The organism is Streptomyces sp. NPDC059256 (assembly GCF_042753785.1).
In the GTDB taxonomy this organism is placed as follows: Bacteria; Actinomycetota; Actinomycetes; order Streptomycetales; family Streptomycetaceae; genus Streptomyces.
In genome coordinates this window covers 231,022-277,157 of the sequence record NZ_JBHYZO010000001.1, presented here as the reverse complement: position 1 = coordinate 277,157, position 46,136 = coordinate 231,022, and the positions used below count along the sequence as shown (strand labels likewise).

40 protein-coding genes, 1 pseudogene and 1 riboswitch are annotated in these 46,136 nt (G+C 69.2%); of the genes and pseudogenes, 29 read left to right on the top strand and 12 right to left on the bottom strand.

The window, feature by feature from the left end; translation table 11 throughout:
* Positions 1-279: pseudogene (locus tag ACFXJL_RS01195) on the top strand (hypothetical protein); the annotation flags it as partial.
* Between the two features lie 139 nt (positions 280-418).
* Here the strand turns inward: ACFXJL_RS01195 and ACFXJL_RS01190 are convergent.
* The 5 genes from ACFXJL_RS01190 to gcvT all read right to left on the bottom strand — a co-directional run bounded on the left by ACFXJL_RS01190 (position 419) and on the right by gcvT (position 5,422).
* Complete coding sequence (locus ACFXJL_RS01190) at positions 419-586, bottom strand: hypothetical protein (RefSeq protein WP_384688228.1); 168 nt, start codon at positions 584-586, stop codon at positions 419-421.
* Positions 587-968: 382 nt separating this feature from the next.
* Positions 969-2,336: an L-serine ammonia-lyase gene (locus tag ACFXJL_RS01185; protein WP_358880477.1), complete on the bottom strand. Its 1,368-nt coding sequence runs from the start codon at positions 2,334-2,336 to the stop codon at positions 969-971.
* Between the two features lie 131 nt (positions 2,337-2,467).
* Positions 2,468-3,724 (bottom strand): serine hydroxymethyltransferase, encoded by a 1,257-nt coding sequence (gene glyA / locus ACFXJL_RS01180; RefSeq protein WP_358880476.1) that lies wholly within the window; start codon positions 3,722-3,724, stop codon positions 2,468-2,470.
* A gap of 74 nt (positions 3,725-3,798) precedes the next feature.
* Complete coding sequence (gcvH, locus tag ACFXJL_RS01175; protein ID WP_358880475.1) at positions 3,799-4,176, bottom strand: glycine cleavage system protein GcvH; 378 nt, start codon at positions 4,174-4,176, stop codon at positions 3,799-3,801.
* Positions 4,177-4,297: 121 nt separating this feature from the next.
* Positions 4,298-5,422, bottom strand: coding sequence for a glycine cleavage system aminomethyltransferase GcvT (gcvT, locus tag ACFXJL_RS01170; protein ID WP_358880474.1), 1,125 nt, complete (start codon positions 5,420-5,422; stop codon positions 4,298-4,300).
* 147 nt (positions 5,423-5,569) lie between these two features.
* Positions 5,570-5,665, bottom strand: a riboswitch (glycine riboswitch).
* Positions 5,666-5,887: 222 nt separating this feature from the next.
* On the opposite strand from gcvT, the gene ACFXJL_RS01165 reads away from it, so the two are divergent.
* The 11 genes from ACFXJL_RS01165 (at position 5,888) to ACFXJL_RS01115 (ending at position 19,075) form a co-directional block, all read left to right on the top strand.
* The gene (locus tag ACFXJL_RS01165; RefSeq protein WP_384688223.1) at positions 5,888-6,586 is read left to right on the top strand and encodes an AAA family ATPase; all 699 of its coding nucleotides are present in this window, start codon (positions 5,888-5,890) and stop codon (positions 6,584-6,586) included.
* 341 nt (positions 6,587-6,927) lie between these two features.
* On the top strand, positions 6,928-7,707 hold the full coding sequence (locus ACFXJL_RS01160; RefSeq protein ID WP_358880472.1) for an enhanced serine sensitivity protein SseB: 780 nt from the start codon (positions 6,928-6,930) through the stop codon (positions 7,705-7,707).
* 116 nt (positions 7,708-7,823) lie between these two features.
* Positions 7,824-8,609, top strand: coding sequence for an enhanced serine sensitivity protein SseB C-terminal domain-containing protein (locus tag ACFXJL_RS01155; protein ID WP_384688220.1), 786 nt, complete (start codon positions 7,824-7,826; stop codon positions 8,607-8,609).
* 797 nt (positions 8,610-9,406) lie between these two features.
* Positions 9,407-10,408 (top strand): ABC transporter permease, encoded by a 1,002-nt coding sequence (locus ACFXJL_RS01150; protein WP_384637988.1) that lies wholly within the window; start codon positions 9,407-9,409, stop codon positions 10,406-10,408.
* A gap of 214 nt (positions 10,409-10,622) precedes the next feature.
* Complete coding sequence (locus tag ACFXJL_RS01145) at positions 10,623-12,398, top strand: ABC transporter substrate-binding protein (protein ID WP_358880469.1); 1,776 nt, start codon at positions 10,623-10,625, stop codon at positions 12,396-12,398.
* 259 nt (positions 12,399-12,657) lie between these two features.
* Entirely contained in the window at positions 12,658-13,656 is a 999-nt protein-coding gene (locus ACFXJL_RS01140) for an ABC transporter permease (protein ID WP_329023550.1), read from the top strand.
* On the top strand, positions 13,653-14,768 hold the full coding sequence (locus ACFXJL_RS01135; protein ID WP_329023553.1) for an ABC transporter ATP-binding protein: 1,116 nt from the start codon (positions 13,653-13,655) through the stop codon (positions 14,766-14,768). The genes ACFXJL_RS01140 and ACFXJL_RS01135 overlap by 4 nt, the downstream gene beginning before the upstream one ends.
* Positions 14,765-15,976, top strand: coding sequence for an ABC transporter ATP-binding protein (locus ACFXJL_RS01130; RefSeq protein WP_384688216.1), 1,212 nt, complete (start codon positions 14,765-14,767; stop codon positions 15,974-15,976). The genes ACFXJL_RS01135 and ACFXJL_RS01130 overlap by 4 nt, the downstream gene beginning before the upstream one ends.
* Before the next feature lie 17 nt (positions 15,977-15,993).
* Positions 15,994-16,653: a trimeric intracellular cation channel family protein gene (locus ACFXJL_RS01125; protein ID WP_329023556.1), complete on the top strand. Its 660-nt coding sequence runs from the start codon at positions 15,994-15,996 to the stop codon at positions 16,651-16,653.
* 108 nt (positions 16,654-16,761) lie between these two features.
* On the top strand, positions 16,762-17,607 hold the full coding sequence (locus ACFXJL_RS01120) for a thioesterase family protein (RefSeq protein WP_384688212.1): 846 nt from the start codon (positions 16,762-16,764) through the stop codon (positions 17,605-17,607).
* 304 nt (positions 17,608-17,911) lie between these two features.
* Positions 17,912-19,075 (top strand): cysteine desulfurase family protein, encoded by a 1,164-nt coding sequence (locus tag ACFXJL_RS01115; RefSeq protein WP_358880466.1) that lies wholly within the window; start codon positions 17,912-17,914, stop codon positions 19,073-19,075.
* 48 nt (positions 19,076-19,123) lie between these two features.
* Here the strand turns inward: ACFXJL_RS01115 and ACFXJL_RS01110 are convergent, their stop codons facing one another.
* The gene (locus ACFXJL_RS01110; RefSeq protein ID WP_384688209.1) at positions 19,124-19,819 is read right to left on the bottom strand and encodes an N-acetylmuramoyl-L-alanine amidase; all 696 of its coding nucleotides are present in this window, start codon (positions 19,817-19,819) and stop codon (positions 19,124-19,126) included.
* A gap of 60 nt (positions 19,820-19,879) precedes the next feature.
* Between ACFXJL_RS01110 and mnmA the strand changes: the two genes are divergently transcribed.
* The gene (gene mnmA / locus ACFXJL_RS01105; protein WP_384688206.1) at positions 19,880-21,004 is read left to right on the top strand and encodes a tRNA 2-thiouridine(34) synthase MnmA; all 1,125 of its coding nucleotides are present in this window, start codon (positions 19,880-19,882) and stop codon (positions 21,002-21,004) included.
* 77 nt (positions 21,005-21,081) lie between these two features.
* On the opposite strand, the gene ACFXJL_RS01100 is transcribed toward mnmA, so the two are convergent.
* A complete protein-coding gene (locus tag ACFXJL_RS01100; RefSeq protein ID WP_384688203.1) occupies positions 21,082-21,879 on the bottom strand; it encodes an alpha/beta fold hydrolase in 798 nt (265 codons plus the stop codon).
* Between the two features lie 153 nt (positions 21,880-22,032).
* Between ACFXJL_RS01100 and ACFXJL_RS01095 the strand changes: the two genes are divergently transcribed.
* The 10 genes from ACFXJL_RS01095 (at position 22,033) to ACFXJL_RS01050 (ending at position 33,674) form a co-directional block, all read left to right on the top strand.
* Positions 22,033-22,572, top strand: coding sequence for a TIGR00730 family Rossman fold protein (locus tag ACFXJL_RS01095; RefSeq protein ID WP_384688200.1), 540 nt, complete (start codon positions 22,033-22,035; stop codon positions 22,570-22,572).
* A gap of 28 nt (positions 22,573-22,600) precedes the next feature.
* On the top strand, positions 22,601-23,290 hold the full coding sequence (locus ACFXJL_RS01090) for an SDR family oxidoreductase (protein WP_358880462.1): 690 nt from the start codon (positions 22,601-22,603) through the stop codon (positions 23,288-23,290).
* A 39-nt stretch (positions 23,291-23,329) separates the two neighbouring features.
* Complete coding sequence (locus tag ACFXJL_RS01085) at positions 23,330-24,403, top strand: methionine synthase (RefSeq protein ID WP_384688197.1); 1,074 nt, start codon at positions 23,330-23,332, stop codon at positions 24,401-24,403.
* A gap of 23 nt (positions 24,404-24,426) precedes the next feature.
* On the top strand, positions 24,427-26,640 hold the full coding sequence (gene ligA, locus ACFXJL_RS01080) for an NAD-dependent DNA ligase LigA (protein ID WP_384688194.1): 2,214 nt from the start codon (positions 24,427-24,429) through the stop codon (positions 26,638-26,640).
* A gap of 316 nt (positions 26,641-26,956) precedes the next feature.
* Entirely contained in the window at positions 26,957-29,149 is a 2,193-nt protein-coding gene (locus tag ACFXJL_RS01075) for a bifunctional diguanylate cyclase/phosphodiesterase (RefSeq protein ID WP_358880459.1), read from the top strand.
* A 355-nt stretch (positions 29,150-29,504) separates the two neighbouring features.
* The gene (gatC, locus tag ACFXJL_RS01070) at positions 29,505-29,801 is read left to right on the top strand and encodes an Asp-tRNA(Asn)/Glu-tRNA(Gln) amidotransferase subunit GatC (protein WP_250918118.1); all 297 of its coding nucleotides are present in this window, start codon (positions 29,505-29,507) and stop codon (positions 29,799-29,801) included.
* Between the two features lie 5 nt (positions 29,802-29,806).
* A complete protein-coding gene (gatA, locus tag ACFXJL_RS01065; RefSeq protein ID WP_384688190.1) occupies positions 29,807-31,300 on the top strand; it encodes an Asp-tRNA(Asn)/Glu-tRNA(Gln) amidotransferase subunit GatA in 1,494 nt (497 codons plus the stop codon).
* Entirely contained in the window at positions 31,297-31,536 is a 240-nt protein-coding gene (locus tag ACFXJL_RS01060; protein ID WP_329023573.1) for a hypothetical protein, read from the top strand. The genes gatA and ACFXJL_RS01060 overlap by 4 nt, the downstream gene beginning before the upstream one ends.
* A 16-nt stretch (positions 31,537-31,552) precedes the next feature.
* A complete protein-coding gene (gene gatB, locus ACFXJL_RS01055) occupies positions 31,553-33,064 on the top strand; it encodes an Asp-tRNA(Asn)/Glu-tRNA(Gln) amidotransferase subunit GatB (protein ID WP_384638020.1) in 1,512 nt (503 codons plus the stop codon).
* Between the two features lie 358 nt (positions 33,065-33,422).
* On the top strand, positions 33,423-33,674 hold the full coding sequence (locus tag ACFXJL_RS01050; protein ID WP_384638024.1) for a chaplin: 252 nt from the start codon (positions 33,423-33,425) through the stop codon (positions 33,672-33,674).
* Positions 33,675-33,805: 131 nt separating this feature from the next.
* Here ACFXJL_RS01050 and ACFXJL_RS01045 read toward each other — a convergent pair whose 3' ends face one another.
* Positions 33,806-34,198 carry a RidA family protein gene (locus ACFXJL_RS01045; RefSeq protein ID WP_384638027.1) on the bottom strand — a complete coding sequence of 131 codons (393 nt, stop codon included), beginning with the start codon at positions 34,196-34,198 and terminating at the stop codon, positions 33,806-33,808.
* A gap of 223 nt (positions 34,199-34,421) precedes the next feature.
* On the bottom strand, positions 34,422-35,321 hold the full coding sequence (locus tag ACFXJL_RS01040; RefSeq protein WP_358880454.1) for a hypothetical protein: 900 nt from the start codon (positions 35,319-35,321) through the stop codon (positions 34,422-34,424).
* Positions 35,322-35,618: 297 nt separating this feature from the next.
* Here ACFXJL_RS01040 and ACFXJL_RS01035 point away from each other — a divergent pair, with 297 nt between their 5' ends.
* From ACFXJL_RS01035 to ACFXJL_RS01010, 6 genes are all read left to right on the top strand, one after another.
* Complete coding sequence (locus ACFXJL_RS01035; protein WP_384688184.1) at positions 35,619-37,847, top strand: MMPL family transporter; 2,229 nt, start codon at positions 35,619-35,621, stop codon at positions 37,845-37,847.
* Between the two features lie 47 nt (positions 37,848-37,894).
* A complete protein-coding gene (locus ACFXJL_RS01030) occupies positions 37,895-38,479 on the top strand; it encodes a GNAT family N-acetyltransferase (protein WP_384688181.1) in 585 nt (194 codons plus the stop codon).
* Positions 38,480-38,558: 79 nt separating this feature from the next.
* Positions 38,559-39,203: a hypothetical protein gene (locus ACFXJL_RS01025; protein WP_358880451.1), complete on the top strand. Its 645-nt coding sequence runs from the start codon at positions 38,559-38,561 to the stop codon at positions 39,201-39,203.
* A 64-nt stretch (positions 39,204-39,267) separates the two neighbouring features.
* A complete protein-coding gene (locus ACFXJL_RS01020; RefSeq protein ID WP_384688178.1) occupies positions 39,268-40,077 on the top strand; it encodes a GNAT family N-acetyltransferase in 810 nt (269 codons plus the stop codon).
* A gap of 127 nt (positions 40,078-40,204) precedes the next feature.
* Entirely contained in the window at positions 40,205-40,375 is a 171-nt protein-coding gene (locus tag ACFXJL_RS01015; RefSeq protein ID WP_384688175.1) for a hypothetical protein, read from the top strand.
* A 30-nt stretch (positions 40,376-40,405) separates the two neighbouring features.
* The gene (locus ACFXJL_RS01010) at positions 40,406-43,534 is read left to right on the top strand and encodes an AAA family ATPase (protein WP_384688172.1); all 3,129 of its coding nucleotides are present in this window, start codon (positions 40,406-40,408) and stop codon (positions 43,532-43,534) included.
* Between the two features lie 267 nt (positions 43,535-43,801).
* Here ACFXJL_RS01010 and ACFXJL_RS01005 read toward each other — a convergent pair whose 3' ends face one another.
* The 3 genes from ACFXJL_RS01005 to ACFXJL_RS00995 all read right to left on the bottom strand — a co-directional run.
* Positions 43,802-44,131: a DUF6191 domain-containing protein gene (locus tag ACFXJL_RS01005; protein WP_358880448.1), complete on the bottom strand. Its 330-nt coding sequence runs from the start codon at positions 44,129-44,131 to the stop codon at positions 43,802-43,804.
* Positions 44,132-44,145: 14 nt separating this feature from the next.
* Entirely contained in the window at positions 44,146-45,321 is a 1,176-nt protein-coding gene (locus tag ACFXJL_RS01000) for a PQQ-dependent sugar dehydrogenase (protein WP_384688168.1), read from the bottom strand.
* A gap of 212 nt (positions 45,322-45,533) precedes the next feature.
* On the bottom strand, positions 45,534-46,136 hold a 603-nt coding region (locus ACFXJL_RS00995; protein ID WP_384688165.1), incomplete at its 5' end, for an aldo/keto reductase.

Below are 46,136 nucleotides of genomic sequence, written 5' to 3'. Positions count from 1 at the left end.
GCGACGGGTTGGTCGTTGGTGGATCCGATTCCGGTGGGGTTGGCTGATGCGGCCACGACGACGGCGGGTTGCGCGATCATCGGTACGACGTTGACGTGTACGGGCGGACAGCTCGCCGATGGTGCCGACTTCGACATCGTCCTCACCGGCAGGGCGGCCGGGAACGCGACGACCACCATCGCCCACACGGCAACGGTCGACGGCGACGATGTGGACCCCCACCCGGAGAACGACGAGGACTCGACCACGACGACGGTGGTTCGAAGCGGGCCCAGTTGACCTTGGAGTCGCACGCTCCGACCAGCGTGACGGAGCTGGTGACCAGGCGGATTTCCTCGGCCGCAGCTAGCCCGGTGACTTCAAGGGGAACGTCGTACGAGTTCGGCCGACCCCTCGCAGTCCGGGACGAGCGTCCCGCTCATGCCATGCCCGCCGAGCCGTCCGCATCCCCGCGGAGGATCGCCCGCTTGGACTCGACCGCCGCCAGGTCCACCGGGCCGTGTTCGGCTTCGGCGTCCTCGATGAGTTCGCGCAGCAGGTCCCGCTCAAGCTGACGCTGGATGAGAGCTTCGACGTAGGCGGACATGCCTCGCCTGCCGGTACGTGCCTTGAGGGCGGCGATCGTGCCTTCGTGGAGGGAGACGGAGACCGGACGGGGCCTTCGCCGGGCGCGGAGGGGGTAACCATGAATCTACTTTTACAAAACTCTTGTTACTTCGTGGCGATCGTCGTCCGTCCCCGGCGCAGATATCGCCTGCAGAACTGTTCGAACGATGCCAGAGGGAGGGGCTGACGTCGGTCAGATGCGATGAATCCCAGGTCAGAAGCCGATCCGCGAAGATTTCCCAGGGGCATTTCAGGGACTCTCACGTCTGCCCCGGTGCCGATCCAGGGACTTTCTGCCATGCAAACAGGGAAGACCCCGACAGCGCCGAAAGATATAAAAGCACTGGTCAGCGCCTATGCCGTCAGCACTCGATGATGTTCACCGCGAGCCCGCCCCGCGCCGTCTCCTTGTACTTCACCGACATGTCCGCGCCCGTCTCCTTCATGGTCTTGATGACCTTGTCCAGGGAGACCTTGTGGCTGCCGTCACCGCGCATCGCCATCCGGGCCGCCGTGACCGCCTTCACCGCGGCCATGCCGTTCCGTTCGATGCAGGGGATCTGCACCAGACCGCCGACCGGGTCGCAGGTCAGGCCGAGGTTGTGCTCCATGCCGATCTCCGCCGCGTTCTCCACCTGCTCCGGGGTGCCGCCCAGCACTTCCGCCAGGGCTCCCGCCGCCATGGAGCACGCCGAGCCGACCTCGCCCTGGCAGCCGACCTCGGCGCCGGAGATGGAGGCGTTCTCCTTGAACAGCATGCCGATCGCGCCGGCCGAGAGCATAAAGCGGACCACGCCCTCTTCGTCCGCGCCGGGGACGAAGTTCATGTAGTAGTGCAGCACAGCGGGGATGATGCCCGCCGCGCCGTTCGTGGGGGCGGTGACCACTCGGCCGCCTGCGGCGTTCTCCTCGTTCACGGCCATCGCGTAGAGGGTGATCCACTCCATCGCCCGGGCGAGCGGCTCGCCCTCGGCCCGCAGCTGCCGGGCCGAGTTCGCCGCGCGACGGCGGACGCGCAGTCCACCGGGCAGGATGCCTTCGCGGGACATGCCACGGGAGACGCACGCCTGCATGACGCGCCAGATCTCCAGCAGTCCTTCGCGGATCTCCTCCTCGGTGCGCCACGCCTTCTCGTTCTCCAGCATCAGCGCGGAGATGGAGAGGCCCGTCTCCTGGGTGAGCCGCAGCAACTCGTCGCCGGTACGGAAGGGGTACTTCAGTACGGTGTCGTCGAGGACGATCCGGTCTTCGCCCACGGCGTCCTCGTCGACGACGAATCCGCCGCCGACCGAGTAGTACGTCTTCTCCAGTACGGTCGCGCCCTCGGCGTCGTACGCGAAGACCGTCATTCCGTTCGCGTGGTACGGCAGGGTCTTGCGCCGGTGGAGTATCAGGTCGCGGTCGAAGTCGAAGGGGATCTCGTGGGTGCCGAGGAGGTCGAGCCGGCCGGCGGCCTTGATCTTCTCCACCTGTTCGTCGGCGTTCTCCACGTCGACCGTGCGCGGTGAGCTGCCGGTCAGTCCGAGGAGTACGGCCTTGGGGGTGCCGTGGCCGTGTCCGGTTGCTCCCAGCGAGCCGTAGAGCTCGGCGCGCACGGCCGTCGTCCGGTCGAGGAGTCCTTCGTTCTTCAGTCGCCTCGCGAACATGCGGGCCGCGCGCATCGGGCCGACCGTATGGGAGCTGGAGGGGCCGATGCCGATCGAGAACAGGTCGAAGACCGAGATGGCCACGTTGGACTCCTAGTGCGACTGGTAGACGCCGTTGTCTGCCGGGGTGGTGCAGATCACGCGGTGGAACGGATGGGGGCACCGCGCTCACCGTCCAGTGTGCGTGGTGCCCCCGGAACTCCGGGCAGGGCTGTTTACAGCCCGGGGTACAGCGGGTGCTTCGCGGCGAGCTCGGACACCCGGGCCCGCAGGGACTCGGTGTCGTAGGTCGGCTTGAGCGCGGCGGCGATGATGTCCGCCACCTCGCGGAAGTCGTCCGTCTGGAAGCCGCGGGTGGCCAGCGCCGGGGTGCCGATCCGCAGACCCGAGGTCACCATCGGCGGCCGGGGGTCGTTCGGGATGGCGTTGCGGTTGACCGTGATCCCGACCTCGTGGAGGCGGTCCTCGGCCTGCTGGCCGTCCAGCTCGGAGTTGCGCAGGTCGACCAGGACCAGATGGACGTCGGTGCCGCCGGACAGCACGGAGACACCGTGCTCGGTGACGTCGTCCTGGACCAGCCGCTCGGCGAGGATGCGGGCACCGTCCAGGGTGCGCTGCTGACGCTCCTTGAACTCCTCGGAGGCCGCCACCTTGAACGAGACCGCCTTGGCGGCGATCACGTGCTCCAGCGGGCCGCCCTGCTGACCGGGGAAGACCGCGGAGTTGATCTTCTTGGCCAGGTCGGCGGTGGAGAGGATCACACCACCGCGGGGACCGCCGAGGGTCTTGTGCGTGGTGGTGGTCACGACATGGGCGTGCGGCACCGGGTTCGGGTGCAGACCGGCCGCGACCAGACCGGCGAAGTGCGCCATGTCGACCATCAGATACGCCCCGACCTCGTCCGCGATGCGGCGGAAGGCGGCGAAGTCCAGCTGGCGCGGGTACGCGGACCAGCCGGCGACGATCAGCTTCGGCTGGGACTCCTTGGCGAGCTTCTCGACCTCGGCCATGTCGACCCGGCCGGTGGCGTCCACGTGGTACGCGACCACGTTGTAGAGCTTGCCGGAGAAGTTGATCTTCATTCCGTGGGTCAGGTGCCCGCCGTGGGCGAGGTTCAGACCCATGATGGTGTCGCCGGGCTTGAGCAGCGCGAACATCGCCGCCGCATTCGCCTGGGCGCCCGAGTGGGGCTGCACATTGGCGTGCTCGGCGCCGAAGAGCTCCTTGATGCGGTCGATCGCGATCTGCTCGACGACGTCGACGTGCTCACAGCCGCCGTAGTAACGGCGACCGGGGTAGCCCTCGGCGTACTTGTTGGTGAGGACCGAGCCCTGGGCCTCCATCACCGCGACCGGAGCGAAGTTCTCCGAGGCGATCATTTCCAGGGTCGACTGCTGGCGGTGGAGCTCGGCGTCGACGGCTGCGGCGACGTCCGGGTCCAGCTCGTGGAGAGGGGTGTTGAGAAGCGACATCTCGAAGTCCCTGTCGGGGTCGTGGTCGGTGACTTGCGCGAGCCGGCCGACCGCTCGGGTCGGCCGGAGCCCCATCAGCTGCTGGAGAAGGCGGCGTACTCGTCGGCCGAGAGCAGTTCGTCCTGCTCCCCGCTGACGCGCACCTTGAAGAGCCAGCCGCCCTCGAAGGGGGCGGTGTTCACCAGCGAAGGATCGTCCACGACGTTCTGGTTGATCTCCGTGACCTCACCCGTGACCGGGGAGTACAGATCGCTGACCGACTTGGTCGACTCCAGTTCGCCGCAGGTCTCGCCGGCGGTGACCGTGGAGCCCACCTCCGGGAGCTGGGCGAAGACGACGTCGCCGAGCGCATTGGCCGCGAACTCGGTGATGCCGATCGTCGACACGCCGTCCTCGGCGGCCGACAGCCACTCGTGTTCCTTGCTGTAGCGCAGCTGCTGGGGGTTGCTCATGACGAGGATTCTCCTGTACGCGGAACGTGCTGGTGAACGGATGGCCACCTGCCGAGACGGCGGCGGACGTGCCGGGTGCCGAGTGGCTCCCGGGGGGTGTTGTCGACGCTACTTCCGTCGCTCACTTCTGGCGCTTGTAGAAGGGCAGCGCGACGACCTCGTACGGCTCGTGCGTACCGCGGATGTCGACGCCCACGCCCTTGGTGCCGGCAGCGGCATGGGCCGCGTCGACGTACGCCATGGCGATGGGCTTGCCCAGGGTGGGGGAGGGGGCTCCGGAGGTCACCTCGCCGATCACGTGGCCGTCCGCGACCACGGGCATGCCGGCGCGCGGGACCCGGCGGCCCTCGGCGATCAGACCGACGAGCTTGCGCGGCGGGGCGCTCTCGGCGCGTTCGGCGGCTGCGGCCAGGGCCTCACGGCCGATGAAGCGCCCCTCGTTGGAGGTCTTCTCGAACTTCACCACCCGACCGAGACCGGCGTCGAAGGGGGTGAGCGCATCCGTCAGCTCATGCCCGTACAGCGGCATCCCCGCCTCCAGGCGCAGGGTGTCGCGGCAGGAGAGTCCGCACGGCACCAGGCCCGCGGCTTCCCCGGCCTCGGTCAGCGCCCGCCACAGGTCCTCGGCGTGCTCGGGCGCCACGAACAGCTCGAAACCGTCCTCGCCCGTGTAGCCGGTGCGTGCGATCAGGGCGGGATGTCCGGCGACCGTACCGGGCAGGCCCGCGTAGTACTTCAGACCGTCGAGGTCGGCGTCCGTGACCGACTTCAGGATGCCCGCGGACTCAGGTCCTTGGATGGCGAGCAGCGCGTACGCGTCCCGGTCGTCCCGTACGGAAGCGTCGAAGCCGGCGGCCCGCTCGGTGATCGCGTCCAGGACGACCTGGGCGTTCCCGGCGTTGGCGACCACCAGGTACTCGGTCTCCCCGAGCCGGTAGACGATCAGGTCGTCCAGGATGCCGCCGTCCTCGCGGCAGATCATGGTGTAGCGGGCGCGGCCGACGGCGACCGAGCCGATGTTCCCCACCAGCGCGTGGTCGAGCAGATCGGCGGCCCCGGGGCCCGTGATCGTGATCTCGCCCATGTGCGAGAGGTCGAAGAGACCGGCGCGGGTGCGGACGGCGTTGTGCTCGTCCCGCTCGCTCGCGTACCGCAGGGGCATGTCCCAGCCCGCGAAGTCGGTCATGGTCGCGCCCAGCGAACGATGCAGTGCATCGAGGGCGGTACGACGGGGGGTATTGCTCATGGACGGGGCTCCCAGGGCATGGCCGATGAGGACGGTCCTCCCCATCTGTCATCGGAACCTGAGAGGTTCGTCACGACCACGCACTCAGGTGGTCATGACTTGCACCTTGGGTGGAGCCGCCGGAGCGGCCCGCTTTTCAGATCTGCCTCATCACACGCGGTACGGGGCCTGAGAGATTCAAGGGAGGAACTTGCTCCTTCGGCGCCCGGCACATGGTGCCCGGGACTCTCCCGCGTGGATTCGAACGGCCGGTATGGAGTTGGCGGGCACATCATTACACGCATCTCGGCCCGGTGGGGGGCGGGGAGCTCGTGGATCTTCCGTGGTCGAGGCGCCTTCTTCGGCCATCGTCCGATCCCCGACCGTGTCTTGGGGCGCGGCTCAGCGGCAAATAACTTGCCTCCCATTACCATTTCTTTACGCTTCATGGGCAAGTGTGTGGTGACTGACATGGGGGAGGGTGTAATGACGTTGCAGCACTCCAGTGCCTACGCCACTACGGCGGGGGTGCCCGTCCGACCACAGGTGCCCCCTCGACCACAGGCGTCCGCCCGACCACGCCTGGGGGCGACCGCGCCGGTGCTGCGAGATCTGCGGGACCGCGCCGGGCGCAGTCCCCGTAGCCTGCTTTTCGCCGCGGGGGACGTGGTCGTCGTCTCCGGACTTCCCGGCAGCGGAAAGTCGACCCTGATCCGTCGGGCGGCCAGCGGCAGCCGCATCGATTCGCAGGACGCCCGGGACCGTTGGGCGCTGCGGATGCCGCGCTTCCTGCCCTACGCGGTCTACCGCCCCTTCGTCCGCTACTCGCACTACGCGGGGCTCAGGCGCGCCCTGCGCTCGGGGGAGAGCGTGGTGGTGCACGACTGCGGTACACAGGCGTGGGTGCGGCGCTGGTTGGCCAGGGAGGCGCGCCGGCGCGGCAGCAACCTCCATCTGGTCCTGCTCGACGTGCCCCCGCAGGTGGCCCGGCAGGGGCAGATGGAGCGTGGCCGGGGAGTCTCCGGCTATGCGTTCGCCCGGCATCGGCGCGCCACCTCCCGGTTGATCGCCGACGCCGAGTCCGGGAAGCTCCCGAGCGGTTGCACCTCGGCGGTCCTGCTCGACCGTTCGGCGGCTGCGGGCCTGGCCAGCGTGCGGTTCACCGCGACGGAGGCGGCCGGCTAGGCGGTGTCTCCCCCGCGGCATGCACGTCTCCCGCGTCACCTGCGTCACTCACGTTCCCGGGGGCGTCGAGCGCGGCTGCGGGGCGACCGCGTTCGGTGGCCAGGGCCAGGCGGCTGTGGCGTCGTTCGGTCGCCAGGTCCAGGCGGCTGTGGCGTCGTTCCGTGGACCACGGCTGGGACCGGGCGCGTTCGACCCCAGCGCCGGAGCCGGTGTGAGACCGGTCGCCTTCCTCGCTTCCTGTCCGGCTTCTTCCCTGACGGGGACAGCGCACCGCCCGCTCGGCATTAGGGTCTGAGGGCAAGCCGTGGGATGACCGGCCGAGCCGGGGAGAGAGCCGCCAGATGAGCATTCCAGAGCACGTACACCCGCACTCCTACGCCAGCGGCTGGCCGGCGAACGAGTTGGAAGAGGCACTCGCCGCCTCCCTGGACACCCCCGGCGCGGGCGCCAGGCTGGTCGAGGTGCTCGGCCGTAGTTCCCTGTGGGTCCCCCTTCCGAACGGCGGCTCACCGGACAGCCGCGACCTCGACCTCCCCACGATGGAGTTGGACGGCGCAGCGTTCGTGCCCGTCTTCAGCTCCGAGGAGCAGTTCCTCAACTGCGTCGGCAGCCATATGTCCTTCACCGTCGCCCCCGCCCGGGACTTCGCCCGCGGGCTCGCCCCCCAGCTGGGCATCGCCGTCAACCCCGGGGGCACGGTGGGCGCGCCCTTCCCGCCGCCCGCCGTCGCCGAACTCTGCCGCACCGGCCGAACTCACCTCGACGGGCCGGCCGCGGGCGGCCGGGTGCGACTGTTCGAACCGGACTGGCAGGAGGATCCGGTCGACTTCCTGGCCGCGGCAGCCGCCGAGTTCCAAGCGCTGGGCGACGTCCTCTCCGCACGACGGGCGCTCGCCTCCGTCGAGGGCGACCCGCCCTCGCTGTTCATCGGTGTCCAACTCGCGGTCCCGGGAGTGCTCGAAGCCACCGACAGCGCCCCGCTGGACGCGCTGGGTCGGGCGCTGGGCCGGGTCCAGGTCGGCTGGCCGGTCAACCTCGTACTCCTGGACGCGACGCAGGACCCCGTCGTCGACTGGATGCTGACCAAGGTGCGTCCGTTCTACCGACGGGACGACTACTAGCCGCCGCGGTCAAGTCAGTGTCGGCGGGGCAGATTAAGCTGGACGTCTGGCCCCGCCTCCCGCCGATGCGGAGGCCGTGCCGGATCGTCAGTCGAAGATGAGGGGCGGGGACCAGGGTGAGCGCGTCAGGCACCGCGGCGGCCGGACACGTCGAGCACATGCTGCGCCAGGTGATCCCCGGACGCTTCGATGCGTATGAGGGACTGCTGAAGGCACTGGCCGACCCCGGACAGGGGCGGGTCTGGATGTTGCTCTGGCAGGGCACCCCCGGCTCCCACGACGCGCAGTACGGCTCCATGGAGATCGACGGCGTCGGCTACGCCCCCTGCGTCACCTCGGCCCAGGAACTGGCCGCCTCCGGATGGAACCGCTCCCACGAGGTCGTCGGCGGGATCGACATCGCCCGCGCCCTCTACCCGGGGCGCGCGGGAATCTGGCTCAACCCCCATGCCCCCGGCGGGGGCGTCGGCATCCCCTGGCCGGACCTTCGGCGGATCGCCACCGGTCTCGACCGGATGCCCGCAGGCCCGTTGCGGCTCTCCGACCCCGCGGTCGAGATTCCGCACTTCTACGCCCTGCTCTCCCAGAACGCCCACCGGACGGCGCCCATCCGCTCGTTGCGCCGGGTGTGGGTGCAACCCGCGCTGGGCGCTCCCTACCTCGCCATCGGTCTCGATCTGTACGACACCAGCAGGCAGTCGGTGGACGCGGTGCGGGCGATGATGCAGCAGTCGATCGCGGCGGTGCCCGACGGCCTACCGGTGTCGACGGTCGCCATGTCCGACGAGTACAACCCGGTGACGATGTGGCTGCGGGCCAATGCCCGGCCCTTCTACGACCGCGACGCCCATGGCGCGGGGCCGGCGCCCGTCGGTTACGGCTATCCGCCGCAGGCTCGCTGAGCCGTCTGCCGGAACCCGTACGAGCGTGCGCAGGGCGCCGTTTTTGTCCCGGATTCCGTCCTGGACTTCTCCCCGAATGAAGCGTGTTGGCCGGTCCATGCCTCTCGGCAGCGCATTGGCCTGATCTCTTTCCGCGGGCTGTCCCGGGCTGTCTGACGTCCGACGGTCTCGGTGTCAGGGGAGCTCGTGATGCGCTTCTCGCCACCCCATACATCCAGCCAATCCCGATGAGCCACGACCGCAACGCCGTGTGCCAGGTGGCCGGGACTGGTCGATGTATGTGACCTTCGCGGGAGCTTAACCGCAGGTCCATGACACCTTCACAGATCGTCGCTTCCGCAAACCTTTCCTGCCCTGATGGCGTGATTTTCTCGGCATAAGGGGAATCAAAGCCAATCTCTCTCTTCCTAGTGTGCTGTTCGAACCTGCCCTGAAAGCGCTCTCTCGGGTGTTCCCTTCCGCTCCATCCCAATGACTCCACTCCGTCCACATGGCGGGATCTCTACCAACTATGTGCGTAATCATGGGATTTGATGGACCGCTCAGTCGGTGCCGACGTCCGGATAACGGGTTACGCCAGCGCATCACGTTTGAGCAAACATTCCCCGGGAGGGCTGGCGGCTGATCGCGCGACCATTGAAGACTCCCGCTCCAAGGGCAAATTCGCCCTCGCGTACGGAGCGCCGCATCCGCACTTTCCGTACCCCGGCTCCACCACGCACCAGATGTTGTGAACGAAGCCGCTAGCGCGGCGGGTACGGGCCGGTCAGCGCCGGTCGAGAGGGGTCCCCACCACGATGACGGCACCACTGCACGGCACCAGTGCGCAAGCGGAGGAAACCCCGCCCGCCGATGTCACGGCTGTCGCCGCTCCCCGGGTCCAGGGCCGGTCCCTGGGTCAGATCGCCTGGACCCGTCTGAAGCGCGATCGGCTCGCCCTGGCAGGCGGCATCGTTGTCATCCTCCTGGTGCTCACCGCGGTCTTCGCACCGCTGATCGTGAGCCTGTTCGGGCATCCGCCGAACGAGTTCCACCAGGACAAGATCAACCCGCTGTTCGGCACCCCGCACGGCGCGTTCGGCGGCATCAGCTCCGAACACCTGCTGGGAGTCGAACCCAACAACGGTCGCGACGTCTTCAGCCGCGTCGTCTACGGCGCCCGGATCTCCCTGCTCGTGGCGTTCCTCTCCGCCGTGGTCGCCGTGCTCCTCGGTACCGTGCTGGGCATCGTCGCGGGGTACTTCGGAGGCTGGGCGGACTCGCTCATCAGCCGGGTGATGGACATGCTGCTCGCATTCCCGCAGCTCCTGTTCATCATCTGTCTGGTCTCGGTGCTTCCCAACAACCTGCTCGGGATGACCGGAAGCACCGTCCGCATCGCGATCCTGGTCGCGGTCATCGGCTTCTTCGGATGGCCCTACATCGGTCGCATCGTCCGCGGCCAGACGCTCTCGCTGCGGGAGAAGGAGTACGTCGAGGCCGCCCGCAGCCTGGGCGCCGGCCGGCGCTATGTGCTCTTCAAGGAGTTGCTGCCGAACCTGGTGGCTCCGATCACCGTCTACACGACGCTGATGATCCCGACCAACATCCTCACCGAGGCCGCGCTGAGCTACCTCGGCGCCGGTGTGCGCCCGCCGACCGCGTCCTGGGGGCAGATGCTCTCCAAGGCGGTGGACACCTACGAGTCCAATCCGACGTTCATGATCGTCCCCGGGATGGCGATCTTCATCACCGTGCTCGCCTTCAACCTCTTCGGGGACGGCGTACGGGACGCGCTCGACCCCAAGGGATCCCGCTGACCCCACGCCCCACGGGTCCGGCACCCTCGGCCCCGGCTCCCCGCGCGGGGAGGCGTCGAAGGACGCACCCCCCCGCACCCCGCAGCCTTCGGCCCGGCCCGGGCCGCGGACAACTGAGCGGACAACTGAACTGCCCCTGCCACAGCGGTCAGGCGGCTCCCCACGGTTCCCCGGCAGACGGCGGGGGCCGCGCTACCTCGGAGGTTGCAGGACTATGACACCCCTACGTTCGTCGCGGACCCAGCGCATCGCCGGAGCGGCGCTGGTGGTGGCCGCCCTCACGGCCACCGCGGCCTGCGGCGGAGGCGGCTCCAAGGACGGTGAGGGCGACGGCAAGGCGGCCGGCTACAACGCCGGTGCCAAGGGCATCGCCAATCCGTCCACCAAGCAGGGCGGCACGCTGAAGTTCATCGGCAAGCAGGACTTCGACTCCACCGATCCACAGCGCCAGTACTACGGAATGGCCTGGGACTTCTCCCGGTTCTACGCTCGTCAGTTGATCTCCTACGCGCCCAAGCCCGGCCAGGCGAGCGCCGAACTGGTGCCGGACCTGGCCCAGGCCAAGGGCGAGATCTCCAACGACGGCAAGACGTACACGTACCGGCTGCGCGAGGGCATCGCCTGGGAGGACGGTACGCCGATCACCTCCAAGGACATCAAGTACGGCATCCAGCGCACCTGGGCGACCGACGTCATCACCGGCGGGCCCAGCTATCTGCGGCAGGTGCTCGACCCCAAGGGCGAGTACAAGGGTCCCTACAAGGACACCACCCCGGACAAGCTGGGGCTGAAGGCGATCCAGACGCCGGACGACAAGACGATCGTCTTCAACCTGGCCGCACCCAACGGTGACTTCGAGCAGATGCTCGCCATGCCGTCCGGCTCCCCGGTGAAGAAGGAGAAGGACACGGCGGGCAAGTACCAGTTGAAGCCGTTCTCCTCGGGCCCGTACAAGTTCGAGTCGTACACCCCCAAGAAGGGGGCGGTGCTCGTCCGCAACGACAAGTGGCAGCGTGCCTCCGACCAGATCAGGGCCGCACTTCCCGACAAGATCACGGTCACGATCAACTCCAACATCGAGGCGATCGACGAGCTGCTGATCAAGGGCGAGTACGACCTCGACCTGAACGCCACCGGCATGGGCCAGGCGGGCCGCACCAAGGCGCTCACCAAGCACAAGGCCAACCTCGACAACATCGAGACCAGCTTCATCCGCTACGTCGACATCGCCACCAAGGTGGCCCCCTTCAACAACGTCGAGTGCCGCAAGGCCGTCATCTACGCCGCCGACTACCAGTCGATGCAGACGGTGCGCGGTGGCCCTGACGCGGGCGGCGAGATCGCCACCAACATGCTGCCGAAGTCCATCAAGGGCTCGGACGACTACGACCCGTACGGCATCCTGGCCCGCAAGGGCAAGCCCGACACGGCCAAGGCCAAGGCGGCGCTGAAGGCGTGCGGCAAGCCGAACGGCTTCTCCACCACCATCAGCGCCCGCAGCAACAACCCGGGCGAGGTGCAGACCGCCGAGGCGCTCCAGCAGTCCCTCCGCGCCGTCGGCATCAAGACCGAGGTGGAGTCCATCGACGGCGCCGAGTCCTCCAGCATCACCGGCTCGCCCGCCGTGGTGAAGCAGCGCGGACTGGGTCTGGTCATGACGGGCTGGGGCCCGGACTTCCCGACCGGGCAGGGCTTCTCCCAGCCGTTGGTCGACGGCCGGTTCATCGCCCCGAACGGCAACTACAACGTCTCCGAGACCAATGACCCGAAGATCAACAAGTTCTTCGACGACGCGCTGAAGGAGACCGACCCCGGCAAGGCGGCCACCATCTACCAGCAGATGAACCACGCGGTGGCGGACCTCGCCGTCCAGATGCCCTTCATCTACGAGAAGAACTTCACCTGGCGCAGCTCGCGACTGACGAACGCCTACTCGTCGGCCGCGTACAACGGTCGCTACGACTACGTCTCGCTGGGCGTCGTCAAGTAGCAGCCCGCATCCCTCGTGCGGATCCGGGGCGTCAGTGAGCCCGTGCGATCCGTACGAGGGGTCAATCGCCGGCAGCCGCCGGCCCATCGGTGCGGACGGGCCGTCCAACTCCTCCCGTCCGCACCGGCAACCCCGCGAGAGCGTCACACCCCACCATCGCCCAACCCGCCAAGCCCGAAGGGCAGGTGATGGCCTCGGGTGGCGATCTGGAGGACCGGAGCCTGCTCCGGCGCCCCGGGTCGTCGCCGGGCCGCGCACAGTGCTTGCTTACGTCATCCGGCGCTTGTTCGCCGTCGCCATGATGCTGATGGTCGTCACCCTGACGACCTTCGTCATCTTCTTCGTACTCCCGAAGTGGGCGGGTTCCGATCCGGCGTACCTCTTCGCCGGGAAGCAGACGGACCCCGCCGCCATCGAGGGCATCCGACAGAAGCTCGGGCTGTCCGATCCGGTGCTCGTACAGTTCTGGAACTTCCTCCAGGGCCTGGTCGCCGGGCGCGAGTACACCAACGGCTCGGACGTCACCAAGTGCCCGGCGCCCTGCTTCGGATACTCCTTCCGCACCGAGCAGGAGGTCTGGCCGCAGTTGACCGAGGCCATCCCGGTCACTCTGTCGCTCGCCGCCGGGGCCTGTGTCCTGTGGGTGGTCGGAGGAGTGGCGGCGGGCGTCGTCTCGGCGCTGCGCCGCGGCACCCTGTGGGACCGGGCGGCCATGACCGTCGCCCTGGCCGGTGTCTCCCTGCCGATCTACTTCACCGGACTGATCTCGCTCGCGATCTTCAGCTACCAACTCGACTGGATCAGCGGTGAGTACGCTCCGGTCGAAGAGGATCCGGCCCAGTGGTTCCAGACCCTGATCCTGCCGTGGATCACCCTCGCCCTGCTGTACGCGGCCATGTACGCGAGGCTGACCCGCGCCACCATGCTGGAGATCCTGGGCGAGGACTACATCCGCACCGCCCGCGCCAAGGGCCTGACCGAGCGGGTCGTCATCGGTCGGCACGCGATGCGCTCCACGTGGACTCCCGTGCTCACGCTCCTGGGGCTGGACCTCGGGGCACTGCTGGGCGGGGCGGTGCTCACCGAGTCCACCTACAGCCTGCCCGGGCTAGGGCGTCTCGCCATCGACTCCATCGAGGGCAAGGACCTTCCGCTGATCCTCGGCGTCACCCTCTTCGCGGCCCTGTTCATCTGTGTCGCGAACCTCGTGGTGGACCTGTTGTACGCCATCGTCGACCCACGAGTGAGGATCGGATGAACAGCGCCCGCACCACAGGGCCCGCCTCTTTCGGCAAGGCCCCCGGCGAGGTCGCGGCGGCGGGCTCGCCCGCACCGACGGCCTTCCTCGAAGTGCGCGATCTGCGCGTGCACTTCCCCACGGACGACGGGCTGGTGAAGTCCGTCGACGGCCTCAGCTTCCGGCTGGAGAAGGGCAAGACGCTCGGCATCGTCGGTGAGTCCGGCTCCGGGAAGTCCGTGACCTCGCTCGGCATCATGGGCCTGCACACCGCCGGTCAGTACGGCCGTCGCAAGGCGCAGATCTCCGGCGAGGTCTGGTTGGACGGCAAGGAACTGCTCGGCGCCGACCCGGACGAGGTCCGCAGGCTCCGCGGCCGGGACATGGCGATGATCTTCCAGGACCCGCTGTCCGCGCTGCACCCCTACTTCACGATCGGTCGCCAGATCGTGGAGGCGTACCGGGTGCACCACGACACCGACAAGAAGACCGCCCGCAAGCGCGCGATCGAACTCCTCGACCGGGTCGGCATCCCCCAGCCCGATCAGCGGGTGGACAGCTATCCGCACGAGTTCTCCGGGGGGATGCGCCAGCGCGCGATGATCGCGATGGCGCTGGTCAACAACCCCGAACTGCTGATCGCCGATGAGCCGACGACCGCGCTCGACGTGACCGTGCAGGCCCAGATCCTCGATCTGATCCGCGACCTCCAGCGGGAGTTCGGTTCCGCGGTCATCGTCATCACCCACGATCTGGGGGTGGTCGCGGAACTCGCGGACGACATCCTGGTCATGTACGGCGGGCGCTGTGTGGAGCGCGGACCTGCGGAACAGGTCTTCTACGAGCCCCAACACCCCTATACCTGGGGGCTGCTGGGTTCCATGCCACGCATCGACCGTGACCACGCCGAGCGGCTCGTACCCGTGAAGGGGTCCCCGCCCAGCCTGATCAACCTTCCGCAAGGCTGTGCCTTCCATCCGCGGTGCCCCTACGCGGACCTGCCGAAGGACCAGGTGACGCGCACCGTACGCCCCGAACTCCAGCAGGTGTCCGACGGGCACTTCTCCGCCTGTCATCTGCCGCAGGAACAGCGGACCCGGATCTGGACCGAAGAGATTGCGCCCCGGCTGTGAGCGACGACGTGAAGATTCCCCAGCAGCAGAGCGCTTCCGATGCGCTGTTGAGCGTGGACGGGCTGGTCAAGCACTTCCCCATTCGGGAGGGGCTGCTCAGGCGGCAGACCGCGGCCGTGCAGGCGGTCGACGGACTGACCTTCGACGTACGGCCGGGAGAGACCCTGGGAGTGGTGGGGGAGTCGGGCTGTGGCAAGTCGACCATGGGCCGGCTGATCACCCGTCTGCTGGAACCGACCGCCGGAAGGATCACCTTCCAGGGGCACGACATTACCCACCTGGGAGTGGGAGCGATGCGCCCCCTGCGGCGCGATGTGCAGATGATCTTCCAGGATCCGTACTCCTCGCTCAATCCCCGGCACACGATCGGCACGATCGTCTCCGCGCCCTTCAAACTCCAGGGCATCACCCCGGACGGCGGGATCAAGAAGGAGGTGCAGCGGCTGCTGGAGCTCGTGGGTCTCAACCCGGAGCACTACAACCGCTATCCGCACGAGTTCTCCGGCGGTCAGCGCCAGCGCATCGGCATCGCACGGGCACTGGCGCTCAAGCCCAAGCTGGTGGTGGCGGACGAACCGGTCTCCGCGCTCGATGTCTCCATCCAGGCGCAGGTGGTCAATCTGCTCGACGACCTCCAGGACGAGCTGGGGCTCACCTATGTGATCATCGCCCATGACCTCTCGGTGATCCGCCATGTGTCCGACCGGATCGCGGTCATGTACCTCGGAAAGATCGTGGAGCTGGCGGACCGCACCTCGCTCTACGAGACGCCCCTGCACCCGTACACCAAGGCGCTGCTGTCGGCGGTTCCCGTGCCCGACCCCAGGCGCCGGGGGACCAAGAGCGAACGCATCCTGCTCAAGGGGGACGTACCGTCTCCCATCTCGCCACCGCAGGGTTGCCGCTTTCACACCCGGTGCTGGAAGGCGACCGATGTGTGCGTCCGGACCGAGCCGCCGTTGGTGGCGCTTCGACCGGGGCAGTCGGTGGCGTGCCACCATCCGGAGAACGCGCCGGACCGGGTGCCGGACGAAGAGGTGCTGGAGTCGGCGCGGAAGGCGGTCGACGTGGTCTCGCTCGCGCCTGCCGGCTCCGATTCCGCCGGGACGCAGACCGACGTTCCGTCCGAGCGTGAGCAGCCATCGGATCCCGGGCGCGCTCCACGCGGGAGTACCCGGAAGCCGTCGGGAGGCGCCGCCGCGGAGTAGACCGGCACAATCGTCCGGTGCTCCATGAACTCTTCTCCCCTTCCGTCCAGCATGCGCTCGACCTCGCCGGAATCTTCGTCTTCGCGATCTCCGGCGCACTCCTCGCGGTACGCAAGAACTTCGACGTCTTCGGCATCGCCGTGCTCGCCGAGGTGACCGCGCTGGGCGGAGGGCTGTTTCGCGACCTGATGATCGGGGCGGTGCCTCCGGCCGCCTTCACCGACCTCGGTTACTTCCTGATGCCGCTGGTCGCGACGGCGTTGGTGTTCTTCCTCCACCCCGAGGTCGAGAGCATCCAACTGGGGGTCAACGTCTTCGACGCGGCGGGCCTGGGACTGTTCTGCGTCACCGGCACGATCAAGGCGTACGAGTACGGTCTGGGGCTGACCTCGTCCGCGGTGCTCGGGCTCGCCACGGCCGTGGGCGGCGGAGTGCTCCGGGATGTGCTGGCCAACGAGGTCCCGTCCCTGCTGCGCTGGGACCGTGACCTCTATGCCGTTCCGGCCATCGTCGGGGCCACGATGGTGGTGCTCTGCATTCGCTGGGAGGTGCTGAACACGCTCACGACCGTGCTCGCCGTGGTGACGGCCTTCTCGCTGCGGCTGCTGGCCCTGCGCTTCCACTGGCGTGCCCCGCGGGCCTGGAACCGGCGCTCGTCCGCGGCGGAGGAGGTCTGAGCCCGGGCGTCGCACCCGCCGCGGGCCCCGCGGTCAAGTGCCGTGAGATCCCGCTCAGGACCCAAGGGAAAGCTACCGCTTAGTAGTTCATTGTTGTACGGTGCCGTCATGGCACAGGCAGTACAGGCATCCATCGGCGACAGCGAGTTCGACCGGGACACCGCCGTCACCCTTCGCGCCCCCGGCGTCTACGACGCCTTCCTCTCGCCCGGCTGGACGATCATCCGCGCCATCAACGGCGGCTATCTGCTGGCCCTGCTCGGCCGGGCACTGGGCGACGCGCTGGACCACCCCGACCCCTTCAGCGTCTCGGCCCACTATCTGAGCGCTTCCCGACCCGGTCCCGCCACCATCCGCACCGAGACCCTGCGGACCGGCCGGACGCTCTCCACCGGCCAGGCGTCCCTGATCCAGCGGGACGAGGACGGCACCGAGGTCGAACGCATCAGGGTGCTGGCGACCTACGGCGACCTGGACGGACTCTCCGACGAGGTGCGGACGTCCGCCACCGCGCCGGCCATGCCCGCCTACGAACACTGTCTGGGCGCATCCGACGGGCCGGTGCCGGCCATCTCCGGCAGCTCGGAGATCCTGGAGCGCCTCGACATCCGGCTCGACCCGGCAACCGTGGGCTGGGCCGTCGGCGCACCCTCGGGCAAGGGGGAGATGCGCGGTTGGTTCGCGCTCGCGGACGGTCGTGACGCCGACCCGCTGTCGCTGCTGCTGACCGTGGACGCCCTGCCGCCCACCGCCTTCGAACTCGGGCTCAAGGGATGGACGCCCACGGTGGAACTCACCACCCACGTCCGGGCCCGCCCGGCACCCGGCCCGCTGCGGGTGGCGATCACCACGCGCAACCTCGCCGGCGGCTTCCTGGAGGAGGACGCGGAGGTCTGGGACAGCCAGGACCGCCTCGTCGCCCAGTCACGGCAGCTGGCCAAGACCTCCCGCTGAGCTCAGACCCACCAGACCCACCAGAGCCACAGATCCCCAGACCCACAGATCCCCAGATCCCACCGCCTCGGGTCGTCCCTCGCCCGGACACCGACATCCAGTGGGCATGCGCCGGAATCCGGTCGCCCCGGACGCCGGATTCCGGTTCGGCACGCGCCGGGAGGGACGCTCCGGCGCGAGGGTCGTCCACCACTTCGCGGGCCGGTCACCGGGGTCATCGCCCGCGTCCGGCGAGTCCCGTGCGGCTTGAACACGTATGCGCCGCATCAGGGCTCCACCCCGGCCTCGTAGAATCGTGGCCACCATGGCATACCTCGATCACGCTGCGACGACTCCGATGCTGCCGGAGGCCATCGACGCGATGACCGCGCAGCTCACCGTCACCGGCAATGCCTCTGCACTGCACGGAGCGGGCCGCCGTGCCCGCCGTACGGTCGAAGAGGCCCGGGAGACGCTCGCCGAGGCACTCGGCGCCCGACCCAGTGAGGTGGTGTTCACCTCGGGCGGTACGGAAGCGGACAATCTCGCGGTCAAGGGCCTGTACTGGCAGCGCCGGGACGCCGACCCCGCCCGGACCAGAGTCCTCGCCAGCCCGGTCGAACACCACGCGGTGCTGGACGCGGTCGAGTGGCTCGGTGAGCACGAGGGGGCGAGCGTCGAGTACCTCCCCGTCGACGCCTACGGGCGGGTGCACCCCGATGCCCTGCGCGAAGCCATCGGACGCGACCCCGAATCCGTCGCCCTCGCCACCGTGATGTGGGCGAACAACGAGATCGGCACCATCATGCCGATCAAGGAGCTCGCGGCCGTGGCCGCCGAGTTCGGCGTCCCCCTGCACTCCGACGCCGTCCAGGCGTTCGGGCAGACCGAGGTCGACTTCGCCGCCTCGGGCCTCGCCGCGATGACGGTCTCCGCACACAAGATCGGCGGCCCCTACGGCATCGGTGCGCTGTTGCTCGGCCGGGAGTACACGCCGGTCCCCGTGCTCCACGGCGGCGGGCAGGAGCGCCATGTGCGGTCCGGGACGCTGGACGCCCCGGCGATCGCCTCCTTCGCCGTCGCGGGCCGGCTCGCCGCCGAACGCCACAAGGAGTTCGCCCGTGAGGTCGGCGCCCTGCGCGACGATCTGGTGCACGCCGTACGGACGGCGGTCCCGGACGCGATCCTCGGCGGCGATCCGGACGACCGGCTCCCGGCCAACGCCCACTTCACGTTCCCCGGCTGCGAGGGCGACTCCCTGCTGCTCCTGCTCGACGCCCAGGGCATCGAGTGTTCGACGGGGTCGGCGTGTACGGCGGGTGTGGCACAGCCGAGCCATGTGCTGCTCGCCACGGGCACCGATCCGGACCTCGCCCGGGGCACCCTGCGCTTCAGCCTCGGGCACACCTCCACCCGGGCCGATGTGGACGCGGTCGCCCGGGCGATCGGACCCGCCGTGGAACGGGCCCGTACGGCAGGTCTCAGCTGAAGCTCACGCTCGTGCGGCCGGGGTCGCCGCCGTTCTCGACGGCGACCGTCACACGGCCTTGCCGTCGGCCTTCGGAGCCGTCCGGGCGCGCTTGACCAGGTCGATGTACCGGTCCCAGTCCCAGTGCGGCCCGGGGTCCGTGTGGTCCGTGCCCGGCACCTCCACATGGCCGATGATGTGCTCGCGGTCCACCGGTAGGTCGTAGCGCGCGCAGATGCCGGCCGTCAGCTTCGCCGAACTGCGGTACATCGCGTCCGTGAAGTCCTGCGGACGGTCCACGAAGCCCTCGTGCTCGATGCCTATGCTCCGCTCGTTGAAATCCCGGTTGCCGGCGTGGAAGGCCACGTCGAGCTCCCGGATCATCTGGGCGACATGACCGTCCTTGCGCACGACGTAGTGCGTGGCCGCGCCGTGGCCCGGGTTCTTGAAGACCTTCAGAGCGGTGGGGTAGCTCCCCTGGACGACATGGATGATCACACGGTCGATGCGGTAGTCGTCGGGGCGGTCCGCCAGCCGCCAGTTCGCCCGGGACGCCGCCGTCCACTCCGCCCCGGGGTGGTCCAGCTCACCCTCCTTGCGCGGTTTGGTCATCCCCGGCACCTGCCACCACAGCCGCCTCAGCTCGTCCTGCGCCAGCCATCCGCCGCCGCCCAGCGCCGCGGCCACACCACCGATGAGCATGCCCCGCCTGCCGATCCTCGGCCGGGCCGCCTTGCGTCTACCACGTTGTGCATCGCTCCCCATGAGCTGTTCAACGTATATCCGCGACTCCCCGGTTCCCGGGGCCCGTACCCTGGTAGGGCTATGACTCAGACATCCCAGCGCCCCCTTCGTGTCCTCGCCGCCATGTCGGGCGGAGTGGACTCCGCCGTTGCCGCCGCCCGCGCCGCCGAGGCCGGACACGATGTGACGGGAGTGCACCTGGCCCTCTCCGCGAACCCGCAGTCCTTCCGTACGGGTGCGCGCGGCTGTTGCACCATCGAGGACTCACGCGACGCCCGCCGCGCCGCGGACATCATCGGCATCCCCTTCTATGTGTGGGACCTCGCCGAGCGCTTCCGTGAGGACGTGGTCGAGGACTTCATCGCCGAGTACGAGGCCGGCCGCACCCCGAACCCCTGTCTGCGCTGCAACGAGAAGATCAAGTTCGCGGCGCTGCTGGACAAGGCGCTCGCCCTCGGCTTCGACGCTGTCTGCACCGGCCACTACGCGACGGTCGTGCTGGCGGCGGACGGCAGCCGCGAACTGCACCGGGCCAGCGATATGGCCAAGGACCAGTCGTACGTCCTCGGTGTGCTCGACGAGCGCCAGCTCGCCCATGCGATGTTCCCGCTGGGGGACACCCTCACCACCAAGGGTGAGATCCGGGCGGAGGCGGAGCGGCGCGGTCTCGCGGTCGCCAAGAAGCCGGACAGCCATGACATCTGCTTTATCGCCGACGGTGATACGCAGGGCTTCCTCGCGGGACGCCTCGGCACGGCAGAGGGCGACATCCTCGATGAGTCCGGCGCCAAGCTCGGCACCCATGACGGCGCCTTCGGCTTCACGATCGGCCAGCGCAAGGGCCTGCGGATCGGGCACCCCGCGCCTGACGGCAAGCCGCGCTATGTCCTGGACATCTCCCCGGTCAACAACACCGTGACGGTCGGGCCCGTCGAGGCGCTCGACGTCACCGAGCTCACGGCCATCAGGCCGCGCTGGTGCGGAACGGCTCCCACCGGACCGGGCACGTACACCGCGCAGCTGCGCGCCCACGGCGGCGAGACCGAGGTGACGGCCTCGCTCGACGGCGATGAGCTGACGGTCCACTTCACCGAACCGGTGCGGGGCGTCGCTCCCGGCCAGGCGATCGTGCTGTACGACGGCACCCGCGTGGTGGGCTCGGCGACGATCTCCGCGACCCGTAAGGCGTCGGTCTCGCTGGCCTGAGCCCTGGTACCAGCGGCACGGGCAGCCCAGGGCGGCGGCGGACGGCCCGCCGCCGTGGGAGGGGAAACGCCGGTCGCTCAGGTCGTGAAGAAGTCCTCCAGCACCGGGGCCAGTACATGCGGGGCCACCTCGTGGGTCTGGCCGGTCAGCGTGCGGTGTCTGCCCCGGGGCAGGGCCCGGGAGACCAGGGCGGCTGCCTCCCGCATCCAGGGCGGGCTGGCGCCGCCGTCCACCACCATCACCGGGATGCCGACGCCCTTCAGCAGGGCCGTCGGTACCGTGCCGTTCCCCATCACCGCGTGGTCGTGGGGCAGGGTGTGGGCGACCGCTTCCAAGGCGGACCACAGGGGTGCCCGACGCATGTTCGCGATGGTCTCGGACGGCATGCCCGCCTCGGTGAGGAAGACGGCGAGGGCCTCTCCCCGCTCGCCCCTCGCCAGCAGTTCGTCCAGGAGCGCCACATAGGGGGCCGGTTTCTGGTCCACACGGGCGGCCGGGCTGTAGGGCGGTTCGTACACCGAGAGCTGGGTGATGGGCAGCCCGGCCGCGGCGGCTCGCAAGGCCAGTCCACCGCCGGACGACGTGCCGTGGACACAGACATCGGTGCCCGACTCCTCGATCACCGCGGCGAGGTCCTCGACCTCGCGTTCCACGGTGTACCGCCCACCGGCGCCGCTCGCGCCCCTGCCGCGGCGGTCGTAGGTGACGACGGTGAAGTGCGGAGCGAGGAGTTCGGCGAGCGGGGCGTCCGTCGCTCCCGTGCACAGGGCGCCGCCGACCAGGATCAGGGGCGGGCCCTCGCCGCGCTGCTCGTAGGCGATCGGGGTGCCGTCCCGGGAGTGGACCTTGCCCAGCGTCGGGCTCGTCTTCTTCATAAGAGGGCTGACCGTCGGCCGTGGGACAACTCATCGCTCGTGTGCGAGATTTTCTGCGGCACATTCCATTGAAATATGAAAAGTTTACGCATCACCTACGTGGGGGGAGTTGAAGCCCTCCAGCACCTTCGTCGCGCCCCCTACGGTGGTCCCATGGACATCTGCGTATTCCTCTCCGCCGCCGACCTCGACGAGCGCTACACGCGCCCGGCCCGCGAGTTCGCCGAACTCCTCGGCAAAGGCGGCCACACCCTGGTCTGGGGCGGCTCCGAGACGGGGCTGATGAAGGTCGTCGCCGACGGGGTGCGGGAGACGGGCGGACGCCTGGTCGGGATCTCGGTCGAGTTCCTGCACACCCTGGCCCGCGCCGACGTCGACGAGATGGTGATCGCCAAGGACCTCGCCGAACGCAAGGCGCTGCTCCTCGCCAAGGCCGACGCCGTCGTGATCATGGTGGGAGGCACCGGGACGCTCGACGAGGCCACCGAGATCCTGGAACTGAAGAAGCACGGCCACCACACCAAACCGGTCGTCCTGCTCAACACCGCCGGCTTCTACGACGGGCTCAAGGCCCAGTTCCGGCGGATGGACGCCGAGGGCTTCCTCACGCTGCCCCTCACCGATCTCGTCTTCTTCGCCGAGGACGGCGTGTCCGCCCTCGCCTATCTGGAGGAATCGGCCGGCGTGCAGTAGCCCGCGAGGAGGGTGCGAGCATGTCCGCATGGCTACTCATCTGATCACCGGCGCGGGCTCGGGCATCGGCGAGGCCGTCACCCGCAGGCTCCACGCACGCGGCGACGACCTCATCCTGCTGGCGCGCGACGCCGGCCGCGCCAAGGAACTCGCCGCCGCCCACCCCGGGGCGCGCACCCTCGTCGCCGACCTGGCCGACCCCGACCGGATCTCCTGGGCCTTCTCCCACCAGCCGATGCCCGACCGGCTCGACTCGCTGGTGCACGTCGCAGGCATCGTCGACCTCGGCCCGATCGCCGAGATGCGCCCGAAGACCTGGCACCAGCAGCTCAACGCCAATCTGATCTCCCCCGCCGAGCTGACCCGCCTCCTGCTGCCCCAACTGCGCGTTTCCCGGGGGCACGTCGTCTTCATCAACTCCGGCGCCGGACTCCGGGCGAGCCCCGAGTGGGGCGTGTACGCGGCCTCCAAGCACGGGCTCAAGGCGCTCGCCGACTCCCTGCGCCAGGAGGAGCACGAACACGGAGTACGGGTCACCTCCGTCTATCCGGGGCGGACCGCTAGCCCCATGCAGGCCAAGGTGCACTCCCAGGAGGGCAAGGAGTACGACCCGTCCCAGTGGATCGACCCCGAGTCGGTCGCGACGACCGTCGTGACGGCGATCGACCTGCCGCGGGATGCCGAGATCACCGATCTGAGCGTGCGCCCCGGCCGCTGAGAGTCCGGGCGAGGCCCGTTCCACCGCGGGCGGCCCTCGATGGGACGGGTGCTCGACCGCCCGGGCGGGCACCGGTGCCCACCGCCCGGGACGTACCCTTCCCGGGTGAGCCAGAAGAGCGAGAAGCACGAGTTCAGCTGGGGTCCTGCCACGGGTGTCGGATCCATGCCCGGGACGGACGCCCGCGAGGCCGCGAAGACCGTCACCGGTTCCTTCGAAGCCTTCCCCCACCTGCCCGAACTGCCCGCCCGCGGGCCTGGCGCCGACATGATCGGGCGCAGCATCGGACTGCTCGTCGAGCTGTACGGGCACGTCGAGCCGAGCGGCTGGCGGATCAGCGACCGGCCCGGGCGGGAAACCCGGCGCGCCCGCTCCTGGCTCGGCGAGGACCTCGACGCCCTGGAGGAGCACACCCAGGGGTACGAAGGACCGCTGAAGGTCCAGGTGGTGGGCCCCTGGACGCTCGCCGCAGCGCTGGAGCTGCGCAACGGCGAATCCACGCTCTCCGACCCCGGCGCCTGCCGGGACCTCGCCGCCTCACTCGCCGAGGGGCTGCGCACCCACCTCGCCGAGGTGCGCCGCCGAGTGCCGGGCGCCGATGTGGTGCTCCAACTCGACGAGCCGTCGCTGACCGCCGTACTGCGGGGGCAGGTCCGCTCCGCCAGTGGCTACCGCACCCATCGCGCCGTCGACCGCCAACTCGTCGAGTCCACCCTGCGTGACCTGATCGCGGACGAAACGGTGGTCGTGCACTCCTGCGCCGCCGACGTCCCCTTCGCCCTGCTTCGGCGCGCCGGAGCCGCCGGCCTCTCCTTCGACTTCGGGCTCTTGACTGAGCGTGACGAGGAGCCACTGGGTGAGGCCGTCGAAGGCGGCACCAAGCTGTTCGTCGGAGTCGTACCTCCCACCGACGCCGGATTGTCAGACCCGGGCGGTAGCGTCATGGGTGTACGGACGCTGTGGCGCAGGTTGGGGCTGAACCCGGGGACTCTAGCCCAGTCCCTGGTGGTCACTCCCGCATGCGGTCTCGCCGGCGCATCCCCGGCTTACGCACGGGAGGCGCTCGCCCACTGCGTCCGTGCCGCGAGATCACTCGCAGATAACCCTGAGTAATGGGTGTTGGGAATCGGGAGGACATGACGGTGGCTGGCGAAGAGCAGACGGGACTGCCGGCGGAGGCGTCGGCGGAGCTGCCGGTACAGGCGCGCGAGCGGCACGCCGAACTCTCCGAGCAGATCGAGGAGCACCGCTTCCGGTACTACGTGAAGGACCAGCCCGTCGTCAGCGACGGCGAGTTCGACACCTTGCTGCGCTCCTTGGAGGCGCTCGAAGAGGAGTACCCGGCGCTGCGCACGCCCGATTCGCCCACCCAGAAGGTCGCCGGGCACTACGAGACGGACCTGACCAAGGTCGAGCACCGGGAGCGGATGCTCTCCCTGGACAACGCCTTCGACGAGGCGGAGCTGGCCGCCTGGGCCGAGCGGGTGGAGCGGGAAGTGGGGAGCAAGAACTTCCACTTCCTCTGCGAGCTCAAGATCGACGGGCTCGCCGTGAACCTCACGTACGAGAAGGGCAGACTCACCCGGGCGGCGACGCGTGGGGACGGCCGCACCGGTGAGGACATCACACCGAACATCCGTACCATCACGGATATTCCGGAGCGGTTGCAGGGCGAGCGCATCCCCGAGCTGGTGGAGATCCGCGGCGAGGTCTTCTTCCCGATGGACGAGTTCCTTGAGCTGAACGCCCGCCGGGTCGCAGCCGGTGAGCAGCCGTACGCCAACCCGCGCAACTCGGCCTCCGGATCGCTGCGTCAGAAGGACCCCCGGGTCACCGCGACCCTTCCGCTGCACATGGTGGTCCATGGCATCGGGGCCCGAGCGGGCTTCGACATCGACTGCCTCTCCCACGCCTACGACCTGCTGCGGGAGTGGGGTCTGCCCACGGCCCGCCACAACAAGGTGGTGGACTCCCTCGACGGGGTCCGGGAGTTCATCGCGCACTTCGGCGAGAACCGCCACTCCATGGAGCACGAGATCGACGGCGTGGTCGTCAAGCTCGACGAGATCCCCCTTCAGGGTCGGCTCGGCTCCACCGCGCGGGCCCCGCGTTGGGCCATCGCCTGGAAGTACGCACCAGAAGAGGTCAACACCAAGCTCGTCAACATCCGCGTCGGCGTCGGTCGCACGGGCCGGGTCACCCCGTATGCCCAGGTGGAGCCGGTCAAGGTGGCCGGGTCCGAGGTGGAGTTCGCCACCCTGCACAACCAGGAAGTGGTCAAGGCCAAGGGCGTCCTCATCGGTGACACGGTGGTCCTGCGCAAGGCGGGCGATGTCATTCCGGAGATCCTCGGCCCCGTGGTCGACCTGCGGGACGGCAGTGAGCGGGAGTTCGTCATGCCTGCGGAGTGCCCCGAATGCGGCACCGCCCTGAAGCCGATGAAGGAAGGGGACATCGATCTGCGCTGTCCCAACGCCCGCTCCTGCCCGGCCCAGTTGCGCGAGCGGCTGTTCTACCTCGCCGGCCGCAAATGCCTCGACATCGAGCACTTCGGCTATGTCGCCGCCGCCGCACTGACCAAGCCGCTGGAGCCGGGTGTCCCGCCGCTCCAGGACGAGGGCGACCTCTTCTCTCTGACGGCCGATCAACTACTCCCCATCAAGGCGTATGTCCTCGACCAGGACAGCGGCCTGCCCAAGCGGGACCCGCAGACGGGTGAGGAGAAGGTCGTCACGGTCTTCGCCAACCAGAAGGGCGAGTTGAAGAAGAACGCCGTCGGGATGTTGGAGAACATCGCGGCGGCCAAGGAGCGTCCGCTCGCCCGGGTGCTCACGGGGCTGTCCATCCGCCATGTGGGTCCGGTGGCAGCCGAGGCACTCGCCCGAGAGTTCCGTTCCATCGACCGGATCAGGGAGGCGACCGAAGAACAGCTGGCCGCCACCGATGGCGTCGGGGCGATCATCGCGGCTTCCCTCAAGCAGTGGTTCGCCGAACCGTGGCACGAGGAGATCCTGCGGAAGTGGGCCGCCGCTGGAGTACGGCTGGAGGAGGAGGGCGCCGGAGAGGACGAGGGCCCCCGCCCGCTCGAAGGTCTCACCGTGGTCGTCACCGGAACGCTGGAGCGGTATACGCGGGATGGCGCAAAAGAAGCCCTCCAGAGCCGTGGTGCAAAAGTGACTGGTTCTGTTTCTAAGAAAACTGCGTTCGTTGTGGTGGGTGACAACCCTGGTTCTAAGTACGACAAGGCCATGCAGCTGAAGGTGCCGGTTCTGGACGAGAACGGGTTTGTCATCCTGCTCGAACAGGGGCCCGAAGAGGCACGTGAGGCGGCAGTGCCGCAAGAGGAGTGACGCAGGGGGCGTACGCGGCGTCAACGATGGGCACACCCAACAAATGGCAAGAGGCTTATCCGACGGGAACAAGCCGTCTTTTCCTTCAGAGGAACGACGGGTACAGGTCACCCGTTCAGCGCATAGCAGACGGATAAGGGTGGCCGGGTCGCATTCGGGCAAGAGCTGTAGAGCGCTGCCCGTGAATGCGTTCCGCCACCTACTGTTGAGACGTGCGCCTGTCGTGCACGGCCGCGTGGTGAGATTTCAGTCGTGGTGGCATGACAACGGGAACCATCGCGAAGCATCGGCACCGCCGGCTGTGAGAGGGACGGGAATGGAACCGACCGAGAGCGCCGCCCCGGTCTCACGGCCGCGCGGATCCACGGCCCTTGCTGGCCTTACCCCTCAACTGCCGGCCGTGGTGGTCGCCTGCGCCGCCGTGGTGCTCACCGCCGGGATAGTCGACGCCGTGCGCCACGGCCACGCCCTGTTCCCCGGCTCGACGGTGGGCTGGGCCTTCGCCGCCCTCACCGGAATCATCGTCGGGCACCTGGTGGCGCTCGGCCGCGACCGCTGGTGGGGAGGCACCGGATCCGGAGCGGCGCTCACCGTCGCCGTCCTCCTCCTCTACGGCTGGCTGCCGGCCGGGCTGGTCAGCCTGGCCGTCGTCACCCTCGTCGGCGCCGCGCGCCGCAACCGCTGGCGGCACGGCATCGTGCACGGCTCGGCCGACATCCTGGGACTGGGAGCAGCCGCGCTCGTCCTTGACCTGTTCGGAGTCTCACCGAGCGTCAAGGAGCCCTGGGTACCACTCGACTGGGGCATCGGTACCGCTCATGAAGTCGCCATCGCGGCCACCGTCTACCTCGCGGTCGCCCGACTGCTGCTGTGGTTCGTCCTCGCCCCCCAGCGCGGAGGGCTGCCCACCATCGCCCGAACGGCCCTGTTGAGGCAGGGGCTCATAGCGGTGGCGCTGCTCGGGATCGCTCCGCTGATCTGTGTGGTCGCCATCGCTCGGCCCCTGCTGCTGCCGCTGTTCGCCGTACCGCTGATAGCGCTGGACTCCACCTTGTGGATAGCCCGGGCCCGAGCCGAGGAGCAGCTGCGCGACCCCCTCACCGGACTGCCCAACCGGCAGTGGTTGCTGGAGCGGACCTGGAACGCCCTGGAGGACGCGGAGAACAGCGGGACGCGCGCCGCGCTCGTCCTGATCGACCTCGATCGGTTCCGCTCGGTCAATGACACGCTCGGCCATCTGGCGGGCGATCGTCTTCTGCTCCAGATAGCCCAGCGGCTGAGGCACGCCCTGCCGCGCGGCGCGGAAGCGGCCCGGCTCGGCGGCGACGAGTTCGCCGTGCTGCTGCCCACTGCGGACTCCATCACCAGCGCCCAGCGCATCGCCCGCCAACTGGCCACAGAGCTGTCCTCGCCGCTCGACCTGGATGGACTCACCCTCGTCCTGGAGGCCAGCGCGGGCGTCGCCGTCTTCCCGGAGCACGCCCTGGACGCCGAGGGGCTGCTGCGCCGTGCGGACGTGGCGATGTACCAGGCCAAGCGCGACCGTACGGGCGTCGAGGTGTACGAGTCCAAGCGCGACAGCAACACCCCCGACCGGCTCGGTCTGCTGGGCGATCTCCGCAGGGCCCTCGATGCGCGCGAGGTGGAGCTGCACTACCAGCCCAAGGTCCGGTTCGACGGGCACGTCGCCGGCTTGGAAGCCCTGGTGCGCTGGGTCCATCCGGACCGCGGCAGGGTGCCCCCCGACGAATTCATCGCGATCGCCGAGTCCTCCGGCCTGATGCCGCACCTGACCGAGTACGTGCTCGACACCGCCTTGGCGCAGGTCGCCGAATGGCGTGCCCAGGGGTTGGACGTGCCGGTCGCGGTCAACGTCTCCCCGCGCGACGTGCACACTCCGGGGTTCGCCGGCTCGGTCGCCGCGCGCCTGGCCCGGCACGGCGTCCCCGCGTCCTCGCTCCAACTGGAGATCACCGAGCACGTCCTGCTGGAAGACCCCCAGCGAGCCGCGGACACCCTCGCAGGGCTGACCGACCACGGGGTCAAGATGTCCCTGGACGACTTCGGCACCGGGTACTCGTCCCTCGTACACCTGCGCCGGCTCCCCGTCAGCGAGCTGAAGATCGACCGCTCGTTCGTGGCCCGGCTGGCGGTGGACAACGAGGACGCGGAGATCGTCCGTTGCACCGTGGACCTCGCGCACTCCCTCGGACTACTGGTCGTCGCCGAGGGCGTCGAGGACGACGAGACCTGGGAGCGGCTGCGGGATCTGGGGTGTGACGCCGTACAGGGCTGGCTGGTGGCCGCGGCCATGCCTCCGCAGGAGGCCACCGCCTGGTTGCGGGCCCGAGGTGAGCGGGGTTGGCAGCGCCATGTGGAATCCGCCGCCGCGGCACCGGCGGCCATCCCGCCCGCTCCCACCGCGGCTGCCTCGGCACCCACGGCGGCGCACACCGCCGCCACGGCTCCCCATCCGGCCGTCGACAACCCCGGCCAGGCGGTCCCCTGAACCGGCGGCACAGGCCGTGGTCGTGCACGCGTACGCCCCCTTCCGTACCTGTCCGGGGGGTACGCCACCGGTGGCCGAGCCCCCATGCCGTTGATCCGGTCCCTCGTCCCCGGCGCAGTCCCGGCCGCGGGCGCGGGGCGGCGGGCTCACGGCAGCTCTCCGGTGGGTATGGACCCCGGCTGCTTCCGGCGACGAGCAGCGATCAGGGCAGCGACCAGAGCAGCTATGAGGGCACCAAGTGAGAGCAGATACAACAGCGGTGAGAGGGGCGAGCGGGAGAACCGTTTCGTGGTCACCCGCCCCTGCCCCATAGGATTGGGCCAAACCACACGCACTCACCCCTGAGGATCGCTGCATGCCTGGCATTACGCGCGAGGAGGTCGCCCACCTCGCCCGGCTGGCGCGTCTGGAGCTTTCCGGCGAGGAACTCGACCACTTCGCCGGTCAGCTCGGCGACATCATCGGCGCGGTCGCCCGCGTCGCCGAGGTCGCCGATCAAGACGTACCCCCGACCTCCCATCCACTGCCGCTGACCAACGTCATGCGCGCGGACGAGGTCCGTCCCTCGCTCACCCCCGAGCAGGCGCTCTCCGGCGCTCCTGCCCAGGAGCAGCAGCGTTTCAAGGTGCCGCAGATCCTGGGGGAGGACTAATCACGATGTCGGACATCATCAAGCTCACCGCGGCCGAGATCGCCGCGAAGATCGCCGCAGGCGAGCTCACGGCCGTCGAGGTCACCGAGGCCCATCTGGCTCGGATCGACGCCATCGACGAGAAGGTGCACGCCTTCCTCCACGTGGATCGCGAGGGTGCCCTCGCCCAGGCGCGCGCCGTCGACGCCAAGCGGGCGGCCGGTCAGGAACTCGGCCCGCTCGCCGGTGTCCCGCTCGCCCTGAAGGACATCTTCACGACCAAGGGCATCCCCACGACGGTCGGCTCCAAGATCCTCGAAGGCTGGATCCCGCCGTACGACGCCACCTTGACGCGCAAGCTCAAGGAGGCCGACGTCGTCATCCTCGGCAAGACCAACATGGACGAGTTCGCCATGGGGTCCTCCACCGAGAACAGCGCCTACGGGCCCACCGGCAACCCCTGGGACCTGACGCGCATCCCCGGTGGCTCCGGGGGCGGCTCCAGCGCCGCCCTGGCCTCCTACGAGGCGCCACTGGCCATCGGCACGGACACCGGCGGCTCCATCCGCCAGCCCGCTGCCGTCACCGGCACGGTCGGCGTCAAGCCCACCTACGGCGGAGTCTCCCGCTACGGCATGGTCGCCTTCTCCTCCTCCCTCGACCAGGGCGGTCCCTGCGCCCGCACGGTGCTGGACGCCGCTCTGCTGCACGAGGTCATCGCCGGGCACGACCCGCTGGACTCCACCTCCATCAACGCCCCGGTTCCGCCGGTCGTCGAAGCGGCGCGCAACGGCAGCGTGGCGGGGATGCGGGTCGGCGTGGTCCAGCAGTTCCGCGGCGAGGGCTACCAGCCCGGCGTGGTGCAGCGGTTCGACGAGTCGGTCGAACTGCTGAAGTCGCTGGGTGCGGAGATCGTCGAGCTGGACTGTCCCTCGTTCGACCTGGCGCTCTCCGCCTACTACCTCATCGCGCCGTCCGAGTGCTCGTCGAACCTCGCCCGGTTCGACGCGATGCGCTACGGCCTGCGCGTGGGTGACGACGGTACGAAGTCGGCCGAGGACGTCACTGCGCTGACCCGCGAGGCCGGTTTCGGCGACGAGGTCAAGCGCCGGATCATCCTCGGTACGTACGCGCTGAGCTCCGGCTACTACGACGCCTACTACGGCAGTGCCCAGAAGGTCCGGACACTGATCAAGCAGGAGTTCGACCAGGCGTTCGAGCAGGTCGATGTGATCGTCTCGCCGACCACTCCGACCACGGCGTTCCCCATCGGTGAGCGCGCGGACGACCCGATGGCGATGTACCTTGCCGACCTGTGCACCATTCCGACCAACCTGGCCGGCAACGCGGCAATGTCGCTTCCCTGCGGGCTGGCGCCGGAGGACAACCTCCCGGTCGGACTACAGATCATCGCCCCGGCCATGAAGGACGACCGGCTGTACAAGGTCGGCGCCGCCGTCGAAGCGGCCTTCGTGGAAAGGTGGGGGCATCCGCTGCTTGAGGAGGCACCGTCGCTGTGAGTGCACTGACCAAGGCCAAGGGCTTCAAGAAGTCGAAGACCGGGACGTACCTGTCGATCGGGACCACCGCATTCGGTGCGGTGAGCGTGCTCAAGCAGGCGAAGAAGGCCCGCAGCGAGCACGACACGCTCCGGCTGCTCGACGCCGCGATCTCCGCCGCCGCCATCGTCACCGGCGTCGCCCTGCTGCTGCGCGAGCTCAAGCGCATCGGCGACGACGACGTCCTGTTCGGCTGAGAGGGAAAGTTTCACCGTGACCGTCACTGAACTGGTGTCGTACGAGGCCGCTCTTGCCGAGTACGACCCCGTCATGGGCCTTGAGGTCCATGTCGAGCTGGGTACGCGGACGAAGATGTTCTGCGGCTGCTCCACCGAGCTGGGCGCCGAGCCCAACTCGCAGACCTGCCCCACCTGCCTCGGCCTGCCCGGCTCGCTCCCGGTCGTCAATGCGATCGGCATCGAGTCCGCCATCAAGATCGGCCTCGCGCTCCACTGCGAGATCGCCGAATGGTGCCGATTCGCCCGGAAGAACTACTTCTATCCGGATATGCCGAAGAACTTCCAGACCTCCCAGTACGACGAGCCGATCGCCTTCAACGGCTATCTGGACGTCCAGCTGGAGGACGGCGAGGTCTTCCGGGTCGAGATCGAGCGCGCCCACATGGAGGAGGACACCGGCAAGTCGACCCACGTCGGCGGTGCCACCGGCCGCATCCACGGCGCGTCCCACTCGCTGCTCGACTACAACCGGGCCGGCATCCCGCTCATCGAGATCGTCACCAAGCCCATCGAGGGCGCCGGCGAGCGGGCACCCGAGGTCGCCAAGGCGTACGTCGCCGAGCTGCGCGAGCTCATCAGGGCGCTCGGAGTCTCCGAGGCCCGGATGGACAAGGGCCAGATGCGCTGCGACGTGAACCTCTCCCTGCGTCCCAACGGCACCCAGACGTTCGGCACCCGCAGTGAGACGAAGAACGTCAACTCGCTCCGGAGCGTGGAGCGCGCGGCCCGGTTCGAGATCCAGCGGCACGCCGCCGTACTGGGAGCCGGCGGGACGATCGTCCAGGAGACCCGTCACTTCCACGAGGAGGACGGCTCCACCACCTCCGGACGGATCAAGGACAACGCTGAGGACTACCGGTACTTCCCGGAGCCCGACCTCGTCCCCGTCGCTCCGCCCCGAGAGTGGGTGGAGGAGTTGCGTGCGGGTCTGCCCGAGCTGCCGCGTCTGCGCCGCAAGCGGCTGCGCGAGGACTGGGGCGTCACCGAGCACGACATGCAGTCGATCCTCAACGCCGGTGCGGTGGACCTGATCGTCGCGACCATCGAGGCCGGTGCCCCGTCCGACCAGGCCCGCAAGTGGTGGATGGGCGAGCTCGCGCGGAACGCCAATGAGTCCGGTCGGGCTCTGGACGAACTGCCGATCACCCCGGAGCAGGTCGCCCGGGTGACCGCGCTGGTCGCCGCCGGCGATCTCAACGACAAGCTGGCCCGACAGGTCATCGAGGGCGTCCTCGCGGGTGAGGGCGGTCCGGACACCGTCGTGGAGAAGCGCGGACTGAAGGTCGTCTCCGACGATGGCGCCCTGGGCACCGCAGTCGACGAGGCGATCGCCTCGAACGCAGCCGTCGCGGACAAGATCCGCGGTGGGAAGGTCGCTGCCGTGGGCGCGCTGGTGGGCGCGGTCATGAAGGCCACGCGGGGTCAGGCGGACGCCGCACGCGTCAAGGAACTGATCCTGGAGAGGCTCGGGGTCAGCGAAGGCTGAGCCCCGGCGGTCTCGTCCCACACGCTCAGGTCCAGGGCCTTGCCGCACGAGAGTGCGGCAAGGCCCTTTCTGTGTGCCCGAGTTCGGTGTGCCGTCGCAGTGCCGGAGTTCGCTGTGTTGGATTTCGCTGTGCCGCAGTTCGCTCTGTTGGAGTTCGCTGTGTTGGAGTGTGCTGTACGTGCGGGTTCGGTCAGGGGCCGGGGCGGGCGGCCTGGACACCCCCTGTCGGATGGGGCGGGCCCGCGGGGGAGCGGCGGCAGCCTGCGGGGGTGACCCGCCCACCGAGGGATGAATGCCGACAACGGACAGCAACACGCCGTTGCATGGCCTCCTCTGCCGTCCACCAAAGGGAGCCCCGATGAACCTCCGCACCGCCGCCCCAGCCCTCGCGTTGGTGATCAGCGCGCTCCTGGGCGGTGCCGGGACCGCCGCAGCGCACAGCGACGCCGACGGCGCTGCCGTCGAATCTCCGGGCGTGCTGTCCGGGAACACGATCCAGATTCCGGTCCGGATTCCCCTCAACATCTGTGGGAACACCGTCGACGTCCTCCTCGGGGTGCTGAACCCCTCCGGCGGCAGCCTGTGCATCAACTCGTCCGACACGCACTGACAAGAAGGCTCCTGCACGGGGGCGGCTGAACCTAGTTGACGTACCGACGGGTGGTGGGTGGGTGCCTCCGGTCCCGGAAGCACCCGTCCCGGACATCGAGGGCCGGCACGCAAGGACGTCAGTCGACCGCGTCAGTCGACCACGGCGTCGAGCTCGATCTCGACGAGCCAGTCGGCATCGATGAAACGGGACACCTCAACGAAGGTGCAGGCCGGCCGGACCGTCGCGAACCGCTCTCCGTGCGCCCGTGCGGCGTCCTTCCAACGGGTCACGTCCGTGAGCATGATGCGGGTCCGCACGACATCCCCCGGCGCGGCCCCGACTGCTTTCAACGCAACCACGGCAATGTCCAGGCACCTCACGGTCTGGGCGTAGACATCGCCTCTACCCACGGTGCGACCGTCGTCCCCGATGGGCGCGGTGCCGGCGACCGCGACCTGTGCCCCTTTGCGGACCGCCCGGGAGAATCCGATCTCGGCTTCGAGCGGCGAGCCGGAGCCGGCCGTCTGACGAACAGAGTCCATCCGGCCATGCTGGCAGATCACAGCAGCGTCGAAACAGATCCCAGATCCCCACAGGAGTACAGATCCCCACAGGAGTACAGATCCCTACAGGGTTGCGGAGCCCTACAGGAGTGCGGTGTGCTCGCCCGCCCGCCACAAACCAGCGGTCCGGCTGGTGGTTCCGTGCATGACCGGGCGCGCACCTCCCGGTCTGCCCCACGGACGGCCTGTTCCGCGAGCTCCTTCAGTGCCGTACGCCGAGCCCGGGCAGGAGCAGCTCGCCACGGTCCTTGCAGCTGACGTCCCGGGCCCTCAGCTCCTTGGGCTCCCGGGTGCCCCGCGCGTGCAGTTCCGCTATCGCGAGTCGGGCGACCTCCGCCGCCTCGGCCCGCTCCGGATCCGGGAACTCGGCCTGCCACCAACCCCGGTCGCGCGAGTGCCAGCCGCGGTTCTGCATCACGCGCGCACGCTCCTCGTCGTCCGGGCCGTCCCGGTCGTCCACCGACACCTGGAGCCCTTCGGCCAGGGCGTAGGAGAGGTGTATCTGTCGTCCCCGGTCGGCGCCGCTGGTCAGACTGAAACCTGCCCAGTCCCCGCCGACCTGTACCGCCAACTGCTCCACCCAGGCGGTGAGCAGCAGCGTCAGCGCGCTCTCGAAGTGCTTGAGGCTCGATGCCATACGACCAGTGGTGCGCTCGGCCGGTGGTTCCCCCGGGCCGTTGCGGTCCAGCTGCCAGATGTAGGGCAGCAGGTCGAAGTCGTGCTGCTCCTCGGCTGACCAGGCGCCGCCCCATTGGAAGATCCGCATCTCCTCGGCCTCCAGGGCGTCGGTGCGGTGCACCGAGAGCTCCGCACCATGGGGGCGACCGGCGAGCAGGACGATGCGGTCGGGGTCGCGCCAGCGGATGTGGGGGCCGGAAGCGGAACCGCCGTAGAGCGTCGGTTCTCCGATCCGGGCGACGATCGCCCCGTACACCTCGCGAAACGATTCGCGGCGCATCCGCAGGGTGGTGTGCGGTGCGTGGGCGAGCACCGGTACGGGGCCGTATCCGAGGTACGCGCCGGGGGCTTCGTGCAGTGCCATGGCGAACTCGGCTGCCTCGCTCGGACGGAGGATCGGCTGATTGGTCCCCGTGGTCTCCATGCCGTCCATCGTGCCAGCCGCCTCTGACAACCTCCGTTGCACAAAGGGTCTTTTGTAGTCAGTAGTTGGCGAATTCTGTCATGTTGAGGTCAAAGTAAACACTGCGTAAGTCACGTCTCGGTGACCCCATTGTTCACTTCTGAACTACCTTGGCTCAGCTGCCACTGTGAGTAAGCCCACGAATGGTGCCCGAACGGACAAAGGATCACCATTGACTGTCAGAGTGTCTGCGTAGGTCATGTGTTCTTTGCGGGTCGTTTCCGATAAAGATCCAGGAACCACCCAGGGAGCATTCCGTTGGCAGCGATCGCCCGGTGGTGCATCAGGCACCGACTCATCACCGTATTGCTCTGGGCGTTGGCTTGTGTGGGTGTCGCGGCTGCGGCGGGCGCCACGGGAACGGCCTACTCGAACAACTACGAGGTCCCGGGTACGGAATCCGGTCGGGCAGCCGAACTCCTCGCCGAGGGCTTCCCCCACCAGAGCGGCGACGGCGGCACCATCGTCTGGCACACCAACGAGGGCAGCGTCCGGGACGCGGACGTCCAGCAGAAGATGTCCGGGATGCTCGACTCGGTGGCCGCACTCGATTCCGTCGCCGATGTCAGTGGTCCCTACGAGCCCGCGGGGGCCGCCCAGATCAGCCCGGACGGACGGACCGCCTACGCATCCCTCACCTTCGAGCAGGGCCTCGGTGACGTTCCGGACGCCCATGTGCAGAGCGTGGTCGACACCGCCCAGGCCGCGCGCAGCGACGGTGTCCAGGTCGAACTCGGCGGTACGGCGGTCGGGCCGATGGAGGCGCCGTCCGGGCACCTCGCCGAGACGGTCGGGGTCGCCGTCGCCGCCCTCGTGCTCTTCCTCGCCTTCGGTTCGCTCGCGGCCAGCCTGCTGCCCATCGCCACGGCCCTGGTCTCCGTGGGCACCGCGTACGCCGGTATCGCCCTGTTGAGCCAGGTGATGACCGTGGCCGATTTCGCACCCATGCTCGGACTGCTGATCGGGCTCGGCGTCGGCATCGACTACGCACTGTTCATCGTCACCCGGCACCGCAAGGGGCTCCAGTCCGGGCTTCCGGTCGCCGACGCCGCCCGTGAGGCGGTCGCCACCACCGGTCGCGCCGTGGTCTTCGCCGGTGCCACCGTCTGCATCGCCCTTCTCGGCATGCTCATCCTGCGGCTCGACTTCCTCAACGGGGTGGCCATCGCCGCGAGCCTGACGGTCGTCCTGACCGTGGCTGCGTCCGTGACCCTGCTGCCCGCCCTGCTGTCCTTCATCGGCATGCGAGCCCTCAGTGGACGGGAGCGCCGCCGGCTGGCCGAGCGTGGCCCCCGCCCGGAACTGCCGACCGGGTTCGCCGCCCGCTGGTCCGCCTACGTGGAGCGTCACCCCAAGCTGTTGGCCCTGGTCGCGGTGGCGGTCATGGCGGTCCTGGCACTTCCGACGCTCTCCCTGCACCTCGGCACCTCGGACCAGGGCAACAATCCGGCCACGTCCACCACGCGCAAGGCGTATGACCTGCTCGCGCACGGCGGTCCCGACCAAGGCGGCGACGGCGGCTTCGGCCCCGGGGTCAACGGTCCCCTCACCCTGGTCTCCCGGCTCGACACCAGTGCCGAGCGGCTTGCGGTGCAACGGCTGCCCGAGGCGCTCAGCGGAGCGGAGGGCGTCGCTTCGGTCGGACCGGTCACGTACAACACCGGCGGCGACACGGCCGTGGTCACCGTCGTCCCCACCTCGTCACCGCAGTCCAAGGCCACCAGCGAACTCGTCGACCGACTCCGCGACGATCTGGTGCCCGCGGCCGTGGACGGCACCTCGCTCACCGTGCACATCGGTGGGGTGACCGCGGGCTACGACGACTTCGCGGCCATCATCGTCGACAAGCTGCCGCTGTTCGTCGGCGTGGTCATCAGCCTCGGCTGTCTGCTGCTGCTGGTCGCGTTCCGCTCCGTCGGCATCCCGCTGAAGGCGGCGGCGATGAACGTGGCCGCCGTCGCCTCCTCCTTCGGTGTCGTCGTCGCGATCTTCCAATGGGGCTGGGGCAGCGAACTGCTCGGACTCGGTCCCGGCGGCCCGATCGAACCCTTCCTCCCGGTCATCATGGTCTCCGTCCTCTTCGGTCTCTCCATGGACTACCAGGTCTTCCTGGTCAGTCGGATGTACGAGGAGTGGTTGGAGACCGGCGACAACCGTCGGGCGGTACGCGTCGGCCTGGCCGAGACCAGCCGTGTGATCAACTCCGCGGCCGTGATCATGATCTCGGTCTTCCTCGCCTTCGTCCTCAGCGGCGATCGGGTCATCGCCATGTTCGGGATCGCGCTCGCGGCAGCGGTGGCCCTCGACGCCTTCGTGCTGCGTACGCTGCTGGTGCCGGCCCTCATGCACATGCTCGGGCGGGCGAACTGGTGGCTGCCGGGCTGGCTGGACCTCATGCTGCCGAAGATCACCGTCGAACCGCGGGGCTGCGACGCCCCGGCCGCGCTCCAGCGGCGTCCCAGCGATGACGAACAACTCGTCCCGTAGCCGTCCACCGGCCGCCGTACGCATCCACACGCAGAGGGAAGACCATCATGTTCGCCGTGCCCCTTCAGACCCCGGGAGACGAGAGCGCGCACCTGCGCCCCCTGGAACCCTGGCAGGCGTCGGAGTTCCTCGCACACATGGACCGCGGCAGACAGTACATCGGCACGTACATCGGTCTCCCGGACGTCGTCACCGATGCGGAATCGGCCCGTGCCTTCCTCCGTTCCTATGCCGACAAGCAGACCGCCGACACCGGCCGGATCTACGGGATCTGGCTGGACGGCACGCTGGTCGGCGGAGTCCTGTTCCGCACCTTCGACGCGACGACGGGCACCTGTGAGGCCGGTTGCTGGCTCGAACCGTCGGCCGTGGGTCGCGGGCTGGTCACCCAGGCGGTGCGCACCATCGTCGACTGGGCCGTCGAGGAGCGCGGGATGCACCGGATCGAATGGGCGGTCTCGGCGGGGAACACCGCGAGCATCAAGGTGGCACGACGCCTCGGCATGACCCGCGACGGCGTGCTGCGTCAGTCGTACCCGCACCGCGGCGTCCGCCATGACATGGAGGTGTGGTCGGTGCTGGCGCCCGAATGGCGACGGGCCGGGGCGGGCGCATCGGACGCGGCGGTCTGAACCGGCGAATCGTTCCCGCGACGGGGACGGTCCCGCCGCGTTAAGGGGACTCTCAGATAGGGCGCCTAGCGTGCGCCCTATGAACACCAAGGACACCGAGAAGACGGACGGTACGACGGCGACCGGGCAGACCGTGGAAGAGGCCGTTCCAGCAGCTTCCGCCGAGGAGAGCAACGGGTCGAACCGCGAGACCGGCGCAGGCGCCCAGGACGGGCGGGAGGCGCACTCCGACGACGATGTGTCCACAGCCGCCACACCCACCACCGAAGCTGACGCGGCTGACGACGAGATCGAAGACGCCGACGATGCCGAAGCCACCGAAGCCGATGCGGCGAACAGTGCCCGTTCCTCCGGGCTGCTCTCCGCCGCGGCGGGCATCGTCGCAGCCGGCCTCGGCGTCGTCGGTCTCACCGGCAGTTGGACCGGCCGGGTCGCCGCCGAGCGGCAGACGCTCCTCGGACAGATCGAGACCTCGCAGGGCGGTAGCACCGCCGAACGGATATCCGCTCTCTACGGGGACGCCTGGCACGCCACCGCCCTGGTGAACGGCATGTTCGCCCTGGTCGCCCTGATCGTCGGCCTGACCGTGCTCACCCGCCCGGGCAAGCCGGGCTGGGTACGGGCCTTCGGCCTCGGCGGCGCCGTGCTCGGTGGACTCGGCCTGCTGATCTCGATCGCCATGTACTTCGATCTCATCCTCAGCCTGCCGGCGGCCGGCTCCTAGCCGTCCCATGTGACACCCGCCGAATGCAGTCGCGCGGCGCCGGGGCGGCTGCTTCACTGCCCGGATGGACCACGACGACCTCCTCGCCCTGTTCGACCTGCGGATGCGCGAGGAGGCGCGCCCGGACGCCCCGGACGCGGTGGTCGAACGCATCGGCGCGGTCGTACGGCAGACCGGTGCGGCGAGCGATTGGAACGGCGTCCTCTGGTCCTCCCTCGACCGAGCGACGGCCGATGCCGCCATCGCCGAGCAGGTGCGCCACTTCACCGCGTTGGGCCATGACGTCGAATGGACGCTGTACGGGCACGATGAGCCCGATGACCTCGGAGAGCGACTGCGTACCGCCGGATTCGTCCCGGAACCCGCCGAGACCGTCATGGTCACGGGCGTCGACGACCTCTGCCACGGGAGCGAGATGCCCGAAGGGGTCACCCTGGTCGACATCACCACCGCCCGGGACGTGACACTGCTGACCGAAGTGCACCGGGCGGCGTTCGGCACCGATCCCGGCGCCCTGCATGCCCGGTTGTTGCGGCAGTTGGACCTGGACACGGTGTTGATGACCGTCGCGGTGGTGGACGGCCGGCCGGTCAGCGCGGCCCGGCTTGAGGTCTCACCCGGCACCGGCTTCGCCGGCCTCTGGGGCGGCGGTACCCTGCCCGACTGGCGAGGCCGAGGCATCTACCGTGCGCTGGTGGCCCATCGCGCTGCCGCCGCGGCGCGGCGCGGGACCCGCTTCCTCCGGGTGGATGCCTCCGAGCAGAGCCGTCCGATCCTGCTCCGCCTCGGATTCACCGCGCTGACCAGCACCACGCCCTACGTACGTCGCACCGCAGCCCAATGGCACCCCACCCCTTGGGACACCCCGGCCTAAGGCCCCTCAGCGCACCCTCTAAGGCCCCCTCCGCGCCCAAGATGAGGCAGCGGCCCGATGCGGTGCACCCCCCTGGGAGAAGAGATTTGGTGGCACACACCACCCGATCCGACCCACGGAGGACACCGTGTTCGAGTACCGACTCCAGGAGATCCGCAGGGCCGACCTGATCAGGGCGGCCGAGGCCCACCGGCTCGCCCGCGACGCACGCCGAGCCCGCCGCACTGAAAGACGAGCAACAACGGAAGGGAAGGGCCCGGTGACGGGCCCCGAAGAGCGATTCGTACGCGTCGCCTGAACCTTGCCATGGACCGTCACCATCCAATCGATGCACACGATGCACACGATGCATCAGAACGCCATGTCAGAGCCCTGTGCGATGCTCGGTGACGTGGAGAACAGGTCGATCAGTCCCGTGTTCGTCGGGCGCGCACTGGAGCTGTCCGAGCTGACCGACGCCCTGGTGCGCGCCGGTGGAGCTGTGGGGGGCACCGGCCCCGGCGTGCCGCAAGCCCTGCTCGTCGGTGGTGAGGCGGGGGTTGGCAAGACCCGCCTCATCGAGGAACTGACGACCGAAGCCTGCCGTCGGGACGCCGTCGTCGCGATCGGCGGGTGCGTCGAGATCGGCGCGGACGGACTGCCGTTCGCGCCCTTCTCCACGGCCCTGCGCTCGCTCAACCGCCTGCTGCCACAGGAACTGGCCGCGGCGGCAGCAGGCCAGGAACAGGAGCTCGCCCGACTGCTGCCCGAGCTCGCCGAACGACCCGATGGTGACCGGGACCGACAGGACGACGAGGGCCTCGCCCGCCTCTTCGAGCTGACCGCACGGCTCCTGGAGCGGCTGGCCGCCGACCGTACGGTCGTCCTCGTCCTGGAAGACCTGCACTGGGCCGACACCTCCACCCGCAACCTGCTCGCCTACCTCTTCCGCACCCTGCGCCGCGGGCGGCTGGTCATCATCGCGACCTACCGATCCGACGATGTGCACCGTCGTCATCCGCTGCGCCCACTGCTGGCCGAGCTGGACCGGCTGCGGGCGGTGCAACGCATCGGGCTGACCCGGTTCACCCGTGACGAAGTCCACTGCCAACTCGCCGGAATTCTTGATTCCGAGCCGGAGCTCGAACTGGTCGAGCAGGTCTACGAGCGCTCCGACGGAAACGCCTTCTTCGTCGAGGAGCTGGCCCGCAGCATCGCCGACAACTGCGCCGGCGGTCTCAGCAGTTCGCTGCGCGACATCCTGCTCGTCCGTGTGGAGGCGCTTCCCGAGGACGCACAGCGCATCGTGCGGATCCTCGCCGAAGGCGGCTCGACCGTGGAGTACGGACTGCTGTGCGCCGTCGCCCGACTTCCCGAGGACGATCTGATCGAGGCGCTGAGGGCCGCCGTCGGTGCGAACATCCTGCTGGCCACCGCCGACGGTGACGGCTACCGCTTTCGCCACTCGCTGGCCCGTGAGGCGGTCAGCGACGACCTCCTGCCCGGCGAGCGCTCCCGCCTCAACCGCCGCTACGCCGAAGCGCTGGAGGCCGATCCGCTCCTCGTCCGGGACGAGGAGCGCGCCATGCGGCTCGGCAGCTACTGGTATCAAGCGCACGATCCGGCCAAGGCTCTCCCCGCCGTACTGGACGCATCGGTCGAGGCATGGCGGCGCCACGCCTACGCCGAGCAGTTGCGCCTCCTGGAGCGGGCCATGGAGTTGTGGGACGGCGTCGCCGAATCCCTGCGCGCGACCCTCTCGCCCCTGGACTGTGTGGGACAGTGCGCGCCGACCATCCGCGACCTCGCGAGCACGCCGCTGACCTTCCTCGACCTGATGGCGGAGGCCACGGTCGCCGGTCGGCTCTGCGGTGAGCGGGAACGGGCACTGAAGATCGCCAAGCGCGGCCAACGGCTCGCCCAGGCGGAGGAGGACCCCTTGCGGGCCTCCTGGTTCGCCGTTCAGCGCTCCCGACTGATCTCGGCGCTCGGCAGGGGGGACGGCCTGGCCGAACTCCACGAGGCAAAGGAGCTGGTACGGGGATTGCCCCCGTCCGCCGCGCACGCCGAGGTGCTGGCCGCCACGGTCAATTGGAGTCGGCTGCGGCCTTCGGGCCCGGACGACCTCGCAGACGCCGAGCGGGCCGTCGCCTACGCCCAGATGGTGGGGGGCGAGGAGAACGAACTCCTGGCCCGGCTCGCCCTCGGCGGACTCCTCGTCGACGCGGGCGACCTCCAGCGAGGCTTCGCCGAGATGTACCGGGTCGCGGAACGATCCGTCGAAAGGGGGCTTCCTTCGTTGATCGCCGCCTCGCACATCAATCTGCCGTCCGCACTGGAGGGAGTGGGCCGCTCCCAGGAATCGGTGGACGTGCTCCTCAAGGGGCTTGAGCTCTGCCGTCACTACCGGCTGCGCGACAACGAGTCATGGGTCCTCGGGAACCTCGCCGAGTCCTACTACTCGCTCGGTCGGTGGGACGAGATGCGGGACGCGGCGCAGCGGGCCCTGCGGATCGCCCTCAGCCCCAAGCCCCGCGGGTACGCCGCGACCCGGCTCAGCACACTTGCGCTCGGCCGGGGCGAGACGGACAGGGCGGCGGAGTACCTCCGAACTGCCCGGGAGCACTTCGGCACGCACGATCCCCTGCTGCACAGCTCCCTGCGGCTGGACGCGATCGAGTTGGGCATCGAGGTGGCCAGGGGAGGGGTCCTGGAGGCGAGGGAGCGCTTCCGCCAGGTCGCGGAGGGTGGCTTCCCCCCGGGCGTCCAGCGCTATGCCTGGCCGCTCCTGCGCACGATGGCCGCTCTGGAGGCCGATACGCGCGGACTGCCCGTCGCCGAACCGGGCCGTGCCGCTGCCCTTTCGCTGGTCAGGAAGGCCGCCAGGACCGCCACCACCGGAGCTCCCATCTGGCTGGCGTACGACGGCTGGGTCCGGGTCGAACTCCTGCGTGCCGAGGGGCGCGACACCGCACAGGACTGGGCGCAGACACAGGCGGCCTTTGAACTGCTGGACTACCCATACGAATTGGCCATGGTGAGGCTGCGCTCGGCGGAGGCTCTGCTGCCGGCCGAGCGCGCCTGTGCCACAGAGCTCTTGCACCACGCCGCCGAGACGGCCAGGGCGCTCGGTGCGGAGCCGTTGTGCCAGGAGATCGCGCTCCTGGCACAACGGGCGAGGATCTCGCTGGAGGCGCCTTCCTCAGCTGCGGCGCTGCCGGCTCTGGAGCCCCCGATGGCTCCGGCAGGACCCGAGTTGGGGCTCACGCCCCGAGAAGTCGATGTCCTTGCGCTGGTCGCTGCGGGGCGCAGCAATCGGCAGATAGCGGAGGCGCTGTACATCTCGCCGAAGACGGCGAGCGTCCATGTCTCCAACATTTTGGCGAAGCTCGGTGTCTCCGGTCGGGTCGAGGCAGCGGCACTCGCTCACCGACTGCGGCTCTTCCCGACTCCTGAAGAGGGGCACTCCTCGGCCTGACTCCAGGGCACCGCCGACTCCTGGAATTCTCGACTCCTGGCTTCGGCTCGATCCTGGGGCGGTGTTGACTCGCCACTTCTGCCGAAGCCCCGCCCAGCACGCCAACCCGGCAACCTGGCCCAGCAGCCCAGCAGCCCAGCAGCCCAGCAGCCCAAGCGCCCCGGCTGGACCCCGGCTCGACCCCGAGCCACGGCCGTACCGCACTCCCAAGTCTGCTGGCAGGGCTACGAGCCAGACAGGCCCGCCCCACAACAGGGCAGACACTCCCTAGCGGTCGTGCTCCTCCCGATCCAGCGGGCCGCGGTGCACCCGGGGGGCCGGCGGCAGGACTGCCGCCACCGGTGAGGTGGAGGACAGGACCGGGCAGTCGACGGGGGCAGCCTCTTCAGGCATGGCGTCCGCTCCAGCGCCAACCGTCCCTGCGGCGCCACGCACGGTCACCTTGCCCGAAGCCAGATCGATCGGCCCGCGGGCCGGGTCGCTGTCACCGACCTGCGTTCTGGTCAGTGCCAGCCGGTGGCGCTCCTCGGCCAAGTGCTTGTTGCCCGGAGCGAAGACCTCATCCCACGCGGAGAGCCCAGAGAATCCAGTCACCATGGACGAGCCACCTCCTATGTCACATCTAGCCGGAGGACCTTGTCGTCACCCGGCTCGGGAGTGCCCCGGGTGTCCGTCTCGCTGGTGATCAATAGGAGCTGTGAGCTGCCGGTCGCCACCACCGTGCGCAAACGCCCGTACTTCCCTTCCAGGAACGCCTGGGGCTCGGCCGAAGGTTCCTTGCCCGCGAGGGGAATACGCCAGAGCCGCTCGCCTCTGAGCCCAGCCATCCAGATCGACCCCTCCGCATAGGCGATACCGCTCGGGGAGGCTTGGTCGGTGGGCCACTGGGCGATCGGATCCACCAGACCCGGCTTGCCTGCCTTGCCCTCGGCCCGGGGCCAGCCGTAGTTCTTTCCTGGCTCGATCAGATTCAACTCGTCCCAGGTGTTCTGGCCGAACTCGGCCGCCCAGAGCCGCTTGTCCGCGTCCCAGGCCAGGCCCTGCACATTGCGATGCCCCAAGGAGTAGACCAGGGAGCCCTCTTCCGGATTCCCCGGGGCCGGTTGACCGTCCGGTGTCATCCGCAGGATCTTGCCGCCGAGCGACTCCTTGTCCTGCGACATACCGGTCTCGCCGGTCTCGCCCGTGCCCGCGTAGAGCATCTTGTCCGGACCGAAGGCGATGCGTCCGCCGTTGTGCACGACCCCCTTGGGAATGCCCCGCAGCACGGTGTCCGGTGCGCCCAACTGCTGCCCCGCGGGCTTGCGTTCATCGAGGAGCATGCGGGCGATGCGGTTGTCCCCCATGGTGGTGAAGTAGGCGTACACCGATCTGTCCGAAGCGAAGGACGGTGACACCGCCAGACCCAACAGCCCGCCCTCACCACCTGCCGCCACTCCCGTCACCGAGCCGACTGCGCTCTGCTTCCCCGTCTCCAGGTCGACACGGGTGATCGTCCCCTCGTCCCGGGAGCCGACCAGAAGGTCACCACCGGGGAGGACCGCGGCCCCCCACGGGGACTTCAGGTTCTCGGTGAGAGTGGAGACCACCTTGACGGAGCCCTTCGCGGGCGGCGCGGGTGTCGCGGGGCTTTTGCCCGGGCTACCGGACGAGGAAGAGGCGGAGGGGGAGTCCTCCCGCTTGGGCTCGAACAGCTGGCCATCGCCGTCCGATGAGCACCCCGTGATCGCGAGCGCCACCAGGGCTCCCAGCACGGTCGCGACACCAGGTCGTTGCCGACGTTGCACAGTTTCGATCCCTTCGACGGCTGATGAGCTGCCTCACTACCCTTCTTACACCGCCCGCCCGCCCGAGGTTCCCGATCCCGCCCCATGAAATGCCCGGGCCACCCGAGCCGGCGCGTCACTGCTCCGTCGCAGCCGCTCGTCCGCCGCGGTCGCCCGTGCGCCCTCGTCACTCTTCTGTTTGTCGCTCTGTTTGTCGCCCGGCTCGGGGCCGGTCAGTCCCACGACCCCTTGGCAGGCGGCAGTTCCCGGATCTCGTCCAGATCCCGCGCCGACAGGGCGAGCCCCGCCGCTCCGGCGTTCTCCACCGCCCACTCCACCCGCTTGGTCCCCGGCACCGCCACCACGTGCCGCCCCTGCGCCAACACCCACGCCAGCGCCACCTGAGCGGGTGTGGTGCCCGCGCCGTGGCGCGCGGCTATCCGTCGCAGACCGGAGACCACGGGCTGGTTCGCCGCCATCATCTCCGCCGTGAACCGCGGATGCCGGGCCCTGATGTCATCCGGTTCGAACCCCTGCCCCGGTGTCAGCGTTCCGCTCAGGAACCCGTTCCCCAACGGCATCGCGGCGAGGAAACCCACACCGCGCGCCTCGCACCACGGCAGCAACCGGTCCAGTGCCTCCGGAGACCACACCGACAGCTCGGCCTGGACCGTGCTCACCGGGAACACCTGCTGTATCCGCTCCAACTGGCGGATCGTTCCCGCATGCGCATGCGGGAACGATCCGCCCCAAGCGCCCCACCCCGCCCCCCCCCCCCGGCAGGCGCCGCCCCCCCGGGACGCCCCCCCCCCCGGGGACGTGGGACCCCGAGGGGA

What these genes read in the sequence shown, in the direction of transcription:
- ACFXJL_RS01190 (WP_384688228.1), bottom strand. Translation starts at nt 586, where the DNA reads ATGTCCGCCTACGTCGAAGCTCTCATCCAGCGTCAGCTTGAGCGGGAC.
- glyA (WP_358880476.1), bottom strand. Translation starts at nt 3,724, where the DNA reads ATGTCGCTTCTCAACACCCCTCTCCACGAGCTGGACCCGGACGTCGCC.
- gcvH (WP_358880475.1), bottom strand. Translation starts at nt 4,176, where the DNA reads ATGAGCAACCCCCAGCAGCTGCGCTACAGCAAGGAACACGAGTGGCTG.
- gcvT (WP_358880474.1), bottom strand. Translation starts at nt 5,422, where the DNA reads ATGAGCAATACCCCCCGTCGTACCGCCCTCGATGCACTGCATCGTTCG.
- ACFXJL_RS01165 (WP_384688223.1), top strand. Translation starts at nt 5,888, where the DNA reads ATGACGTTGCAGCACTCCAGTGCCTACGCCACTACGGCGGGGGTGCCC.
- ACFXJL_RS01160 (WP_358880472.1), top strand. Translation starts at nt 6,928, where the DNA reads ATGAGCATTCCAGAGCACGTACACCCGCACTCCTACGCCAGCGGCTGG.
- ACFXJL_RS01150 (WP_384637988.1), top strand. Translation starts at nt 9,407, where the DNA reads ATGACGGCACCACTGCACGGCACCAGTGCGCAAGCGGAGGAAACCCCG.
- ACFXJL_RS01145 (WP_358880469.1), top strand. Translation starts at nt 10,623, where the DNA reads ATGACACCCCTACGTTCGTCGCGGACCCAGCGCATCGCCGGAGCGGCG.
- ACFXJL_RS01135 (WP_329023553.1), top strand. Translation starts at nt 13,653, where the DNA reads ATGAACAGCGCCCGCACCACAGGGCCCGCCTCTTTCGGCAAGGCCCCC.
- ACFXJL_RS01120 (WP_384688212.1), top strand. Translation starts at nt 16,762, where the DNA reads ATGGCACAGGCAGTACAGGCATCCATCGGCGACAGCGAGTTCGACCGG.
- ACFXJL_RS01115 (WP_358880466.1), top strand. Translation starts at nt 17,912, where the DNA reads ATGGCATACCTCGATCACGCTGCGACGACTCCGATGCTGCCGGAGGCC.
- ACFXJL_RS01110 (WP_384688209.1), bottom strand. Translation starts at nt 19,819, where the DNA reads ATGGGGAGCGATGCACAACGTGGTAGACGCAAGGCGGCCCGGCCGAGG.
- mnmA (WP_384688206.1), top strand. Translation starts at nt 19,880, where the DNA reads ATGACTCAGACATCCCAGCGCCCCCTTCGTGTCCTCGCCGCCATGTCG.
- ACFXJL_RS01100 (WP_384688203.1), bottom strand. Translation starts at nt 21,879, where the DNA reads ATGAAGAAGACGAGCCCGACGCTGGGCAAGGTCCACTCCCGGGACGGC.
- ACFXJL_RS01095 (WP_384688200.1), top strand. Translation starts at nt 22,033, where the DNA reads ATGGACATCTGCGTATTCCTCTCCGCCGCCGACCTCGACGAGCGCTAC.
- ACFXJL_RS01090 (WP_358880462.1), top strand. Translation starts at nt 22,601, where the DNA reads ATGGCTACTCATCTGATCACCGGCGCGGGCTCGGGCATCGGCGAGGCC.
- ACFXJL_RS01085 (WP_384688197.1), top strand. Translation starts at nt 23,330, where the DNA reads ATGGGACGGGTGCTCGACCGCCCGGGCGGGCACCGGTGCCCACCGCCC.
- ligA (WP_384688194.1), top strand. Translation starts at nt 24,427, where the DNA reads ATGACGGTGGCTGGCGAAGAGCAGACGGGACTGCCGGCGGAGGCGTCG.
- ACFXJL_RS01075 (WP_358880459.1), top strand. Translation starts at nt 26,957, where the DNA reads ATGGAACCGACCGAGAGCGCCGCCCCGGTCTCACGGCCGCGCGGATCC.
- gatC (WP_250918118.1), top strand. Translation starts at nt 29,505, where the DNA reads ATGCCTGGCATTACGCGCGAGGAGGTCGCCCACCTCGCCCGGCTGGCG.
- gatA (WP_384688190.1), top strand. Translation starts at nt 29,807, where the DNA reads ATGTCGGACATCATCAAGCTCACCGCGGCCGAGATCGCCGCGAAGATC.
- ACFXJL_RS01050 (WP_384638024.1), top strand. Translation starts at nt 33,423, where the DNA reads ATGAACCTCCGCACCGCCGCCCCAGCCCTCGCGTTGGTGATCAGCGCG.
- ACFXJL_RS01045 (WP_384638027.1), bottom strand. Translation starts at nt 34,198, where the DNA reads ATGGACTCTGTTCGTCAGACGGCCGGCTCCGGCTCGCCGCTCGAAGCC.
- ACFXJL_RS01040 (WP_358880454.1), bottom strand. Translation starts at nt 35,321, where the DNA reads ATGGAGACCACGGGGACCAATCAGCCGATCCTCCGTCCGAGCGAGGCA.
- ACFXJL_RS01030 (WP_384688181.1), top strand. Translation starts at nt 37,895, where the DNA reads ATGTTCGCCGTGCCCCTTCAGACCCCGGGAGACGAGAGCGCGCACCTG.
- ACFXJL_RS01025 (WP_358880451.1), top strand. Translation starts at nt 38,559, where the DNA reads ATGAACACCAAGGACACCGAGAAGACGGACGGTACGACGGCGACCGGG.
- ACFXJL_RS01020 (WP_384688178.1), top strand. Translation starts at nt 39,268, where the DNA reads ATGGACCACGACGACCTCCTCGCCCTGTTCGACCTGCGGATGCGCGAG.
- ACFXJL_RS01010 (WP_384688172.1), top strand. Translation starts at nt 40,406, where the DNA reads ATGCACACGATGCACACGATGCATCAGAACGCCATGTCAGAGCCCTGT.
- ACFXJL_RS01005 (WP_358880448.1), bottom strand. Translation starts at nt 44,131, where the DNA reads ATGGTGACTGGATTCTCTGGGCTCTCCGCGTGGGATGAGGTCTTCGCT.